A 57105-nucleotide genomic window follows, 5' to 3' on the forward strand; every position below is an offset into this window, starting at 1 on the left:
CGATCATGGCGACGAACACCAGCGTTCCTGCGCCCTGACCACTCTGAGTCATGTCCAGAGTCTGCTGCACAATCCCGGCCGGCCCGGGGTGCGCCAGGCGCCGGTCGGGCCGCTGCCGCGCACCGATGACGCCAGTCCGCAACGCAGCATCTTCGATGCCGGCAACGCCATGCAGCTGCCGGGGCGGCTGGTGCGCCAGGAGGGGCAGGCGGCGGTCAGCGACGTGGCGGTGGACGAGGCCTACGACTACCTGGGCGCCACCTTCACCTTCTTCAACGAGGTGTTCGGCCGCAATTCCATCGATGGCCAGGGCCTGCCGCTGGCGGGCACCGTCCACTATGGCCAGGAGTACCAGAACGCCTTCTGGAACGGCGAGCAGATGGTCTTCGGCGACGGCGACGGCGAGATCTTCAACAGGTTCACCATTGCCCTGGACGTCATCGCCCACGAGCTGGCCCATGGCGTCACCGAAAGCGAGGCGGGCCTGGTGTACTTCAACCAGTCCGGCGCGCTCAACGAATCGGTGTCCGATGTCTTCGGCATCCTGGTCAAGCAGTACCAGCTCAAGCAGACCGCCGCCGCGGCGGACTGGATCATAGGCGCCGGGCTGCTGACCGAGAAGATCAACGGCAAAGGCCTGAGATCCATGGCCGAGCCGGGCACCGCCTACGATGACCCGACCCTGGGCAAGGATCCCCAGCCTGGCCATATGCGCGACTACATAGAAACGCGCGAAGACAACGGTGGCGTCCACCTCAACTCGGGTATCCCCAATCGGGCGTTCTATCTCGCAGCGGTGGCCCTGGGTGGCTATGCCTGGGAGAAGGCCGGGCCGATCTGGTACGACACCCTCTGCGACAGTCGCCTGGCCAACGATGCGGACTTCGCCGCCTTCGCCCGCCTGACGGTGTCCAATGCCGGCCGCCGCTTCGGTGCCGAATCGGCGGAGGTCCGGGCGGTCGAGGAGGCCTGGGCTGGCGTGGGCGTCACCCTCATCTAGCGGTGCCCGGCACCGAGGAGCATGGCAATGCGCGAACTACCCCCGCTGGGCAAGGACACCGTGGTACGGCTCTCGCGGCAGGGCGGTTTCGCGCCCCTGCATGCCCTGAGCAAGCCACGCGAGATCGAATTCGGCCAGTACGACAGCGCCCAGCGCGGGCGCATCTGCTCGGTGCTGGAGCGCTGCCTGCCGGAATCCGGCGAGCCGACCCAGGTCGGCCGCGGCGACCAGCGCTACTTCAAGGTGGAGCTGCGCTTTCGGCCGCAGCCCGCCGAGCAGGAAGACGAGCTGACCCTGCTGATCCCCGAAGACCGTGCGCCCAGCGAACTGGTGCGGCTGTGGGACAAGGGGTTGGTGGAGTAGGACTGACTGTCAGGGCGGACTTCAATTGGCTACCAAGCGAGAGCCCTTTGATTGCCGTCACATTCATCTACCAGGGCGTCGATCTTTTTCCGAAAGTGCGCACAGGGCTGGCACATCCATAGCATTTATGGGTAAAAAGGTTTTATTGACCCTTTTACGGTTCCATTTCGGAAATGACCCAAAAGCAGGTAAAAGCGCCCCGTACGCTTGCGGTGGTAATGGGCGATCTGGTGCAAAGCGAGCGCGCCGACGATGTGGCTGAGTTGCACAGGACATTCAACGACGCGGTGGCTCATCAGAATGAACGCTATGCCGACGCGTTGGCGTCGCCACTGACCATCACCCTTGGCGACGAATTCCAGGGTTTGCTGACTTCCCTAAGTGCTGGAGCCCAGTTGCTGCGGGACATGCGATTGGATCTTCTGCAGCGTGATATCGATTGCCGCTTCGTCCTGGGGTTGGCCAGGATCGAAACGCCAGTCAATCCAGCGCAGGCGTGGAACATGATGGGGCCTGGCTTGAGCCGCAGTCGGCACAAACTCGATGGGAAGAGCGCGATTTCTCGCTATGGTTTCTCATTGCCGCAAGAGCCGCTCATGGAGATCGCTCTCGATGGGCTTGGCGTGGGTTTGACGGTCATCGAAAAAGGTTGGACGCAACGCCAATTGGCCGATATCGCGGCACTGCTCAATGGCCAGGCGCCCGCAGCGTTGGCGGAGCAACGTCAGGTGTCGGTCCATAGCATCTATAAAGTACGTACCTCTGGGCATTTCGACGCCTATCAACGGCAATGGAACGCTGTGATAGAGGTGCTGGCAGATCTTGACAAGGGATTGGAGCAATGAGCGTCTGGCTGCAGGGACTGCATGCGCTCGCCTATACCGGAAGTGCGTTGGTCCTGTTGACCACAGTAGGCAATGTCCTGTGTCGCGAGCTACTCACCCACCTGGGGCAGCCGCCGGTAACGGACTCGCCTGCTGCCGGTGCCTATTCGGCTGGGCGGCTCATTGGTTGGCTCGAGCGCCTGGTATTGGCAGCGGGACTGCTCGGCAATAGCTGGGAAATCCTGGCTGCGGTGATCGCGCTGAAGACCGTCGCGCGTTTCAAGGAGTTGGATCGGCAGGACTTCGCCGAATACTTTCTAGTCGGTTCGCTGTTCAGCATTCTCTGGGCCCTGGTGATCACGGCTGGCTGGATGCTCTATGACCAGCAGCTGGGAGTCGGTATACGGGCCGCCCTGCTGGAAGGACTCAGCCCCTCAGCGTTACCGCCTCTGATAGAGGCGCCGAAAGGCAGCCGCTGACCTCAGGGCACCGACCAGACCTCACCCGGCGTTGGCGCCCGGAAATCCGCATCCGCCAGGCCATGCAGGGCCCGCGCCTGGGCCAAGTCGCGGGGCGGGGCGAATTGCGCTTCGTCGCTGAGCGGAAAGGTGCCGAAGTGGATGCCCAGGCTGCTTTGGGCTTCCAGCGTCTGGTGGGCGCGCACGGCATCGTCGGGATTGAGGTGGCTGTCCCGCATGAACCAGCGCGGCTCATAGGCGCCGATGGGCAGGGCGGCGAAGCGCGGCGCGCCCAGCCGCTCGCGGATCTGCGCGAAGTGCGGTCCCCAGCCGGTATCGCCGGCGAAATAGACCGGCCCCGCCGGCGCCTCCAGCACGAAGCCACCCCAGAGCCGCCGATTGGTGTCGAAGCGACTGCGCGCCGACCAGTGCTGGCCGGGTACCAGGTGCAGGCGCAGCCCCGCCTTGAGCGGCAGGCTCTGCCACCAGTCCAGTTCCTCGACCGTGACGAAGCCGGTCTCGCGCCGGATCAGCTCGGCGTTGCCCAGGGGCGTCACCACCGGCGTCAGCGGGGAGCGCTCGGCCAGGCGCCTGAGGGTCGCCAGGTCCATGTGATCGTAGTGGCTGTGGCTGACGAAGATCAGGTCCAGCGGTGGCAGGTCGTCCAGCGCCACGCCCGGGGCGTGCTGGCGCTGCGGGCCGATGAAGGTGAAGGGGCTGACCCGGTCTGACCAGACCGGATCGGTGAGGATATTGAGGCCTTCATGCTGGATCAGCAGGGTGGCGTGGTTGACGAAGGTGACCCGCAGCTCGCGCCCCGCGACGCGGGTCGCGGGGCGGGTGGGCACTGCCGGGCCGTCCTGCCAGGTCCACTGCGGACGGGTCCGGGTGAACTGCCACTTGAGCAGCGTCCAGAGGCTCTTGTCCTCCCGCGACGCCAGGTTGTAGAAGCGCTCGCCGTCGAAATGATCGGAGCGCGGGCCTTCGTAGGCCGACGAGGCGCAGCCGGCCAGGGCGAGGAGGTGGATCAGCCACAGCGGACGGAAGATGCGCATGGGACCTCGGACGATTAGACTGAGCGGTCCAGCTTACCCCTTCGCTAGCCGCCGTCGATCCCCATGTCGCGAAATCCTCGTTCCGCTTCCGGCCCCCGCCCCCGCCGCCAGGCCAAGGCACCGCCAGCCGCGCCACGGCTGCTGCTGCTCAACAAACCCTTCGACGTGCTCACCCAGTTCGCCGACGCCGACGGCCGCGCCACGCTGAAGGCCTACGTCGCGGTGCCTGGCGTCTATCCCGCCGGCCGCCTGGACCGTGACAGCGAAGGCCTGCTGCTGTTGACCAACGATGGTCAGCTGCAGGCGCGCATCGCCGATCCCAAGCACAAGCTGGCGAAGACCTACTGGGCGCAGGTGGAGGGTACGCCCAGCGAGGAACAGCTGCAGCGCCTGCGCCAGGGGGTCGAACTCAACGATGGCCCGACCCTGCCGGCCGAGGCGCGGCTGTTGGCCGAGCCGCCAGTACTCTGGGAGCGCGATCCGCCGGTGCGTTTTCGCAAGAGCGTGCCGACCGCCTGGGTGGAACTGACCATCCGCGAAGGCCGCAATCGCCAGGTGCGCCGCATGACGGCCGCGGTCGGCTTGCCGACCCTGCGGCTGGTACGGGTGCGCATCGGTCCCTGGAGCCTGGCTGACCTGGCACCGGGGGAGTGGCGCGAGGTGCCGGCGCGGCTCTAGCCTCTGGACCAGGGTGCCTGCGCTCGGCGACGGGTCGTGCAGAAGCCGGTGCCAGGGTCAGTCCTGTCGCTCGCTGGCGGCTTCCTGCAGGTCGCCGGCGATGTCGGCGAGGCGCCGGCTGACGTCCTTCAGCAGCTGCGGATCCAGTTCGCGCGGCGCCTGGCCCGGTTCGGTGAGCAGCTGGCTGGCCAGCAGGGCGCTCAGCGCCCCGACCTCGGTGGCCTGGCGGCGCAGGTCGTGGGTGTGCTGGACCGCGGCGTCGCGCAGCAGATTGGTGCTGTGGGTCAGCCGACCCAGCTCGTCGTCCCGGCCATTGGGCAGGCGCTCGCCGAAGCGACCGCGGGCCAGCAGCCCCAGTTGCCGCGCGCAGGCCACCAGCGGATCGACCAGCCGGCGCTCCACCAGGCGCACGCCGAGGAACAGCAGGCCGCCGCCGCAGAGCAGCAGCGCCAGGCCGCCGAGCAGGATGTCGCGTTGCGCCTCGGCGCGGATGGTGGCGATCTGGGCGGCGGTGCGCCCGTGCAGTTCGCTGACCAGGGTGGCGAAGCCTTCGGCGGTTTCCCGGTCGATGCCGCGGACCTCGGCATCGCCCCGGCGGGGATCGCGGTCATGGGCGAGATAGGCGGCCTGGCCGGCGCGATAGCGCTCGCCCAGGCGTCCGTGCTGGGCGCGCAGGGCCTGCAGGCGCGGTTGCAGATCGGGATCGACCGTGGCGGCCAGCTGCCGCAGGCGCTGGTCGACCTCCGCCTCGCGACTCAGGAACGCCTGCCAGTAGCGCTCAGCGGTGGCGGCATCACCGCCGCGCAGCAGGAAGTTCTTCCACTCCTGCACCTGGATCTTGAAGACCAGGTGGGTATCGTCGACCTCCACCAGGCGCTCCAGGGGGCCTTCGATCAGCTGCTGGTAGCGATGGAGTTCGCGGGAGAGCAGGGCGAAGCCGGCCAGGGCGATCAGCAGCATCAGCAGCAGGCTGCCGCCGAAGAGGAGCAGGCTCTGGCTGCGGAGCGAGCGGGCGAAAGGCATGGGCAATCTCGACAGGGAACGCAGAGCCGCAGCTTAGGGCGCCCGCTCGCCGAAGGCCAGCCTCAGGCCGAGGCCAGCAACTGGCCGGCGACGGCGAACATCACCAGCGCCACCAGCAGGTCGATCAGCCGCCAGACGTTCGGCCGGGCCAGGTAGGGCGCGGCCCAGGCGGCGCCCAGGGCGAGGCCGAAGAACCACAGCAGGGAGGCGGTGGCGGCGCCGAACACATAGGCCAGGGGGGCGGCCTGCTGGCTACCCAGCGAACCCACCAGCAGTACCGTGTCCAGGTAGACGTGGGGATTGAGCAGGGAGACCGCCGCCGCCGCGAGCAGGGCCTGGCGGCGACTGCGCGGAAGGCTGGCCTCCAGGCTGCCCAGGGCGGCGGGCTGCCAGGCCCGGCGCAGGGCCTGGACGCCGTACCAGATCAGGAAGGCCGCACCGCCCCAGCGCAGGATGTCCACCAGCAGTGGGCTGTGCTGGATCAGCGCGGCCAGGCCCAGCACCCCGGCGGCCACCAGGATCACATCGCAGGCCAGGCAGAAGGTGGCGATGGCCAGGTGGTGCTCGCGGCGCAGGCCCTGGGCCAGCAGGTAGGTGTTCTGGGCGCCCAGGGCCATGATGAGGCTGGCCATGGTCAGCAGGCCGGTGAAGTAGCTGTTCATTATGCGGTCAGTGCCTGGTGGTCGCGGAATGGCTGCCACCTTGCCGGCTTGGGGTGTATAAGAAAAACCAATATTCCTTATGCAGCATTAGCTGAATCGATGATCGACTACAAATTGCTGGAAGCCCTGGCGGTGGTGGTGGAGGAGGGTGGCTTCGAACGCGCGGCGCGACGCCTGGGCCTGTCGCAGTCGGCGGTCTCGCAACGCATAAAACTGCTCGAAGCTCGGGTCGGCCAGGCGGTGCTGGTCCGCGAGACGCCGCCCCAGCCCACCGCCCCGGGCCTGCGCCTGCTGCGCCATATCCAGCAGGTGCGCTTGCTGGAAGCCGATCTGGGCAGCGAGGTGCCGGGCCTGGCCGAAGAAGCCCCGCAGCGGCTGCGGATCGCCCTCAATGCCGACAGCCTGGCCAACTGGTGGCCGGCCGCGGTCGGGCCCTGGATCGGCGACCAGCGGATCCTGCTGGATCTGGTGGTGGAGGACCAGGACGTGGTGCTGCGCCGCATGCGCGCGGGCGAGGTGGCGGCCTGCCTCTGCGCCAGCGGCCAGCCCCTGGCCGGTGCCCGGGTCAGCGCGCTCGGCGCCATGCGCTACCGGGCCCTGGCCAGTCCCGCCTTCCGTGCCCGGCGGCTGGCCGCGTTGCCAGACCCCCGCGCCCTGGTACGGGCGCCCGCCATCGTCTTCGGTCCGGACGACCGGCTGCAGCATCGTTACCTGGAACAGCTCGGCATCACCCAGCCCTTCGATTACCACCTGTGCCCGTCCGCCGAGGGTTTCCTGCAGATGACCCAGAGCGGCATCGGCTGGGGCCTGCTGCCGGACATCCAGAGCGCCGCCGCCCGCGCCAGCGGTACCCTGGTGGATCTGATGCCGGGCCAGTGGGTGGACGTGCCGCTGTTCTGGCACCACTGGCGCAACGGCGGCGCCGCCCTGCAGGCCCTGACCCGGCACCTGGAAGGCGTTGCCGGTCAGTGGCTGGTACGCGACTAGCGGCGGCCGGCCGAGGCTTTGGTTACACTGGCGGACCGGTCGACAGCGTCGCGACCGCGGCCTTTCAGGGAATCCCAGCGACATGCGTATCTTGATCACGGGCGCCAGCGATGCCCTCGGTGCGGGCCTGGCCTGCGATCTGCTCGACCGCGGCCAACTGGTGCGCGTGCACGGCCGGCCCGGAGCGACCCTGGATGCCCTGGTCGAGCGCGGCGCCGAATATCGCCCCGCCTTGCTCGACCAGCCCGCGCAGGTGGTGGCGCTGTGCGACGACATCGATGCCGTCGCCCACTGCACCGACGTGGCCGGCATGCCCACCGCGGCCGCCCTGGAACTCGGCCAGGTGCTGATCGAGGCGGCCTTGCAGCAGCGGGTCGCGCAATTCCTCTACGTCTCTTCCGCCCGCGTCTACGAGCGCGGGGGCGCGGCGCTCAAGGAGGATCAGGTACCGGCCAAGCCGCGCAGCAGCGAGGCCCAGTGGCGTCTGCAACTGGAGCGCCTGGCCCTGGCGGCCGGTGAATTCGGTCCGCAGGTGACGGTGCTGCGCCCGGCCCAGGTACTCGGCCTGGCCGACCGCGACTGGGCCCGCTGGCTGCTTGAACGCGCTCGCGCCAAGCAGCTCTGGCAGCGTGGCAACGGCCTCAATCGCTGGGACTTCACCAGTGCGACCAATCTGCGCCAGGCACTGCTGACGCTGCTGCTGGAGCAGCCGGCGACGGCGGCCGGCAAGGTCTTCAACCTTAGCGATGGCCAACCACTGGTGTGCTGGGACGCCATCAACTTCCTGCTGCGGCGCTTCGAGCTGCCACCCGTGACCGCGACCAAGGTCTTCGATCCCCGGCGGCTCTATGCCCGGCTGCGTGCGCCTCGTCTCGCCTCGCCCTGGCCCGAATTGCTGGACGGCCCCTTCACCCTGGACATCCGCGCCGCGCAGGAGGCCTTCGGCTATAGACCCGAGGCCAGTTCCTGGGCGGCGCTGGAAGAGTATCGTCCACGTGGGCGTCAGCCCCGCAGCGGACCGGCGTAGCGATTCGCGGCAGCGAGGAACTCCTGGCTGACGAAGCCCGACTCCTGGAGCGCCAGCCTGGGCTGCGGCCGTTCCGCGGGCAGGGGCAGGCCACCGAGCGCCGCCAGCCGTTGGCCCAGCTCGCGGGTCTCGGCATCCTCGGCGCCCAGGCTGGCAGCCAGCAGCCGCGGGATGGCGTCGACCTCGTCGAGGCGAATCTTCAGCCCCTGTTCCTGACGCAACCGACGCCGCAGGGCGGTGAGGCAATCGAAGAAGGCTTTGCTGTATTCCATGCTGACGCAGCTCCAATGGCGATGAAGCCTGATGTGACGCAAAGCTCGTACCAGAAGCCGGAGATCCAGGTATCACGCAGCTCGATGGGCATGGCGGTGTTCCCGCTGCGCCGTGATGGCGCATTGATATCGACGCCGTATGAGTTTCGGTGCACGATCCCGATACGAAAGCTGCGGCCGGCTACCTCGCGCCCGGGGTGTCGGCCGTTATACTGGCCGCGATTTCGTCTTTCCGCCTTTGCCCACAGGTCCGCCATGCGCAACGATCTTCTCGATGAAATGGATAACGTGCCGAGTCTGACGCCGGAGCGTGACGACCGCCGGCCGTCGAATCGGCGTCCGGTCGAGGCTGACGAGCCCTATCGCGAACCCACTGCCGGGCATTCGCCGCGGGCGGCGCGGCGCGGACCTGCCACGGCGCCACTCTGGGTACTGGTCGCCGCCCTGACCCTGGCCCTGGCCGGCGTCGCCTGGTGGAGTCATCAGCAACTGCTGCTGATGCAGGAGCAGGTGGTGGCCACCCAGGAGAACTTCGCCCGCATCAGCGAAGACGCCCAGGGCCGTCTGAGGGATATCTCCGGCAAGCTGGTGGAGAACGAGTCCTCCGGCACTACCAGTCGCGAAGCCTTGCTGCTGCAGGTCAAGACGTTGCAGGCCAGGGTCGCCGATCTAACCCGCCAGCAGCAGGGCGTGACCGACAACCAGCAGGCGCAGGACAACCGGCTGCAGACTCTTGCCACGGCAGTGCAGACGGTACAGACCGGCAGCGGCGAGGTGGATACCCGCCTGAAGGCCCTGGCCGACGAGCAGGCCGCGCTGAAGAATGGCCTGGCCCAGACCGGCAGTCTGGCCGAGCAGATCGCCAGCCTGACAGCGCAGAACAAGGCGTTGCAGGCGGACATCGCCGCGCTGAAGAAACCGAGCGCCCAGAGCCAGACCCTGGGCGACATCCAACAGGACCTGCTGGTGCTGCGCAGTGAGCTGGATGCCCGGCCGGTAGGGCCGGACAGCAAGGAATTCGACGCCTTCCGCCTGCAGACCACCAGGAACATCAACACCCTGCAGACCCAGGTGCAGAACCTGCAGCAGCAGATCAGCGCCGGGGCGCGTTGATCGGATCGATCTCGCTGCGTTGCCATTCCTGCGGCCAGAGCTCGCCATCCAGCTGGTCGAGCCGCCGCTGCAGGACCTTCTGCTTGAAGACCTCGAGGATCTCCACCAGCACGTCGTCCAGGGCGCTGTCCTGAGCACCGCTAGGCAGGCTTTGATCGAAGCCCTGGTCGGCTAGGCGACTGGCCAGGGCGCGAAAGTCGCGGGTGCGCAGACTGGCCGCCGCTTCCCGCACCAGGCCGTTGACGATGTCGGTGAGTACCCCGTCCAGGGTATCGGCCAGGCGCTCGCCCATGGGCAGGCGCTTGAGCCGGGCGAGGTCGGGGTTGTCGTCCAGCGCCCGTTGCACCACGTCGGCGACCAGCCGCTCCAGAGTGGCGCGATTCTGCGTATAACCCTGTTCCACCAGGCCCTGGATGCGCAGTGCCATGCCGTCGATCAGTCGCTGCTTGCGCGGACGGAGGACGCGGTCGATGACGCTCTGGGAGAAGTCATCGCGGGTATTCAGCTCGTCCTGCAATTCGCCGCAGATCTTGATCATCACCCGGTCCGACAGGTCTTCCATGAGCAGCTGGTAGTAATGGTCGAACAGGCGATAGGGCCGCCAGCGGCGCATGTCGATCAGGCCCAGGCGCTGCAGGCGCAACAGTAGCGAGACGATGCGCAGCGCCCGCAGCAGGCGGAAGCCGCCCAGCGGAATGCAGCCGAGCACGTCGTACCAGTGGATGAAGGGATAGTGGTACCAGCGGGCGTGCCGCCGCTCGACCACCGCCACCAGCCAACCGAGCAGCACGTCGGCGATGAAGAAGGCGACGAATACCAGGTCGATACTGGTGAAATGGGCATGGATGCGCTCGCCATAGAAGGCATGAAAGCCGGGCAGCAGCGCGGCCAGGGCGCGATTCAGCGGACCCAGGGCGTAGAGGCTGTCGAACAGCAGCAGCGCCAGGTTCAGGCAGACCAACAGCAGGATCAGACCGTCCCAGAGGGCGAGCAGCCCCTCGTGGCGGCGCGCCGGTGGCGCCGGGGGCGCGGTCGGCGCGCTCATGGCCGCGCGGCCTGCCAGAGCACCTCGCTCACCCCCTGGCGGCGGGCGACGATGCGCGCCGCGACGAACAGCAGGTCGGACAGCCGGTTGAGATAGGGCAGGCCCTGGCCTTCCAGGGGTTCCACGGCATGCAGGCTCCGGCAACGGCGCTCGGCGCTGCGCGCCAGGGTGCGGCAGACGTGGGCCTGGGCGACGGCGCGGGAGCCGCCGGGCAGGATGAAGTTTTCCAGCGGACCCAGTTCGGTGTTCCAGCCGTCGATGGCCTGCTCCAGCCGCTCGATCTCCACCGCGTGCAGGGCCCGATAGCTGGGCATGGCCAATTCGCCCCCCAGGTCGAATAGCCGGTGCTGGCAGGGCGCCAGGACCGCGCTCACCTCGGCCAGGCGGGCGTCGTCGGCCAGGTCTGCAAGCAACAGGCCCAGGGCGCTGTTGAGTTCGTCCACCGCGCCGATGGCTTCGATACGCGGATGGTCCTTGGGCACCCGGCTACCGTCGGCGAGACCGGTGTCGCCGGCGTCGCCCTGGCGGGTGTAGATCTCGGTGAGGCGAAAACCCATGGCACGGCTCCTGGCTGAGTCTAGACCGCGTCGAAATCGGCCTGGACGAGGGGCAGGCGCAGGGTGAAGCAGGTCCCTACGCCGGGCGTGGAGTGCACCTCCATTTGCCCCTTGTGGTTGTTGGTGATGATGAAATACGACACCGACAGGCCCAGGCCGGTGCCCTGGCCCACTTCCTTGGTGGTGAAGAAGGGCTCGAAGATGCGCTTGCAGATGTCCTCGGGGATGCCAATGCCGTTGTCTTCCACCTGGATCTCCGCCCAGCCGCCGCGCAGCTTGGTGCGCAAGGTGATGCGGCCGTATTCGCCTTCTTCCTCGTCGTCCCTGAGGTGGATGGCCTGGGCGGCGTTCTTCAGCAGGTTGAGCAGCACCTGCTCCAGTTCGTTGGCGATCACCGGCACCGGCCCCAGCGCCGGATCGAATTCGCGCAGGATGGACAGGGTACGGAAGTCGAAGCCCTCGGCCAGGTCGAAGTCATTGCCCGCGATCTCGATGGCCTGGTCGATCAGCGGCGGCAGTTCGCTGGCTTCCATCTTGCGATTGCTGCGGCGGCTGAAGGCGAGCATGTGGCTGACGATCTTCGCCGCGCGGCTGCCGGCCTGGTGGATGCCGTCGAGCAGCCGCGGGATCTGCCGGCTCTCCAGGTAGCAGTTCACCGCGTTGAGCTCGACGCCGGATTCGGCGGCCTGCTCCAGATTCTTCGGCAACTCCGGCGACAGCCGCCGGCGGATGTTCTGCACGTTGTGCAGGATAGCGCCCAGCGGATTGTTGATCTCGTGGGCCATGCCGGCGGCCAGCCCACCGACCGAGAGCATCTTTTCCGACTGCACCATCATCTCTTCCATGTTCAGGCGCTGGGTGATGTCGTCGATGCGGATCACCACGCCGCGCCCGGCGCCGCCCATCAGCGGGTAGAAGGTGAGGGTGTAGTGGCGGGGGGTGTCGGTCAGCGCCCAGGTCACCCGCTCCACCTTTTCCACCCGCAGCAGCTCGGCGGTGCGGCTCAGTTGCGGCAGGAAGGGCTTGAGCGAGGGAAAGGCGAGGAACACCGGCTGGTTCAGCGCCTCGTCCAGCTGGGTGCCGGAGAGGTGGGTGGCCTCCTGGTTCCACTGGGTGACGTAGAACTGCTCGTCCACCGCGATCAAGGCCGAGGGCATGGAATCGATGATGCTGTTGAGGTAGTTCTGGAAACCGGTGAGCTTCTTCTCGATCTTGCCACGCACCTGCACCTCCAGCTCCAGCTTGCGGTTGGAGCGACGGGTTTCCTCGGCCAGGCTTTGGGCCTGGAGCACCGCGTACTGGGCGTCGTCGCGGGCGCGCTTGAGTTGCTGCTCGCGGCCCTGGATGCGGCCGAGCATGGTGTTGAAGGATTCTGCCAGGCGCCCCAGTTCGTCCTCGCTGCCCTTGCTGGCGCGCAGCGAATAGTTTTCCTCGCGGGTCACCTGGCGCGAGAGTTCTTCCAGCTCGCGGATCGGCAGGGTGATGAGCCGCTTGATCTGCCGCGCCACCACCAGCCAGAGCAGGATGCTGAAGGTCAGGATGGCCAGGCTGGCGGTCAGGGTGCCGCGGTAGAAGGCCCCCGGCAATTCGCTGCTGGCGACCAGCAGCAGGTGGCCGGGTGGACCCTCGGGGCGGGGCAGTTCCACCAGCAGGTTGGTGCGGAATTCGCGCAGGCGCCAGGTCTGCAGCTCCTCGAAACGCTCGGGTACCTGCAGCCGGTCACCGTTGTGCAACTCGGCCAGGCGCTGGCCCTGGCTGTCGTAGACCGCCGCCAGGCGCAGCGGGGCATAGCCGTCCAGCTGGTGCAGCTGGACCGCGGCGGCGTCCGGCGAGGCCAGCACCGCACGGCTCAGCACGGGGCTGGCGAACAGCCGGCCGAGGGTCTGCAGCGCCTGGGGCGCCACGCTTTCCTGGGAGATCCAGTAGGCGGCGCTGATGAAGGTCACGTTGGCCACCACCAGCACCGCGATCATCATCACCAGCAGGGCGGCCAGCAACTTGCGACCGACCGGGAGATTCTTCAGGCGTTTGGCGAGGATCATGGGGCAGCCGTTCCAGCGAGGGGACGGGCAGGGTAGCCCGCAGCTAGTCCACGGGCAATCCGCGCTCCGCGAGCCTCGCCTGCAGGCGCTGGTGGACGTCGGTGAGGTGCGGCACCGGCAGGCGCAGGCGCTGGGCGATCGGCAAGGCATGGCCGAGCAGATAGCTCACCTCGGTGCGTTGGCCACGCTCCACGTCCTGCAGCATCGAGGAACGGTTGTGGGCGGTGGCGGCGATCACCGCCTCGACCTCCTGCTGGAGGCCTTGGGCCGCCGGGGCGAGGCCCATGGCCTCCAGCAGCGCCACCAGTTCGTCGCACAGCGCCGTGACCTCCGGTAGCTGCTGGCGCAGTTCGCCGTTGCGGCAGCGATGCAGCACCGTCAGCGGATTGATGGCGCAGTTGATTGCCAGCTTGCGCCACAGCCGGGCATCGATGTCGTCGGTCCAGCGCAGCGGGAAACCCAGGGCGCTGAGGGTCTCCAGCCAGGGCGGTGGGGTATGGCTGCCGAGCTGGTCGCCGATCCAGGTCTGGCCGGCACCGGCCGCCACCACGTGGAAATCGGTCTCGCGGAAGGCGCCCTCGGTGGTGCTCGCCCGCAGGCACCGCGCCCGCGGGATCCGCGCCGCCACCGCGTCCTGGCTGCCGAGACCGTTCTGCAGGAGCAGGATCTCGGCCTCCGGCTCCAGGCGGGCGGCGACGCTGGCGATGGCGTCCTCGGCGTCATAGCTCTTGCAGGCCAGCAGCAACCGGCGGATCGGATTGGCCGCCTCGGGCGTCTCGGCGGGCAGCGGATAGAGGCTGGTGATCTCGCCCTCGGTGAGGTGCAGGCCGCCCCTGGCGCGGTACTGGGCCAGGCGCGTGCGATCGCGCAGGATCAGCCGCACCGGTTCGCCGCCGCGAAACAGCCGTGCCGCCCAGAGTCCGCCGAGACTGCCGGCGCCCAGTACGTGCCAGCTCACGAGTGTGACTCCAACGTCGATTCCTTGCACATGGTCGGATTCCTGAGGAAGAGGGCCAGTCGTTATAATGGTCGGTCATGCCGCAGCGTCAAGGCTGCCCCATCCCAACCGAGGAGAAAATCCATGCCTTCCTTCGACGTGGTATCGGAGCTGGACAAGCACGAAGTCACCAACGCCGTGGACAACGCCATGAAGGAGCTCGAACGCCGCTACGACCTGCGCGGCAAGGGCAGCTTCGAGGCCAAGGACCTGACCGTGACCCTCACCGCCGACGCCGATTTCCAGCTCGAGCAGATGCTGGAGATCCTCAAGGTCAACCTGGCCAAGCGCAAGATCGACGTCCAGTGCCTGGAGGTCAAGGATGCCTACGCCTCCGGCAAGACCGTGAAGCAGGAAACCACCCTGCGCGAGGGCATCGACAAGGAGCTGGCGAAGAAGATCGTCGCCCTGATTAAGGACAGCAAGATCAAGGTCCAGGCCGCCATCCAGGGCGAGCAGGTGCGCGTCACCGGCAAGAAGCGCGACGAGTTGCAGGAGGTCATTGCCCTGCTGCGTGGCCAGTCCCTGGGCATGCCGCTGCAGTTCGACAACTTCCGCGACTGAGTCCCGCTCCGGAACCTCTCGGCCTACCGTCCGTCGCACATAGGGCGCCGCCCTTGCGGCCGCGCCCGACTTTTTTCCTGTGCGTGGAGAGGTAGACGATGGATTTTAGTGCCCAGACCGATCACCTGCTGACGGCCTTCACGGCCTGGATACCGGTGATCCTGCAATATTGCGGCAAGGTGCTGCTGGCCCTGATCACCCTGTGGATCGGCTGGTGGATCATCAATCGCCTCACCGGGCGGCTGGCCGCGCTGTTCACCCTGAGGCACATGGACCAGGCCCTGGAAACCTTCGTGGTGACCCTGGTCAACATCGGCCTCAAGGTGATGCTGGTGATCAGCGTCGCCTCGATGATCGGCATCGCCACCACCTCCTTCGTCGCCGCCCTCGGCGCCGCCAGCCTGGCCATCGGCCTGTCGCTGCAGGGGAGCCTGGCCAACTTCGCCGGCGGGGTGCTGATCCTGCTGTTCCGCCCGTTCAAGATCGGCGACTACATCGAGGCCCAGGGCGTGCAGGGCACCGTCGACTCGATCCAGATCTTCCACACCGTGCTGCGCACCGGCGACAACAAGACCGTCACCATCCCCAACGGCAACCTGTCCAACGGTATCATCACCAATCAGTCGCGGCAGACCACCCGGCAGATCGTCTTCGACGTCAAGGTGGGCTATGACGCCGATCTGCAGAAGGCCAAGCAGGTACTGACCGACATGGCCAAAGATCCGCGGGTCCTGGACAATCCCGCGCCCGCCATCGTGGTGGCCGGCCTGGGCGATACCTTCATCACCGTGTCCCTGCGCTGCTGGACCGCCAACAGTGACTTCTGGGGCACCCAGTTCAGCTTCAACGAGCAGATCCGCGACCGGCTGCGCGCCGAAGGCATCGACATCGCACTGCCCAGCCGGGTGGTGAAGGTGGTGGGCGACAAGGGCGACGACCGCGCCACGGCGGCGGCGCGCGGCGAAGCCTAGCCGGGCAGGGGGCGGCCGCTGGCCGCCTCAGTGTCCCTTGGCGGATTCGCTGGCGACCGGGGTGCGGCGCTGGCGCAGCCAGAGCGTCCCGATCAGCAGCAGCGTGGGGATGCCCATCAGGGCGGTCAGGGAGAAGAAGGAGCTGTAGCCGACGTGCTCCACCATGGCCCCCGAATAACCGCCCAGTAGCCGCGGCAACAGCAGCATCAGCGAGCTGAGCATGGCGTACTGGGTGGCCGAGAACCTCAGGTTGGTCAGGCTCGACAGGTAGGCGACGAAGGCCGAGGTGGCCATGCCGCCGCTGATGTTGTCGGCGCAGATGGTGGCGATCAGCAGCGGCACGTTGGCGCCGGTGGAGGCGATCAGCACGAACAGCAGGTTGGTCAGCGCCGAGGCGGCGCCACCGAGGAACAGGATGGGCAGGATCCCCGCCCGGGTGATCAGCACCCCGCCCAGGCCGGCGCCGAGCAGGGTCATGAACACCCCGAAGATCTTGCTGACCCCGGCGATGGTTTCCTTGCTGTAGCCCACGTCGATATAGAAGACGCTGGCCATCACCCCCATCACCGTATCGGACAGCCGATAGGTGGAAATCAGGCCGAGCAGCAGCAGCGCCTGCCATTGGTAACGCTGGATGAACTCGGTGATGGGGGTGAGCACCGGGGCCATCAGCCGGCGTCCGGGCGCGGTGAGGCACAGCCAGGCGATCAGGGCGTACATCAGGCCCCGTGGCCAGTAGCCCCCGGCGAAGGCCGACAGCCCCCCGGTGACCGCCACGATGAGCACGATCAGCAGGATCACCGAGACCATCTGGTGCACGAAGTCGAAGCGCGGCAGTTCCTCGGCATTGGCCGCGTCACGCAGCCGCAGGGGTTCGCGCATGCGCCGCATGAGGTCGCTCAGCGGCTTGGAGCAATAGCGGCCCCAGGGCGACAGGCAGCCGACGATGAACAGGGTGTAGAGCAGGGCGCGTGGCCACGCCTGGGCGATCGCCGCATTGATGGCGGCCGGGAGGGAGATCAGCATCACCAGCAGCAGCGCCACCGCCACCAGCTGGTGGTTGAAGCCGAAGCGCGATTCCGCCATGGCCATGGGCGCGGCCGGCTCCGGCTCGCGGATCAGCACGCTGGTCACCAACCCCGGCAACACTAGCAGGGCGAACAGCATGTAGGTGGTGGCCCAGGCGCTCTGGCTGTAGCCGAGCCTGGACGAGCCCAGCTCCTCGGCGAGGAACAGGGCGCCGGCGCTGGCCAGCAGGGCGGCGATGCGGTAACCGGTCATGTAGCAGGCGGCGAGCGCGGCCTGGCGGTCGTCGTCGGCGATTTCCAGACGATAGGCGTCCACCGCGATGTCCTGGGTGGCCGAGGCGAAGGCCACCAGCACCGCCAGGGCGATCAACTGCTCCAGGTGCTGCTGCGGATTGCACAGCGCCATGCCGACCAGCCCCAGACCGACCAGGATCTGCGACAGCACCAGCCAGGAACGGCGGCGGCCGAGCTTGCCGATCAGCGGCAGTTTCCAGAGGTCGAGCATCGGCGACCAGACCCACTTGAAGGCATAGGCCAGGCCGATCCAGCTGGCGTAGCCGATGGTCTCGCGACTCACGCCGGCTTCGCGCAGCCACACCGACAGGGTGGAGAACACCAGCATGGCCGGCAGGCCCGCGGCGAAACCCAGCAGCAGCATGGCCAGACAGGCCCTGGATTTGTAGGTGGAGACGGCTTCACGCCAGAAACGTGCAAACATGCCCTTGGGCTCGGAAAAAACGCGCACTCTACTCGACACTCTCAGCTGGATTCCACCGGTACCGACGCATGTCCACCCGGTCCTCGTGCAGCAATACGCCTTCGGCGCGCAAGCGCTCGCGCTGCTCGCGTCCGGACGGGCTGTCGCGGGTCAGGCTCGGCCGCCCATCCGCCGCGATCACCCGATGCCAGGGCAGGGCGCTGCCCTCTGGCAAGCGCCCCAGCACCCAACCCACCCAGCGCGCCCCACGCCCCAGGCCGGCGAGTTCCGCCAGCTGGCCGTAGCTGACCACCCGCCCTGCGGGAATGGCGGCCAGCGCCAGGAACACTGCCTGGCGACGAGGTTCGGGGAGAGGAGAGGCGGTCATGACGTCCTGTTGCTCCGGGGACAGAGTGCCAGTGTGCCGAAAAGTTTGGTTACGGTGGTGCTGAAACGTGTCGAGCTGCCGCATTCTTCCAGGATGACCCGCCTTTGAGCGGTATTTCCGGAAACTTGCCTAACTTTTACCCAGTAACGGTTGCGCCGCCCTCAGGCACCCGGATAATCGCGGCCTCTCGTTTCGTTACCTTTCCACCCAAGTCCACCCAAGGTGTCCTGGTGCCCATGCGTTTTCGATTCCTTTCCTCGCTCGCGCTGTTGTCACTCGCCTCCTTCGCCCACGCCGACACGGTCTGGCTGAAGAACGGCGACCGCCTCACCGGAACCATCAAGCTGCTCGACAGCAAGAAGCTGCTGCTGCAGACCGAATACGGCGGCAACATTCCCCTGTCGTGGGACAAGATCAAGACCCTGCAGCGTGACAAGCCCGTCATCGTCCAGCGCGGCAAGTACGAGCCCGACTTCCCCGTGGAAAGCCTCAAGCCGGCCGACGACGGCCAGGTGGTGGTCACTACCACGGACGGCCAGCAGACCGTGCCGCTGGCGAGCATCACCCAGATCGTGCCGCCGCGTCCCTTCCTGCGCGATTTCGCCTGGAAGGGCAACATTGATGCCGGCCTGGACTACATCAGCTCGTCCGAAGACAGCGAAAAGTACGACATCGACTTCAAGACCCAGGCACGGCACGGCATGTGGCGGCACAACGCCAACGGCAGCTATGACCGCTACGAAGCCGATGGCGCGGTATCGACCAGCAAGTACGATCTGCAGTACGCCCTGGATCGCTTCTTCGACGAGAAATTCTTCTGGCAGGGCCGCGCCGAATACAAGCGCGACTGGATCCAGGAGCTGGCCAAGCAGCGCACCCTAGGTACCGGTCCCGGTTACCAGTTCTGGGATAACGAGCTGGGCGCCTTCTCCCTCACCGGGCTGCTCAACCACAACCGCTACCAGTACAAGGACGGCGGTTCCGACCAGTTCCTCTCGGCGAGCATGAAGTGGGACTACAACCGGTACCTCTACGGTCAGACCATCCAGTTCTTCACCACCGGCGAGATCGGCCGGCCGCTGGACAACACCGCCAACCTCACCTTCGACGGCGACGTCGGCCTGAGGTACAAGGTGACCAACTGGGCGTCCCTCAACCTCAAGGCGTCCAAGGAACTCACCAGCGGTGCCGAGGGCAACGTCAACCAGACCGAGTACACCGCCGGCGTCGGCGTCTCCTGGTAACGTCATGTTTCCCTGACTGCCGTACAGACCGTCAAGGCCGCGATTCTCGCGGCCTTTTCGTCTGCGCGGGGCCCGGCGCGAGCACCTTGAAATCGGCCTGGCCGCCTCCATCTCTTGGCTTTCAACCGGTTTCTACCGTGAAGGACTCGAGATGCGCGTGACCGCCTTACTCTTCTTGCTGTTTCCCTTTGTGGAACTGGCTGTTCTCATCAAGATCGGCAGCGAAATCGGCGTGCTCGCCACCTTCGCCCTGCTGCTGCTGAGCTTCCTGATCGGCGTCGCCCTGCTGCGCATCGCCGGTTTCACCACCCTCTGGCGCATCCGCATGCGCCTGGCCCAGGGGCAGATGCCCGAGCAGGAGGTCATCCAGGGCCTGACCCTGGCGATCGCCGGCGCCCTGCTGATCTTCCCCGGCTTCATCAGTGACGTCCTGGCCCTCGTCTGCCTCCTGCCGGTCACCCGCAAGGCCCTGCTGGGCGCGGTGATCGCCCGGGTAACCCGGCGCCCTCCCGATGCCCAGGGCTATCAGCCGGGTCCCGGCCATTCCGCGCCCCATCGCCCCGAGGTCATCGAAGGTGAAGTGATCCACCGCGATGAGGAAAAGCGCTAAAAATTTTGCGGGCCACCCTTGAAATGCCTGGCGACAACCTCATGTAGCGGACACCGCAAGGTTGTCGCCGCGAGGCGAGCAGGTTTCGCGTCCCGTCATGCACGGGGCGCACCCGGCGCAGCCGGTCAAAACAAACTGCCGATGCAGTCATCGGCGCTGGAAACACTCAGAACTTTGGGAGATACGACAATGGCGCTTCGTCCTCTGCATGATCGCGTTGTGATCCGTCGCAGCGAAGAAGAGACCAAATCCGCTGGCGGCATCGTGCTGCCGGGCTCGGCTGCCGAAAAGCCGAACCGCGGTGAAGTGGTTGCCGTAGGCACTGGACGCGTGCTGGACAACGGTGAAGTCCGGGCTCCGGCGGTAAAAGTGGGTGACAAGGTGGTGTTCGGTCCTTATTCCGGCAGCAATGCCATCAAGGTCGATGGCGAAGAACTGCTGGTGATGGCCGAGTCCGAAATCCTGGCCGTCATCGAAGGCTGATCCCCGCTCACTTTTCGAATTTCTTAGAGGAAACAGAACATGGCTGCAAAAGACGTCAAATTCGGTGACTCCGCGCGCAAGAAACTGCTGACCGGTGTCAACACCCTGGCCGACGCCGTCAAGGCCACCCTGGGCCCGAAAGGCCGCAACGTGGTTCTGGAGCGTAGCTTCGGTGCTCCCCTGATCACCAAGGACGGCGTTTCCGTCGCTAAGGAGATCGAGCTCAAGGACAAGATCGAAAACATCGGCGCCCAGCTGGTGAAAGACGTGGCTTCCAAGGCCAACGACGCGGCCGGCGACGGCACCACCACCGCCACCGTGCTGGCCCAGGCCATCGTCACCGAAGGCCTGAAGTCCGTGGCCGCCGGCCTGAATCCGATGGACCTGAAGCGCGGCATCGACAAGGCCACCGCGGCCGTCGTCGCCGAGCTGAAGAACCTGTCCAAGCCCTGCGCCGACAGCAAGGCCATCGCCCAGGTAGGCACCATCTCCGCCAACTCCGACGACAGCATCGGCAACATCATCGCCGAAGCCATGGAGAAGGTCGGTAAAGAAGGCGTCATCACCGTCGAAGAAGGCTCGGGCCTGGAAAACGAACTGTCCGTCGTCGAAGGCATGCAGTTCGACCGTGGCTACCTGTCCCCCTACTTCATCAACAAGCCCGACACCATGTCCGCCGAGCTGGACAGCCCGCTGCTGCTGCTGGTCGACAAGAAGATCTCCAACATCCGCGAACTGCTGCCGGTGCTGGAAGCCGTCGCCAAGGCCGGTCGCCCGCTGCTGATCGTCGCCGAAGACGTCGAGGGCGAAGCCCTGGCCACCCTGGTGGTCAACAACATGCGCGGCATCGTCAAGGTCGCTGCCGTCAAGGCGCCCGGCTTCGGTGATCGTCGCAAGGCCATGCTGCAGGACATCGCCATCCTGACCGGCGGTACCGTCATCTCCGAAGAAGTCGGCCTGAGCCTGGAAAGCACCACCCTGGAGCACCTGGGTCAAGCCAAGCGTGTGGTCCTGAACAAGGAAAACACCACCGTCATCGACGGCGCTGGCGTCGAGGTCGACATCCAGGCCCGCATCAAGCAGATCCGTGCCCAGGTCGAAGAAACCTCTTCCGACTACGACAAGGAGAAGCTGCAAGAGCGTCTGGCCAAGCTGGCCGGCGGTGTTGCCGTGATCAAGGTCGGCGCTGCCACCGAAGTCGAGATGAAAGAGAAAAAAGCCCGCGTCGAAGACGCCCTGCACGCGACCCGCGCTGCAGTGGAAGAAGGCGTGGTGCCTGGCGGCGGTGTCGCCCTGGTGCGTGCCCTGGACGCCCTGAAGGATCTGAAAGGCATCAACGAAGAGCAGAACGCCGGTATCAACATCCTGCGTCGCGCCGTCGAAGCGCCCCTGCGCCAGATCGTCACCAACGCCGGTGACGAAGCCTCCGTCGTGCTGGACAAGGTCAAGCAGGGCAGCGGCAACTACGGCTACAACGCCGCTACCGGCGAATACGGCGACATGCTGGAATTCGGCATCATCGACCCGGCCAAGGTGACCCGCAGCGCGCTGCAGGCCGCTTCCTCCATCGCCGGTCTGCTGATCACCACCGAAGCCATCGTGGTTGAGCTGCCGAAGGACGATGCAGCCCCGGCCATGCCCGACATGGGCGGCATGGGTGGCATGGGCGGCATGATGTAAGAACCGCTCCGGCCCCCGGGCCGAGCCGAACCCCGGTGCTCCTCGCGGACACCGGGGTTTTTTCATGGCCGGTGATCCTGGCTGACCCCACCCTGAGCGCCGCCGCTGCGCTGGTGGAGGGCGTGGGCTGCAGGTAGGCTCTGTGCCTAACGAGCAATGACGGCCCCTGCGATGGGCCCGGGCAAGAGGTCAGCGACATGCGTATCCTGGTGGTGGAAGACAACAAGGACATCCTCAGCAACCTGCTGGATTACCTCAGTCTCAAGGGCTACAGCGTGGATTGCGCCCAGGATGGCCTGTCCGGCCTGCACCTGGCCGCGACCGAGCACTACGACCTGCTGATCCTCGACATCATGCTGCCCGGCATCGATGGCTACACCCTTTGCCAGCGCCTGCGCCAGGACGCCCGGCGCGATACCCCGGTCATCATGCTCACCGCCCGCGATCAGCTCGACGATCGCCTGGAAGGCTTCCGCTCCGGCGCCGACGACTACCTGGTCAAGCCCTTCGCCCTGTCCGAACTGGCCGCGCGCGTCGAGGCGGTGATGCGGCGGACCAAGGGCGGCGGCCGCCGCCAGTTGCAGGTGGCCGACCTCAGCTACGACCTGGACACCCTGGAGGTGAGTCGCGCCGGTACGCCGCTCAAGCTCAATCCCATCGGCCTGAAGATCCTCGCGCTGCTGATGCAGAAGAGTCCCCACGTGGTGCGCCGCGAGTTCCTGGAGGAGGCGGTCTGGGGCGAGGACTATCCGGACAGCGACAGCCTGCGCAGCCATGTCCACCAATTGCGCCAGGTGATCGACAAGCCCTTCGCCCAGCCGCTGCTGCGGACCATCCACGGCGTGGGCTACAAGCTGGTCGAGCAGGATTAGCCATGGAATATCACCTGAGCCTGTCGCGGCGGATCGTCATCGCCTTCGTGCTGATGACCTTCCTGGTCGGCGGCGTGTTTTCCCTGGGCATCGTCGCGGTGGTCCACACCGTGGAGGAACGGCTGATCTCCACCGACCTGCGCAACGAACTGGACCGCATGGTGCAGCGCGACATGAGACGCGGCGGCCAGCCGGTGCTGGACCCCGACATGCGCCTGTATTTCGTGCCGCTGGCCGATGCCGCGCAGCTGCCCGCGCACCTGCGCGACCTACCGGCGGGCTTCAGCGAGGTGGAAGAAGACCACCAGTACTTCTATGCCTACGTGGCCGAGATCGACGGCAATCACTTCGTGCTGTTGCAGAACCAGAGTGATTTCGAGGCGCGCGAGCGGCTGCTCTACAAGGTGGTGCTGATCGGCTTCCTGAGCAGCGTGGCACTGGCCTGGCTGCTGGGCTGGGCGCTGGCGCGGCGGGTGATCGCCCCGGTGGTACGGCTGGCGCGCCAGGTACGGCGCCGCGACCAGATCCTCGATGTGACGCCGCCGCTGGCGCCGGACTATGCCAAGGACGAGGTCGGCGAACTGGCCGGTGCCTTCGACGATGCCTTCGATCGGCTGCGGGCCGCCCTTGTGCGCGAGCGGCTGTTCACCAGCGATGTCAGCCATGAGCTGCGCACTCCGCTGATGGTGATCAATTCCTCCTGCGAACTGCTGGCCGCCGCGCCGAACCTGCCGCCACGCGCTCAGGGCCCGCTGGAGCGCATGACCCGCGCCGCGCGGGAGATGCAGGAGCTGGTGCAGACCTTCCTCGCCCTGGCGCGCAACCAGGGTGACAACGATACCCAGGTACCGCGGGCCACCCTGGCCGAGGTGGCGCGGCGCCAGACCGCGGAGTGGCAGGCGGCGGTGGAAGCCAAGGGCCTGCAATGGCGCCTTAGCGTGGCGCCGGAGGCCGATCGCTACCTCTGGCACGAGCCCTTCCTGCGCGCGGTGATGAGCAATCTGCTACGCAACGCCCTGCACTACACCGAGCGCGGCTACATAGGGCTGCAGGTGGGCGCCACCGGTTTCGCCGTCGAGGACAGCGGCGTGGGCATTCCCGAGGAGCAGCGCGAGGCCATGTTCCAGCCGTTCGTGAGGGGCGCCGAGGGGCGCGGCGAGGGGCTCGGGCTGGGGCTGTCGCTGGTGCGGCGGATCTGCCAGTTGCAGGGCTGGAGCGTGGCCCTGGGCGATAGCGCCGTGGGCGGCTGTCGCTTCGACATCAGCCTGGGCAGCGAAAGGGTAGCAGCGGGAGATGACAGAATTTTCACAAGCGCTTGACCGGGGTTTGACAGCGGCCTGAGTAGGGTAGCGGCACCTCTCTACTCCCAGGAGCCGCCTCCGTGAAAGCGCCCATCGACCTGCCCTTTTCGCAAAAGTACGACGCCGACCACGCTCGCCAGTATTTCCTGAAGCATCAGGACGGCCTGGCTCGCCGCCTCTCCAACTGGCGCGACCAGCAACTGGCCCGTCAGGCGCTGAGCATCGCCGGCCAGCCCAACCTGGTGCTGGACCTGCCCAGCGGCGCCGGGCGCTTCTGGCCGCTGCTGGCGGAGAAGCGCAATCGGGTGATCATCGGCGCCGACTATTCGGAAAACATGCTGGCCACCGCCCGGGAGCAGCAGCCCGCGGAGGTCGTCGCCCGGGTCAAGACCCTGCAGACGTCGGCTTTCGCTATCGACTTGTCCGACAATTCTGTAGATTGCATCTTCTGTATGCGCCTGCTGCACCACGTCGGCGAGTCGGCGGACCGCCTGGCTCTGCTGCGCGAGTTCCACCGGGTCACCCGCGACAGCGTCATCCTGTCGCTGTGGGTCGATGGCAACTTCAAGGCCTGGCGCCGTCAGGCGCTGGAGCGCCGTCGGCAGGCGCAGGGCCGCGACCGTGGCGGCTACCAGAACAGATTCATCGTCGAGCGCAGCCAGTTCGAGGCGGAGGTCGCCCAGGCCGGCTTCGTCGTCGACCGGGCCCTGGACTTCCTGCCGGGCTATGCCATGTGGCGGGTCTACGTCCTGCGCAAGGCCAACTGACGCTATTCCATAACAAGAGAGGCAATCGATGGGCGCCGTGACGCAAGGCGAAGAGGGTTTCGAGCGCTGGTGGAACACCGCCGGCGACTGGGTGGAAGCCCCCAACGTGCGCCGCGGCGGCGAGAGTGGCGTCCAGCGCCTGCGCTTGCCCGACGGTACCCTGGCCTACGTCAAGCGCCAGGTCGGCCATCTCTATCGCAGTCTGCGCCATCCCCTGGGGCGGCCCACCGCCCTGCGCGAGCGCGATGCGCTGCTCGCCTTCCGTGACCTGGGCATCAAGGTCCCCGAGTTGCTGTTCTGCGATGCTCGGCAAGCCCAGGGTAGCTGGCGTGCGCTCTTGGTCAGCGCCGCCCTGGAGGGCTACCAGGACCTCGACCAGTGGTATGCCGAAGGCGCTGGCAGCCAGCTCAGCGACGCGGAGCACGAGCGCTTCCTGACCACTCTCGGCGAGGTGCTGGCGCGCATGCACAGCCATCGCTGGCAGCATGGCTGCCTCTATCCCAAGCACATCTTCGTGGCCGAGCGGCAGGGCAGCGCGGGCAAGGAATTCTCCGTCGCCCTGCTCGATCTCGAGAAATGCCGGCAGCGACTGTCGCTGGACACGGCCGCCCGTCGGGATATGCTGCAATTACGCCGCCATTCGTCGTGGAACGCTGCGCAATGGCGAACTCTCCTCTACGGTTACCACCAAGCGTTGGGACGACAGATCAGAGGGTTGGAGCCATGACTTCACAAATTACTCGAGGTTTGCTGATCGCGGCTTTTTGTGGCGTCACCACCTTGGCCTATGCGAGCTGGTTGCGCCCGTCAGCCGCGGTGGTCGGTAGCGAGGAACTCAGCTATTGCCAGACCCCGGTCGCGCGGAACCTGGCCACCTCCAACACCGGCAGCCACGACCTGCTGCTCTTCCTCTTCGGCATGACCCAGACCCACAACCGCTGAGCCCGGCGCGGCCAAGGTCCTTTCGCTTCCCCGCCAAGTTCGGCATGCTGTCGCTTGACCAATCGCTGCCGAGCCCCGCCAATGTTGGCCGATAGTTTTTCCGAGCAGGCCGTGCAGAGCCTGTTGGACACCGACTTCTACAAGCTCACCATGATGCAGGCCGTCCTGCACAACTATCCGAACGCGGAAGTCGAGTGGACCTTTCGCTGTCGCAATGACGAAGACCTGCGGCCCTACCATGCGGCCATCCAGGCCGAAATCGATGCCCTCGCCGACGTCGCCATCAGCGACAGCCAGCTCGAGTTCCTCGAGCGTATCGCCTTCATCACTCCCGATTTCATCCGCTTCCTGCGGCTGTTCCGCTTCAATCCGTCTTATGTCTTCCTCGGCGAGGACGAGGGCCGCTTCACCCTGACCCTGAAGGGGCCCTGGCTGCACCTCATCCTCTTCGAGGTGCCCATCCTGGCGCTGATCAGCGAGGTGCGCAATCGCCAACGCCATGCCGAGCTGCCGCTCCAGGTGGCCCAGGACCAGCTCTACCGCAAATTCGATTGGCTGGCGCGCGAGGCCGGCGCCGATGAGCTGGCCGAATTCAAGATGGCCGACTTCGGTACCCGGCGGCGTTTCTCCTATGGTGTGCAGGAAATGGTGGTGCGCAGCCTGAGGGACGACTTCCCCGGGCGCTTCGTCGGCACCAGCAACGTGCACCTGGCCTGGAAGCTGGGAGTCGCGCCCCTGGGTACCATGGCCCACGAATGGCTCATGGCCCACCAACAGCTAGGACCGCGGCTGATCGACAGCCAGATCGCCGCGCTCGATTGCTGGGTGCGCGAGTATCGCGGTCAGCTCGGCATCGCCCTGACCGACACCATCACCATGGACGCCTTCCTGCGCGACTTCGATCTCTACTTCGCCAAGCTCTTCGACGGCCTGCGCCACGACAGTGGCGATCCGCTGCAGTGGGCGGAAAAGGCCATCGCCCACTACCAGCAGCTGGGCATAGATCCCCTGACCAAGACCCTGGTGTTTTCCGATTCGCTCAACCTGGAAAAGGCCCTCGCCCTGTTCCGCGCCCTGCGCGAGCGGATCAACGTGAGCTTCGGCATAGGCACCCATTTCACCTGCGACATCCCCGGGGTGCAGCCGATGAACATGGTGCTCAAGATGAGCCGCTGCAACGGCCAGCCGGTGGCCAAGATCTCCGATGCCCCCGGCAAGGCCCAGGGCGGCGAGCCGGACTTCCTGCACTATTTGCGGCACGTCTTCCAGGTCGACGGCGCCTGAGTCCAGCGCCGCTGCCCGGAGTCACGAGGAGCAGCTGATCTCCAGGTGCTTGCCCCAGTCCGGGGGCCGCTGGGCGAAGCGCTCGCGGCCCGGCTGGGCCGCGAAGGGACGCGTGAGCACCTCGTGCAGCAGCCGCACCTCGCTGTAATCGCCCGCTTCGGCCTGCTCGATGGCCTGCTGGGCCAGGTAGTTGCGTAGCACATACAGCGGATTGACCGCGTTCATGCGCCTGGTCCGGTCGGCCGGCGCACCGCCTTCGGCGTCCAGGCGGGCACGATAGGCCTGGCTCCAGTCGTCGAAGCCACGCAGGTCGATGAAGTCCTCGCGGACCCGGGCGAGGGCAGCCTCGGGCGCCTCTTCGCCCAGGTGCCGGAAGAACAGGTGGTAGTCCACGCCGCCCTGCTGCATCAGGGCGAGCAGGCGCTCCACCAGCTCCTGGTCCTGCTCCCGCGCCTCCTGCAACCCCAATCGCCGCCGCATCAGGTCCAGGTAGTGCGCCTGGTAGAGCGGCAGGAAGAGGGCGATGCCTTCCTGCAGGGTCTCGACCGCCACCTTGGGCGTCAGGGCCTGGGCCAGGGCCGCGAGGTTCCAGTGGGCGATGGGTACCTGGTTGCTGTAGGAGTAGCGCCCGGTGTGGTCGGAGTGGTTGCAGATGAACTGGGCGTCGAAGTCGTCGAGGAAGGCGAAGGGGCCGAAGTCGAAGGTCAGGCCCAGGATCGAGAAGTTGTCGGTGTTCATCACCCCATGGCAGAAGCCATAGGCCTGCCAGTGGGCGATCAGTTGGGCGGTACGCTCCACCACCTCGCGAAAGAGCGCCGCCCAGGGCTCGGGCGTGGCCAGCGACTCGGGAAAGTGCGCCGCCAGGACGTGCTCGCCCAGCTGTTCGAGCAAGGCGTGCTGGCGGGTGTAGTAGAAGTATTCGAAATGACCGAAGCGTACATGGCTGGGCGCCATACGCAGCAGGGTGGCGCCGGTTTCCAGTCGCTCGCGCACCACCTGGGTGGAGGAGCCGATCACGCACAGCGCCCGGGTGGTGGGGATGCCCAGGGCATGCAGCGCTTCCGAGGCGAGGAATTCGCGGATGGAGGAGCGCAGCACGGCGCGCCCGTCGCCCATGCGCGAGAAGGGCGTGAGGCCAGCGCCCTTGAGGTGCAGGTCCCAGTGCTCGCCGCGGTCGTTCACCACTTCGCCCAGCAGCAGGCCGCGGCCATCGCCGAGGCGCGGGTTGTAGGAGCCGAACTGGTGGCCGGAATAGACCATGGCCCGCGGCTCGGCGCTGTCCCACAGCTTGGCGCCGGCGAACACCTGGGTGAATTCGGGCGTCGCCGCCTCGGCCGGGTCCAGGTCCAGCAGCGCCATGGCCGCGGGCGAGGCGACCACCAGCCGCGGATCGTCCAGCGGCCGTGGCTCGATATGCGTGGAGAAGTCATCGCCCAGGCGGGCGAATCTGTTGTCGAAGGTCAGGTCGAGCAGCTGTTTCATGGGTGTCCCAGGGGCTGGAGAGCCTGTTCATGATCTCGCGAGCTAGAGCCAAACAAGGCGAAGAGGCCTGAGGAAGCGTAGTTAGAATTCCGAGGGCCTTTTCAACGTCTTTTGGCCGACGCGCAGCAGATTATGGACAGGCTCCTAGAGGCCGTCAGGCCTTGGTTGGCTTGGGATCCTCGGCCTCCTGCTGGGCATCCCCTTCAGGTAGGAGGGGCGTTTTGCCCAGTTGTTTCTCCGCGCCGTGACGATTCTTCAGGGTGATCTCCATTTGCGGCGTGGACAGCAGGTTGATACCGGCCTCGCGCAGCAGCTGATCGATCCGCCGGATCAGCTCGTCGGTGGCGGCGCTGCGGTCGCCCAGCTCGCGCACATAGATGCGCAGCTCGTGGTCGAGGGTGGTGGCGCCGTAGTGGATCACGTACAGCGAGGGTTCGGGGTCGTGCAGCACCCGCACGTTTTCCTTCACCGCCTGCATGATCAGTTGCTGGGCCTGGGCCAGGTCGGTACCGCGGTTGATGCCGAAGGTCAGCACGATGCGGGTGACGGTGTCGGTCAGCGTCCAGTTGATCAGCTGGCTGGTGACGAAAGTCTTGTTCGGCACCACCACCGACTTGCGGTCGGCATCGGTGATGTGGGTGGCGCGGATGCGGATCTTGTTGACCGTGCCGGTGACGTTGCCGATGGTGATCAGGTCGCCGACCCGCACCGGGCGTTCGAAGAGGATGATCAGGCCGGAGATGAAGTTACCGAAGATCTCCTGCAAGCCGAAACCCAGACCGACGGAGAGGGCCGTGGCCAGCCACTGCAGCTTGTCCCAGCTGACCCCGAGGGTCGCCAGGGTGGTGACCGTACCGAAGCCGACGATGACGTAGGACAGCAGGGTGGTGGTGGCATAGGCGCTGCCCTGGGCCAGGTTCAGCCGCGACAGCACCAGCACCTCCAGCAGGCCGGGCAGGTTGCGCGCCAGGGCCACGGTGAGCGCGGCGATGACAAGAGCGATGATGAACACCCGCAGGGTCAGGGGGACCTGGGTAGCCGCGGCGCCGGTGCCGCTGGTGTACTGGTAGAGGGTGACGTTGTCCAGGTAGGAGAACACCGCCACCACGTCGGCCCAGACTAGGTAGAGCACGCCGAGGAAGGCCAGCAGCAGGGTCAGGCGCAGCAGCCGCGAGGATTGCTGGTTGACCTGCTCCATGTCCAGGGTCGGTTCCTGGACCACCTCGACGCCCTCGGCGTCTTCCTGCTGCGCCTGACGCTTCTGGATGGCGCGCTGGTAGGCCAGGCGCCGTGCGGCCACGCTCAGGCCACGGGCCAGGGTGGCCTCGAGGATGATCCAGGCCATCAGCACATAGAGGGTGTCCACCAGGCGGTCGGTGAGCTTGAGCGCGGTGTAGTAGTAGCCGAACAGCACGGCGAAGAACAGCACGGCCGGGATGGCGGTGATCATCAGGCCGAGCAGCAGGCGGAAGAACGGCAGGCGTTCGCGGGCGGTGGCGTTGAGCAGCGAGCGGCCCAGCATCCAGGCCAGGCTGGCGTAGGCCACCAGCACGATGAGGATGCCGAGCACGTCGTCGGCCAGCCCGGCCAGCTGACGCTCGGCGATGGCGACCACCGCCATCAGCGCCAGGGCCAGCAGCCCCACCCGGCGTACCAGCCGACGCAGTGACTGCGCCTGGGGCCGGGCCCAGCGGAAGTGGGTCTCGGCCACGCCGCCGGAGGCGAGCAGGCGATAGACCGTGTAGAACACCAGCCAGCCGGCGGCGATTTCCAGCAGGGCCGCGCCGATGGCGGCGTTGACGCCACGCTCGTCGCCCTCCAGGGCCACGCCGCCCAGCCAGAGCACCAGGCTCGCCGGCAGGCCGAGGAGGATGGTGAGCAGCACGGCCTGGGGCGTGTGCAGCTGGCTGTCACGCTGGTAGTGGCCGATGTCCTGGTTGAGCCGGTTGACCCGCGCATGGATACGCGGCCGCTGCCAGATCAGGGTGGCGAAGGCCAGCACCAGCGGCAACAGCAGCAGCGGTCGCTCCGCCAGGCCCACGTAGAGTTCGTGGAGGCTGGAGCCCCAGGGCACGTCACGCAGTTGCTGCATCAGCTTGCGTGGGGCGCTCTTCACCCAGTTCCAGTCCAGCGGCTTGTTGCTGGGAATCCAGAACATCTGCTCGTCGAGGGTACCGCGCAGGCTGCTGATGGTGCTCTGCAACTGGCGCTGATTGAGTTGCAGGTCGATGGACTCGCTGAGCAGCGAATTGAGTTCGGTGTTGAGTCTTTCCTGCAACTCGCTGCGGGTCTTGAGCAGGTCGAGCAACTGCTGGCGCAACTGCGGCGTGACCTTTTCCGGCGGCTGCTGGGCCAGCAGGTTGCTGACGTAGGCGTCGGGATTGGCAATCTGCGCGCGCTGCTGATTCAGCTCGAACTGGTAGAGGCGCAGATCGGCGATGTCGTCGGTGAGGTCCTTGTTGACCTTGACCGAGGGCAGCGCCGCGCGCTGCTGGTAGAGCAGCTTGGACAGCAGCACGCTGCCCTTGAGCACGCTGATCTGCTGATCCATGTTCTCGGTGGTCTGCTTGAGCTGATCCAGCTGCTGGCGGGACTCGAGATTGCGCCGGTTGAGGTCGTTGAGCCGATCGGTGGCGCGCAGCAGGTAGTCGGACAGCTGCAGGTTGAGCCCGGTTTCCTGGGACAGCACGTCGTCGCCGGCGGTCTTCTCCGATTCGCGCGAGGCCTCGGCCAGGGTCTTTTCCGACTGCTGGCGACGCTTGCCGCTGATGAGGGTCTGCAGGTCCAGGGTCTCCTGCTCGTAGCGCTTGACCTGTTCGCTGAAGAGTTCGCGGCGCACGGCGCCGAGGTCCTGCAGGACGCTGTTGCCGGCCAGCTCCTGGCGCAGCAGCTGGATCTGCGCATTGGCCGCGGCCTGTTCCGCCAGCAACTGGCCACGCCGCTCGGCGGTGAGGGCCTTGGCATTCTCCCGTCCCGTCTTGAGCAGGTCGGCGATCTGCTGCAGGCGCGTCTGCAGGTTGGCGATGTCCACCTGGGCACGCTCGGGGCGGGTCTGGGCGTTGATCACCAGGCTGTTGGCCGCGTTCAGGTCGTCCTGCACGCTGTTGAGCGCCAGGCTGGTCTCGCTCAGGCGCTGCTCCAGGGCCTGGGGCGTGGCGCCGGCATAGCGCTGGTCGGCCGGCTTGACCGGCTCGGCGCGCAACCGGGCCAGTTGCCGCTGGGCATCCTTGGTTTGCTGGGGCGCCTGGGCCAGTTGCTGGCGCAGATCAGCCAGCTGCTTGACGTACTGGTCGCGCTGGTCGAGCAGCTTCAGCGTCTGCTGCAGGCTGTCCTGGGCTGCGCTCTGCTCGGCGGCGGGCAGCTTGCGATCGGCCAGCCCGCTGAGGCTCTGCTGCACCTGCTGGGCATCGGGCAGCGCGGCTTCCTGCGCGGAGACGGGAAGGGTGAACAGGCAGCCGCAGAGGGCGGCGGCGCGAAGCAGGGCGGACAGGCGGTGCATGCGGCAGGCGTCGGGCAGTGGAAAGGCGCGAGGTTAAAGCCAGGCTGCCCAGGGTGCAAGGCAGGGCCGTCCGCGCCGCGAACCCCGTTCATCCACCGTTAAAGAAACAGCGCGGGTCCGCTGCTGCGGCCTTCGGGAAACTTCACGCCGACCTTGCGGACGCGCTTGTTCTCGATGGCCGCGACGATCCAGACCAGGCCGTTCCATTCCACCAGGTCGCCGACGATGGGTTCGCCGCCGATCTCATGGGTGATGAAGCTGCCCAGGCGCTGGTTGCCGTCCACGTTGCCGAGCTGCAGGCCGTACAGGGCGGCCACGGCGCTGAGTTCGGCATCGGCCTCGAGGACGAAGTCGCCGAAGAATCTCTGGGTCTGCTGGGGGGCCTGACTGAACAGGCGTCCCAGGGCCGGCAGATCGTGTTCGTGGCCGACCACGCAGAGGATGTCGCCGGCTTCCAGGGTGGTACTGCCGGAGGGGTGCAGCAGCGTCTCGCCGCGGAACAGCGCGGCGATGCGGGTACCCTCGGGCATCTTCAGCTCACGCAGGGCGGCACCGATGCACCATTTCTCCGCGCCCAGGCGATAGATGAACAGCTCCCACTCGCTGGTGGGGTGGACCTGCAGGCCGGCGCGGGAGAAGGGCGCCGGCTCCGGGGGTACCGTCACCTTGAGCAGCTTGGCCGCCAGCGGCAGGCTGGAGCCCTGCACCAGCAGCGACACCAGCACGATGAAGAAGGCCACGTTGAAGAACAGCTGGGCCTGGGGCAGCCCGGCCATCATCGGGAAGACCGCCAGGATGATGGGGACCGCGCCGCGCAGCCCGACCCAGGCGATGAAGGCCTTCTCGCGGTCGTGGAAGGCGCGGAAGGGCAACAGGCCGATGGCCACCGACAGCGGCCGGGCGACCAGGATCATCCACAGCGCCAGGCCCAGGGCGGGCAGGGCGATGGGCAGCAGGTTGTGGGGCTCCACCAGCAGGCCCAGCACCAGGAACATGCCGATCTGCGCCAGCCAGGCCATGCCATCGAGCATGTGCAGCATGCTGTGGCGGCTGCGGATCGGTAGGTTGCCCATCAACAGACCGGCCAGGTACACGGCGAGGATGCCGCTGCCATGGGCGGCGTTGGTCAGGGCGAAGATCAGCAGGCCGCCGCTGATGGCCAGCAGCGGATAGAGGCCGTCGGCCAGGTGGATACGATTGATCAGTTGCAGCAGCAGCCAGCCGCCGCCCAGGCCGATGACGCCGCCGATGGCGAATTCGCTGACGAAGTGGCCGAGCAGGCTCCAGGTGAAGCCGGTCTGGCCGCTGGCGAGCATCTCGATCAGGGTGACGGTGAGGAAGACCGCCATGGGGTCGTTACTGCCCGACTCGATTTCCAGGCTGGCGGTGACCCGTTCGTTGAGGCCGCGACCGCCGAGCAGCGAGAACACCGCGGCGGCGTCGGTGGAACCGACGATGGCCCCGATCAGCAGGCCCTGCAGCAGGCTGAGGTCGAACAGCCAGGCGGCGGCGATGCCGGTCAGGCCAGTGGTGATCATCACCCCCACGGTGGCCAGCGACAGCGCCGGCCAGAGTGCCACCCGGAAACTTGACACCCGGGTGCGCATGCCGCCATCGAGCAGGATCACCGCCAGCGCCAGGTTGCCTACCAGGTAGGCCATCGGATAGTTGTCGAAGGCGATGTGCCCGGGGCCATCGACCCCGGCGAACATGCCGACCACCAGGAAGATCACCAGGATCGGGATGCCGATCCGCGAGGAAATCGAGCTGACCAGAATCGACAGGCCGATCAGCACCGCACCGATCAAGAACAAACTGTTGATGGTGACGGCGTCCAAGCGCGACTCCTATGGCAAAGGATTGAAGAACCTAGGGATTTAACCCGCTGGGCGGCCGGGGTGTCAAAGCGCAGCGCCGCCCTGGGCGGAGGAAGGCGGTACACTGTAGGGCTGACGCTGGAGTATCCCATGAATTACCGACACGCCTTCCATGCCGGCAACCACGCCGATGTCTTCAAGCACGCCACCCTGCTGCGGCTGGCCGTCTTGCTGGCGCGCAAGGAGACGCCCTTCGCCTACCTGGACAGCCATTCCGGTGTCGGTCGCTACGACCTGGCCGGGGACCAGGCCAGTCGCACCGACGAATGGCGCGAAGGCATCGGCCGACTCTGGGCGCTGGAGTCCTTCCCTGCGGCCTTCGCCGGCTACCGTGAGGCGGTCGCGGCGCTCAATCCCGCTGGCGCGCTGCGCTACTACCCCGGCTCGCCCGAGCTGATGCGCCAGGCTTTGCGGCCCCAGGATCGGCTGCTGCTCAACGAGCTGCATCCCGAGGATGGCCGGCTGCTCAAGGAAAACATGGCGGGCGACCGCCGGGTAGCGGTCCACCAGAAGGACGGTTGGCTGCTGCCCAGGGCGCTGCTGCCGGTCGTCGAACGCCGGGCGCTGCTGCTGATCGATCCACCCTTCGAGAAGACCGATGAGCTGGAACGCTGCGTCACGGCGGTGCAGGAGGCCATCGGCCGGATGCGCCAGACGGTGATCGCGCTCTGGTATCCGATCAAGGATCGCCGCCAGCTCAGACGCTTCCACGCGGGGCTGCAGAGCAGCGGCGCGCCCAAGCTGCTGTGCGCCGAATTGCTCATCCGCCCGGCGGACGATCCCACCCGCCTCAACGGCTCCGGCCTGGCCATCGTCAACCCGCCCTGGGGCCTGGAAGAGGAACTACGCGAGCTGCTGCCCTGGCTGGCCGAACACCTGGCCCAGGGCGAAGGCAGCTGGCGACTGGAATGGCTGATCGCGGAATAAGCCTTCCGCCGTTTTGGATCGAGCCTGGACAGCGTTGGGCTTCGCTGCGCTCAGCCCAACCTACCAGAGCAGCCGGAGCGCCTTGTAGGTTGGGCTGAGGCGGCTTCATCGCCGAAGCCCAACGGGACGGAGTCGAGCCTGGGCATTGTTGGGCTTCACTGCGCTCAGCCCAACCTACCAGAGCAGTCGGAGCGCCTTGTGGGTTGAGGCGGCTCCACCGCCGAAGCCCAACGGGGCGGGATCGAGCCTGGGCACTGTTGGGCTTCGCTGCGCTCAACCCAACCTACCAGACCAGCCGGAGCGCCTTTGTAGGTTGGGCTGAGGCGGTTCCATCGCCGAAGCCCAACGGGGCGGAATCGAGCCTGGGCATTGTTGGGCTTCGCTGTGCTCAGCCCAACCTACCAGAGCGATCGGAGCCGCTTGTAGGTTGGGCTGAGGCGGCTCCACCGCCGAAGCCCAACGGGGCGGAGTCGAGCTTGGGCACTGTTGGGCTTCGCTGTGCTCAGTCCAACCTACCAGAGCAGTCGGAGCGCCTTGTAGGTTGGGTTGAGGCGGCTCCATCGCCGAAGCCCAACGAAGCGGTTAAGCGCTCATCCGTGTCCGGGATTTCAGCGCGCCAGGCTGGGTGGCAGGCAGACGCCGGTACCCGCCAGGCCGCAATAGCCATTGGGGTTCTTTGCCAGGTATTGCTGGTGATAGGCCTCGGCGTAGTAGAACGGCGGCAGCGGAGTGATCTCGGTGGTGATCTCGCCGTAGCCGGCCTCGGCCAGTTGGGCCTGGAAGGCCGCCTGGCTGGCCTCGAAGGCCTCGCGCTGGCTTTCGTCGGTGTAGTAGAGCGCCGAGCGATACTGGGTGCCGACGTCGTTGCCCTGGCGCATGCCCTGGGTCGGGTCGTGGGCTTCCCAGAAGAGCTTCAGCAGCGCATCCAGCGAGGTCTGGGCCGGATCGAACACCACCAGCACCACCTCGGTGTGGCCGGTCAGGCCGGAGCAGACTTCTTCGTAGGTCGGATTGGGCGTGTAGCCACCGGCATAGCCGGCTGCCGTGGTCCAGACCCCGGGTTGTTGCCAGAAGCGTCGCTCGACGCCCCAGAAGCAGCCCATGCCGACCACCAGGCTCTGCAGGCCGGCGGGGAAGGGACCCTGCAGCGGATTGCCATTGACGAAGTGGGCCGCCGGCACGGCCATGGCCGTTTCGCGACCGGGCAGCGCCTGTTCGGCGGCGGGCAGGTGGCTTTTCTTGGTCAGGATTTCGGAACGCAGGACCATGGGATACCTCGTTGGAAAAGGTCAGGCGAAAGACTCAGTGTACGCAAAATCGCCGTGGCCGGGTCGGCACCGCTCGGCGGCTCAGCGCGCCTGCAGGTAGCGCGCCAGGGCGGCGTCGAGCTGGTCGGCCGGAATGGGCTTGTCGAACAGATAGCCCTGGCCGATATCGCAGCGATGATGGCGCAGGAAAGCCAGCTGTTCGGTCGTTTCTATGCCCTCGGCAACCACCTGCAGCCGCAGGTTATGGGCCATGGCGATCACCGCGGAGGTGATTTCCATGTCGTCCTGGTTGTCCGGGATGTCCTTGATGAAACTCCTGTCGATCTTGATGATGTCGATGGGGAATTTTTTCAAGTAGCTGAGCGACGAATAGCCGGTGCCGAAGTCGTCCATCGCCAGGCTCATGCCCAGGCGCTTGAGGGCTTCGAGGGTGTTGCGGGTGGCGTCGGTGGCATCCAGCAGCAGGCTCTCGGTGAGCTCCAGTTCCAGGCGCTCGGGGGCGATGCCTTCCTCGTCAAGGATGGTGACGAAGGACTGCACCAGATCGGGATCGGTGAATTGCTTGGGCGACAGGTTGATGGCGATCTGCAGATCGGCGAAACCCGCGGCGGCGAGGCGGTGCAACTGGCGGCAGACCTCGCGGATGATCCATTTGCCGATGGGCACGATGAGCCCGGTTTCCTCGGCGATGCTGATGAACTGGTCGGGGCGGATCATGCCCTTTTCCGGATGCTGCCAGCGGATTAGGGCCTCCAGGCCGAGCAGCTTGGCCCGGCGCAGGCAGACCTTGGGCTGGTAGTGCACCAGCAGCTCGTTCTGCTCTAGCGCCCGGCGCAGGTTGTTCTGCACGAACAGCTTGTTGCTGGCCTCGGCGATCAGCGCCTCGGTGAACACCTGGACCTGGTGGCCGCCCGTGGCCTTGGCGCGGTGCAGGGCGAGGCCGGCGTGCTTGATCAGGGTCTGGGGATCGGTCTCGTGCGGCCGTGCGGTGGTCAGGCCGATCGAGCAACTGATCAGGGTCGGGTGACCTTCCACGTAGAGCGGCGGGTCCAGGGCCACCAGGGTGTCGCGGGCCAGGCTGGCGGCAGACACCGCGTCCATGCCCTCGAGCAGCACGGCGAATTCGTTGCTGGCGATGCGGGCGATCAGCGCCCCCTTGCCCAGGGCGCTGCGCAGGCGACGCGCCAGGCCGACCAGCAACTGGTCACCGATGCGGTGGCCCAGGCTGTCGTTGACGCGCTTGAAGTTGTCCACGTCCACCAGCAGCAGCGAGTGTTCCCGGCTGGGATTCGACTGCTCCAGGCGCGCCTCCAGGCGGGCGATGAAATGGCTGCGGTTGGCCAGCCCGGTGAGGCTGTCGCGGAACACCATCTCGTCGTTGTGCTGCTGGGCGAAGCGGGTCTTGCTGGTGTCCTGGAAGATCCCGAGATAACCCTGGAGGTCACCGTTGGGCTGCTGGATCTTGGAGATCGACAACTGGCCCCAGTAGGTCTCACCGTCGCGACGATAGCAGCGCAACTCGCCCTGCCAGCTGTCCTGGTGGGCCAGGCGCTGCCAGCCTTCGTAGAGTAGCTCGCTCCAGTTCTCCAGCGCCGGCAGGGATTCGATCAACATGCCCTGGAGCTTGCCGATGGGATAGCCGGTGATCCGCGCGAAACTGTCCGTGGCGTGCTCCAGGCGGCCGCTGGCGTCCAGCAGCAGGAAGGCATCGCTGCTGGCCTCCATCACCCGGGTCAGCGGATGGGCGATCTCCGGCACGCTGTTCGCCTGGTGTAACAGGGTCGCCAGACACTCCGCCAGGCTGCGGGCGAAGGCGACGTCCTCGGCTTCCCAGGTGGCCGCCCGGTCGCGTCTCAGGCAGAGCAGGCCGGTCAGCTGGCCGTCATGGACCAGGGCCACGTCCAGCGCCGTCCCGCCGCCGGTGTGGAGCGGCTGCAACACCTGGCTGGCATCCTCGATCACCCCTTCCTCGCGGAGGCGGCGGCGGTGATTGCTGCACAGCGAGGGCAGGCGCTCCTCCTTGCACAGGGTGACCAGGCCATTGCCTTCGTAGCGCCACAGACTCAGCTGGTCGACGGCGAAGGCGGCGGGTCCCTGGGTGCGCAGCAGCTCCACCAGTTCGTCGTCGACCGGTGCCTGGCGCAGCGCCAGGCGGGCCAGTTCGAGCAGCAGGCTCTGCCGCGCCTGGGCCATCGCCAGGCGTTGCTGGCTATGGTCCTGGCTGTCCTGCAGCAGCGAGAGCGTCGAGCGCAGGGCCAGGTTGTGGGCTTCCCATTCGCCGGCCAGGGCATCGTCGTTCAAGACCCGCAGCAGGTAGCCCTGCAGCAGCGGGCGGCCATGGCGCTGCAGACTCTCGCCCACCTCGATGACCTGGCAAGGCGCGCCGGGGGAATGGAAGAGGTAACGCACCTGATAGCTGCCATGTTCGGCGAGCTGCAGCTGGATGTCCTCGTGCAGGCGGTGACGGACACTGGGTTCCATCAGGCTGGCGTAAGGGGCATCGATGAGGGAGCACAGCGCCTGGGCGGGCAGGCCGAGGCTGGTCTCGCAGCGGGAGTCGAGGTAGAGCATCGCCCAGGAGGCTTCATTCAGACGTTCGAAGCGCAGCAGGCCCAATCGGGCAGGCGCTTTGAGAGCGCCCGCCTGATCGGCTACCGCGGCATCGGCAGCATCGGAATGAATACTCATGCGAGGGTCCGCGTCCTTGTGAAGACGGAAAGAGGTCCTAGGGTTATCGGAAAGGACAGACAAATCATTAATCCTTTTTCCTCTCCGCCTCGCCAGCACGCTGGGATGGCTGCCAAGGGTGCCCGATGAGACCCGACGGGTGCAAGGGCGAAGGCCGAGCACCCATCCTACCTTTTTCCTCGGTCTTTCGGTGGAGCTGGCAGCAGAAACCCCGCCAAGGCGGGGTTTCTGCTCTACACCGGAGGACGGTGACCAGGTCCGGTCACCGCCGCGTGGCGTGTTACAGCAGCAGGCCGCGGATCTCGGCCAGCAGATCGCCCAGGCGCTTGGTGAAGCGCGCCGCGGCAGCCCCGTTGATCACACGGTGATCATAGGACAGCGACAGCGGCAGCATCAGGCGCGGCTGGAAGGCCTTGCCGTCCCAGACCGGCTGCATGCTGGCCTTGGACACGCCGAGGATCGCCACTTCCGGGGCATTGACGATCGGCGTGAAGCCGGTGCCGCCGATGTGACCCAGGCTGGAGATGGTGAAGCAGGCGCCCTGCATGTCGTCACCGCTGAGCTTCTTGGTCCGGGCCTTTTCCGCCAGCTGGGCGGCTTCGGCGGCGAGTTGCAGGAGGCTCTTCTGGTCGACGTTGCGGATGACCGGGACCAGCAGGCCGTCCGGGGTGTCCACGGCGAAGCCGATGTTCACGTACTTCTTGCGGATCACCGCCTTGCCGCTGGGGGCCAGGGAGGCGTTGAAGTCCGGCAGCTCCTTGAGCACATGGGCACAGGCCTTGAGCAGGAACGGCAGGATGGTCAGCTTGACGCCGGCCTTTTCCGCCACGGCTTTCTGGCCAACGCGGAAGGCTTCCAGATCGGTCACGTCGGACTGGTCGAACTGGGTGACGTGGGGCACGTTCAGCCAGCTGCGATGCAGGTTGTTGGCACCGACCTGCATGAGGCGCGTCATCGGCACCTCTTCGATCTCGCCGAACTTGCTGAAGTCCACGGTGGGGATCGGCGGGATGCCGGCGCCACCGGTGGCACCCGCAGCCGCGGCCGGAGCCGCCTTGCTCTTCTGCAGCTGATCCTTGACGTAGGTCTGGACGTCTTCCTTGAGGATACGGCCCTTGGGACCGGTCGGAGTGACCTCGCCCAGATCGACGCCGAACTCGCGGGCGACCATACGCACGGCCGGGCCGGCATGGACCTTCTTGCCCTTGCCGGCGGCAGGCGCGCTGGCGGGAGCGGCGGCCTTGGCCGGAGCCTCGGCTTGCTTCGCCGGCACCGGGGCGCTGGCAGCGTTGCCGGCAGCCGGCTTGGCGGCCTGCTTGGGTGCGGCACCGGCCACCTTCAGGGTCAGGATCAGATCGCCGGTCTTGGCCTGGTCGTTGACCTTGATGGCGACGCTCTCCACCACGCCCGCTTTGGGCGCCGGGATTTCCATGCTGGCCTTGTCGGACTCCAGCACGATCAGCGACTGCTCGGCCTTGACCTGGTCACCGGCCTTGACCAGCACCTCGATGACGTTGGCACTGCCGGTGGAACCGATGTCGGGGACCTTGATTTCCTCGACCGACTCACCGGCCGGCTCGGCGGCGGCTGCCTCGTGCAGCTCGGGCTCGGCGGCTTCCTTGGCGGGCTTGTCGCCGGCCTTGGACTCCACGCTCTTGCTCGGCTTGGCGTTGGCGGCGCCCTTGAGCACCAGGATCAGATCGCCGGTGCCCACTTCGTCGCCGACCTTGATGGAAACGCTCTCCACCACGCCAGCGGCGGGGGAGGGGATTTCCATGCTGGCCTTGTCGGATTCCAGGGTGATCAGCGTCTGCTCGGCGGCGATGGTGTCGCCGGGCTTGACCGCCACCTCGATGATGCTGGCCTTGCCGCTGGAGCCGATGTCGGGGACATGGATCTCCTGGGCTTCGCCTTCGCCGGCGGACGCCGAGGCGTCCTCGTCGCCGGCCGGCGTCGGGGTTTCGCTTTCCTCGACCTGGGTCTGCTTGGACTCGGCCTTGGGTTCGGCGGCGGGTTCGCTGCCGGTGGCGGCGTCCTCGCCTTCCAGGTCGATCAGCAGATCACCGGTCTTGAGGGTGTCGCCGACCTTGATGTGCAGGGCGGCGATCTTGCCGGCCTTGGGGGCCGGGATCTCCATGCTGGCCTTGTCGGACTCCAGCACCACCAGGCTCTGCTCGGCCTCGACGGTATCGCCGACCTTCACCAGCAGCTCGATGACTTCGCCGTCGCCACTGCCGATGTCGGGTACGCGGATGGTCTCGCTCACAATTGTTTCCTCTTATCCGTGTGCCGCATCAGCAATCCAGGGGATTGCGCTTCTCGGTGTCGATGCCGAACTTGGTGATGGCGTCGGCCACGACCTTGCGTTCCAGCTTGCCTTGGTTGGCCAGCGCCTGCAGAGCGGCGACGGCTACCCAGCGGCGGTCGACCTCGAAGTGATCACGCAGCTTCTTGCGGCTGTCGCTGCGACCGAAGCCGTCGGTACCCAGCACCTGGAATTCGGTGGGGACCCACTGGCGGATCTGATCGGCGAACAGCTTCATGTAGTCGGTGGAGGCGATGACCGGACCCTGGCGCTCGCCCAGGCACTGCTCGACGTAGGTCAGGCGGCGCTCTTCCAGCGGGTGCAGGCGGTTCCAGCGATCCACGGCCAGGCCTTCGCGGCGCAGTTCGTTGAAGCTGGTGACGCTCCAGATATCGGCGCCGACACCCATCTCGCGCAGCAGGCCAGCGGCAGCGCGGACCTCGTTGAGGATGGTGCCCGAGCCCAGCAGCTGGACGCGGTGCTTGAAGTCGCCCTTTTCTTCTTCCAGCAGGTACATGCCCTTGATGATGCCGTCTTCGACACCCTCCGGCATGGCTGGCTGCTGGTAGTTCTCGTTCATCACGGTGATGTAGTAGAAGACGCTCTGCTGCAGTTCCATCATCTGATGGATGCCCTCGCGCATGATCACCGCCAGCTCGTAGGCATAGGTGGGATCGTAGCTGCGGCAGTTGGGGATGGTGCCGGCCAGGATATGGCTGTGACCGTCCTCGTGCTGCAGGCCTTCACCGTTCAGGGTGGTACGACCGGAGGTCCCGCCGAGCAGGAAGCCACGGGTCTGGGCATCGCCCGCCGCCCAGGCCAGGTCGCCGATGCGCTGGAAGCCGAACATCGAATAGAAGATGTAGACCGGCAGCATGGGCTGGTTGTAGTTGCTGTAGGCGGTACCGGCGGCGATGAAGGAGGACATGGCGCCGGCCTCGTTGAGGCCTTCCTGGAGGATCTGGCCGTCCTTCTCTTCGCGGTAGTACATCACCTGGTCGCGGTCGACCGGCTCATAGAGCTGGCCGTGGGGCGAGTAGATGCCCAGCTGGCGGAACATGCCTTCCATGCCGAAGGTGCGGGCCTCGTCGGCGAGGATGGGCACGATGCGCTTGCCCAGGTCCTTGTCCTTGACCAGTTGCGACAGGATCCGGCCGAAGGCCATGGTGGTGGAGATCTCGCGATCGCCGGAGCCGTCCAGTACGGCCTTCAGGGTGTCCAGCGGTGGCGTGGGGATGCTGATGCTGCGGGCGCGACGCTGGGGCAGGTGACCGCCCAGGGCTTCGCGGCGACCCATCAGGTACTTCATCTCGGCGCTGTCGTCGGCCGGACGGTAGAAGGGCAGCTCGCTGAGCTGGGAATCGTTCAGCGGGATGTCGAAGCGATCGCGGAATTTCTTCAGCGAGTCCACATCGACCTTCTTGGTGTTGTGCGCGGTGTTCTTGGCTTCGCCGGCACCGGTACCGTAACCCTTGATGGTCTTGGCCAGGATGACGGTGGGCTGGCCCTTGTGGTTGACCGCCTGGTGGTAGGCCGCATAGACCTTGTAGGGGTCGTGACCGCCACGGTTGAGCTTCCAGATCTCGTCGTCGGACAGGTCCTCGACCATCTTCAGCAGCTCGGGATTGGCGCCGAAGAAGTGCTTGCGCACATAGGCACCGTCTTTCGCCTTGTAGTTCTGGTATTCACCATCGACCACGGCGTCCATGCGCTGCTGCATGCGGCCTTCGGTGTCGCGGGCGAACAGCGGGTCCCACATGCGGCCCCAGAGGACCTTGGTGACGTTCCAGTCGGCGCCGCGGAAGATGCCTTCCAGTTCCTGGACGATCTTGCCATTGCCGCGGACCGGGCCGTCGAGGCGCTGCAGGTTGCAGTTGATGACGAAGATCAGGTTGTCGAGGTTCTCGCGGCCGGCCAGGGAGATGGCACCCAGGGTTTCCGGCTCGTCGCACTCGCCGTCGCCGATGAAGCACCAGACCTTCTGCTTGCCGGCGGGGATGTAGCCGCGGTTCTCCAGGTACTTCATGAAGCGTGCCTGGTAGATGGCGGTGATGGGGCCCAGGCCCATGGAGACGGTGGGGAACTGCCAGAAGTCCGGCATCAGGTGCGGGTGCGGGTAGCTCGACAGGCCCTTGCCGTCCACTTCCTGGCGGAAATTGTTCATCTGGTCTTCGGAGAGGCGGCCTTCCAGGAAGGCACGGGCGTAGACGCCGGGGGAGGCATGGCCCTGGTAGTAGATCAGGTCGCCGCCGTGCTCTTCGTTGGGCGCCTTCCAGAAATAGTTGAAGCCGATGTCATAAAGGGTGGCGCTGGAGGCGAAGGTGGAGATGTGGCCACCCAGATCCGGATCCTTGAGGTTGGCGCGCATGACCATCGCCAGGGCGTTCCAGCGGACCAGCGAGCGGATGCGCCGCTCCATGAACAGGTCGCCCGGCATGTGGGCTTCCCTGGTCACTGGAATGGTGTTGCGATAGGGCGTAGTGATGGAGTAGGGCAGCTGGGTACCACTGCGGGTGGCCAGTTCGCCCATGCGGGTCATCAGATAATGAACGCGCTCCTCGCCTTCGTGGTCGAGGACGGACTCCAGGGCGTCCAGCCATTCCTGGGTTTCGACGGGATCGAGATCTTGCATGGCTTGCTCCAGGGCGGAAAGGCTTCCAGAATCGGTCGCCTCAGGGTCGCCGCCGGCCTCTTGGGGGCAGCGAAAATTCTTGGATTTATGACCGGACGGTTCCGATCGGCGTGTAGTTTTACTACAAATTCAATTCCGTTTCAGCTCCGAGCTGAAATGGATAAAAAACAATTCGACGTTTGTCGAACGCCCTACTCCAGGGCTCGCGAACTCCGAACCGCGGACGGAAAAACGGTTCCCGCTCGGACCGGGTGGTCCGTCGGAATGTCCCTCGAATCGGCTGCGCGGCAGGGGTGGCGACGTTCGACGGTCTTTGTGCAGGACTGCCCATGATACCGCCTCTACGCTCCGATCTGCCTCCTACTCTCGTCGCCTGTGCCGACCTTGCCGAGCGCCGCCTGGTCGAGGCGCTCGCCGGGGTGCCGGAAGCGGCCGCGCGGCGCGCCCAGTGGTCCGCGGCGCAACAGGCCGACTGGCGGCGGGTGGCGGCCCTCAGCGATTTCGTCGTCGAGCAATTCTGCCGCCTGCCCGAACCCTGCCTGGCGCTGGTCGCCGCGGGCGATCTGGAGCGGGCACTGGCGCCGGGCGAGATGGCGCAGCGGTTGCGCGAGGCGCTCGTCGACTGCCCGGACGAGGCCGAGCTGGGGCGGCGACTGCGGCGCTTCCGCATGCTGCAGCAGGTGCGCATCGTCTGGCGCGACCTGACCCGGCGGGCCGACCTGCTGGAAACCTGTCGCGACCTCAGCGACCTGGCCGATGCCTGCATCGACCAGGCCTGCGCCTGGCTGTATGCCCAGCAGTGTGCCCAGTTCGGCGTGCCGACCGGCCGCCACAGCGGCCAGCCGCAGCAACTGGTGGTGCTGGGCATGGGCAAGCTGGGGGCGGGCGAATTGAACCTGTCCTCCGACATCGACCTGATCTTCGCCTATGGCGAGGCGGGGGAGACCCGTGGTGCGCGGCGCGAGCAGGACAACCAGGAATTCTTCACCCGGCTCGGCCAGCGGCTGATCAAGGCGCTGGACGCCGTCACCGTGGACGGCTTCGTCTTTCGCGTCGACATGCGCCTGCGGCCCTATGGCAGCGCTGGCGCCCTGGTGCTCAGCTTCGCCGCCATGGAGCTCTATTACCAGGACCAGGGCCGCGACTGGGAGCGCTACGCCATGATCAAGGCACGGGTGGTCGGCGGTGACCAGGCCAGTGGCGCCGAGCTGCTGACCCTGCTGCGGCCCTTCGTCTATCGGCGCTACCTGGACTTCTCCGCCATCGAAGCCCTGCGCAGCATGAAGCAGCTGATCCGCCAGGAGGTGCGCCGGCGCGGCATGACCGACAACGTCAAGCTGGGCGCGGGCGGCATCCGCGAGGTGGAGTTCATCGCCCAGGCCTACCAGCTGATCCATGGTGGACGGGATCCGGCGCTGCAGCAGCGCCCACTGCTCCAGGTCTTGCCCAGCCTGCGCGAGCGTGGCTACCTGCCGGCGTCGGCCGAGACCGAATTGCGCGAGGGCTATAGCTTCCTGCGCTATGTCGAACATGCCTTGCAGGCCATCGCCGACCAGCAGACCCAGACCCTGCCGGTGGACCCCCAGAACCGGGCGCGGGTGGCCTTCCTGATGGGCTATGCCGATTGGGATGCCTTCTATACGGCCCTCGACGGCTGGCGTACGCGGGTCGATTGGCACTTCCAGCAGACCATCGCCGATCCCGAAGAGGAGGCCCAGAGCGCCGAGCTGGAAGACAGCTGGCTGCCGCTCTGGGAAGACCTGCTCGATCCCGAGGAAAGCCTGGCGCGCCTGCGCGAGGCGGGTTTCCAGGCGCCGGAGCAGGCGCTGGAATTGCTCGCGCAGCTGCGCGCCAGTGGCCAGGTACGGGCCATGCAGCGCGCCGGCCGCGAGCGGCTGGACGCCTTCATGCCGCGCCTGCTGGATGCGGTGAGCGTCGACGAGCAGCCCGACCGGGCGCTGGAGCGGGTGCTGCCGCTGGTGGAGGCGGTGGCGCGGCGCTCCGCCTACCTGGTGCTGCTCAGCGAGAATCCGCCGGCCCTGGCGCGGCTGCTGGAACTCTGTGGCGCCAGCGCCTGGGTGGCCGAGCAGATCGCCCGCTATCCGGCGCTGCTCGACGAGTTGCTCAACGAAGGCCGGCTCTACAACCCGCCGCAGAAGCCGGAGCTGGCCGCCGAGTTGCGCGAGCGACTGATGCGCCTGCCGGAGGAAGACCTCGAGCAGCAGATGGACGTGCTGCGCCACTTCAAGCGCGCCCACAGCCTGAGGGTCGCGGCGGCGGAGATCGTCGGCAGCCTGCCCTTGATGAAGGTCAGCGACTACCTCACCTGGCTGGCCGAGGTGATCCTCGAAGAGGTGTTCGGCCTGGCCTGGCGGCAGCTGGTGCAGCGCCATGGCACGCCGCAGCGACGCGACGGCTCGCCCTGCCAGCCGGATTTCGTCATCGTCGGCTACGGCAAGGTCGGTGGCATCGAACTCGGCCACGGCTCGGACCTCGACCTGGTGTTCATCCACGATGCCGATCCCCTGGCCGAGACCGATGGCGCCAAGCCCATGGATGGCGCCCAGTTCTTCAACAGGCTCGGCCAGCGCATCATCCATCTGCTCACCACCACCACCCCGGTGGGCACTCTCTACGAGGTGGACATGCGCCTGCGGCCGTCCGGCGCGGCGGGGCTGCTGGTGAGTTCGCTGGAGGCCTTCGAACGCTACCAGCAGAGCGAGGCCTGGACCTGGGAGCACCAGGCCCTGGTGCGGGCGCGGGTGGTGGCGGGTTGCCCGCGGCTGGGCGAACGCTTCGACGAGGTGCGGGCACGCATCCTCGCGCAGCCGCGGGAGCTGGCGACCCTGCAGGCCGACGTGGCCGGCATGCGCGACAAGATGCTCGACAACCTCGGTACCGCGGTGACTGGTGGCGGACTGGGGCCGAACGCGCGCCGGCCGGAACAGCGGTTCGACCTCAAGCAGGATGCCGGCGGTATCGTCGATATCGAATTTATGGTCCAATACGCCGTTCTGGCCTGGTCGTGGCAGCACCCCGAATTGCTGCGTTTTCCCGACAACATCCGCCTCCTGGAATCCCTCGAAGCGGTCGGTCTGTTACCGGCCACGGACGCCATCGCCCTGCGCGAGGCCTACAAGGCCTACCGCGCCGCGCTGCACCGTCTGGTCTTGCAGAAGCAGCCGGGCAAGGTGCCGGCCGATGGCTTTCTCGCCGAGCGCGACGAAGTGCGCCGCATCTGGCACGGCCTGGGGCTGGACGTAGCGTCCGGCAATCCGGCTGCCTTTTAGGCCGCCATCAGTAAGGAGAGGCAAGATGTCGATGTCCGCGCGGGACCTTTCGATCAGGCAGGGCCTGATGGGGCTGGAGTCGGTCACCCGCTAGGTGCCGACCGCCTGCCAACATGAATATTCTGATCATCGGACCCAGTTGGGTCGGCGACATGGTGATGGCGCAGACCCTCTTCGTCTGCCTCAAGCGCCAGCACCCCGACTGCCAGATCGACGTCCTCGCCCCCGAGTGGAGTCGCCCCTTGCTCGAGCGCATGCCCGAGGTGCGCGAGGCCTTGAGCTTTCCCCTCGGCCATGGCGCCTTCGAGCTGGCCACCCGCCGGCGTATCGGCCAGCAGCTGCGCGGCCGCTACGACCAGGCGATCCTGCTGCCCAATTCGCTGAAATCGGCGCTGGTGCCCTATTTCGCCGGCATTCCCACCCGTACCGGCTGGCGCGGCGAAATGAGATTCGGCCTGCTCAACGACATCCGCACCCTGGACAAGGCCCGCTATCCGCTGATGATCGAGCGCTTCATGGCGCTGGCCTATGCCCCGGGTGCCGACCTGCCCAAACCCTACCCCGAGCCGCACCTGGTCATCGACCCGGCCAGCCGTGATGCTGCTTTGGAGCGTTTCGGTCTGAGCCTGGACCGGCCGGTGCTGGCGCTCTGCCCGGGCGCCGAATTCGGCGAGGCCAAGCGCTGGCCGGCCGAGCACTATGCCGCCGTGGCCGATGCCCGGTTGCGGCAGGGCTGGCAGGTCTGGCTGTTCGGCTCGCAGAAGGATGCTCCGGGTGGCGAAGAGATCCGCGAGTGGGTCACACCCGGCCTGGACGAAGACGTCTACAACCTGGCGGGTCGCACCTCCCTGGCCGAGGCCATCGATCTGCTGTCCTGCGCCAGCGCCGTGGTCAGCAACGACTCTGGGCTGATGCACGTGGCCGCCGCCCTGGATCGCCCGTTGGTGGCCGTCTATGGCTCCACTTCGCCGGGCTTCACGCCGCCGCTGGCCAGCCAGGTGCAAACGGTGCGCCTGGGGCTGGAATGCAGTCCCTGTTTCGACCGTACCTGCCGCTTCGGTCATTACGACTGCCTGCGCCTGCTACAACCCAGCCTGGTGCAGGACGCCCTCGGCCGCCTGGTCGCTGATCCGGTCGAGGTGGGCTAGATGCGCGTGCTGCTGATCAAGACCTCGTCCCTGGGCGACGTCATCCATACCCTGCCGGCGTTGACCGATGCGGCCCGGGCCATCCCCGGCATCTGCTTCGACTGGGTGGTGGAGGAGGGCTTCGCCGAGATTCCCGCCTGGCATCCGGCGGTGGGCCAGGTGATCCCGGTGGCCCTGCGCCGCTGGCGCAAGCAACCCTTTTCCGCCTGGGCCAGTGGCGAATGGGGTGAATTCAAGAACCGGGTGCGCGAACGTCCCTACGACCGGGTGATCGATGCCCAGGGCCTGCTCAAGAGCGCCTGGCTGACCCGCTACGTGGAGGCCCCGGTGGCCGGCCTCGACCGCCATTCGGCCCGCGAGCCGCTGGCGAGTCGCTTCTACGATGAGCGCTACCACGTGGCCAAGGGGCAGCATGCCCTGGAGCGGGTGCGTCAGCTGTTCGCCCAGGCGCTGGACTATCCGCTGCCGAACGCGGTAGGCGACTACGGGCTGGACCGGCAGCGCCTGGCCGGCCCCCAGGAGACGCCCTACGTGGTCTTCCTGCACGGCACCACCTGGGTCAGCAAGCATTGGCCCGAGGCCCACTGGCGCGAGTTGGCCGAGCGCATGAGCCAGCTGGACTGGCCGGTGCGGCTGCTGTGGGGCAACGAGGCCGAGCACGCCCGGGCCGAACGCATCGCCGCTGGCCTGGATGGCGTCCAGGTGCTGCCACGGCTGAACCTGGCCGGCGTCGCCAAGGTGCTGGCGGGTGCCCGCGCCTGCGTGGCGGTGGATACCGGTCTCGGCCACCTGGCCGCCGCGCTGGACGTCACCACCGTGTCCCTCTACGGCCCGACCAGTCCGAAGAAGGTCGGCGCCTATGGCCGCGCCCAGGTGCACCTGAGCGCGGTGGGCCTGGACGGCACCGACGAGCCGCGCGACCAGCCGGCCGCGAGCCTCGCCGCCCTGACCCCGGAGCGGGTCGAACTGGAACTGGAAACCCTGTTGTTGGAAGACCTCCCCGCATGACCCTGGCTTTCGTGCTCTACAAGTACTTTCCCTTCGGCGGCCTGCAGCGGGACTTCCTGCGCATCGCCCAGGAGTGCCAGCGCCGTGGCCACGCCATCCGCGTCTACACCCTGATCTGGGAGGGCCCGGTGCCCGAGGGCTTCGACGTGCGGGTGGCCAAGGTCAGCGCCCTTTTCAATCACCGGCGCAACGAGAAATTCCATGCCTGGCTGCAGGCCGACCTGGCCCGCGATCCGGTGGATCGGGTGATCGGCTTCAACAAGATGCCCGGGCTGGACGTCTATTACGCCGCCGATCCCTGCTTCGAGGACAAGGCCCAGACCCTGCGCAATCCGCTCTATCGCCAGTGGGGCCGCTATCGCCATTTCGCCGAATACGAGCGGGCGGTGTTCGCCCCCGAGTCGCGCACCGAGATCCTGATGATCTCCGAGGTGCAGCAGCCGCTGTTCGTCAAGCACTACGGGACGCCCGCGCCGTGTTTCCATCTGCTGCCGCCGGGCATCGCCGCCGATCGCCGCGCGCCGGCCAATGCCGCCGAGATCCGCGCCGACTTCCGCCGGGAGTTCGGCCTGCACGAGGGCGAACTGCTGCTGGTGCAGATCGGCTCCGGCTTCAAGACCAAGGGGCTGGATCGCAGCCTGCGCGCCCTGGCCTCTTTGCCCAAGGAGTTGCGCAAGCGCACCCGGCTGTTCGCCATCGGCCAGGACGATCCCAAGCCCTTCCTGCTGCAGGCCAAGGCCCTGGGCGTGAGCGAGCGGGTCGAGATCCTCAAGGGGCGCAGCGACATCCCGCGCTTCCTGCTCGGCGCCGACCTGCTGATCCATCCGGCCTACAACGAGAACACCGGCACCGTGCTGCTGGAGGCGCTGGTCGCCGGGCTGCCGGTGCTGGTCACCGACGTCTGTGGCTATGCCCACTACATCGACGAGGCCCGAGCTGGCAAAGTGGTGCCGTCGCCCTTCGCCCAGGAGACCCTGGACCGGATGCTCGCCGAGCTGTTGGCCGATCCCGAGCGCCGGGCGGTGCAGGGGCGCAATGGCCTGGCCTTCGCCGACAGCGCCGATCTCTATTCGCTGCCCGAGCGCGCCGCCGACGTCATCCTGGGGGTGGCATGACCCTGGAATTGCGCGACCCCTTCGCCAGTCTCTGGACTGGCCAGGACCCCTTCGTCGCCGTGGAGGCCTTGCAGGGCCAGGTGTTCCGCGAGCTGGACGGCCGCCGCACCCTGCGCACCGAGGTGGCCGGACGGGGTTACTTCGTCAAGATCCACCGTGGCATCGGCTGGGGCGAGATCGCCAAGAACCTGCTGCAGGCCAAGCAGCCGGTGCTGGGCGCCCGTCAGGAATGGCAGGCCATCGCGCGACTGCATCAGGTCGGGGTGCCGACCATGACCGCCGTGGCCTTCGGCGAGCGCGGCGTCAATCCGGCGACCCAGCACTCCTTCATCATCACCGAGGAGCTGGCGCCCACCGTCAGCCTCGAGGATTTCAGCCTCGACTGGGTACGCCAGCCGCCCGAACCGGCGCTCAAGCGCGCGCTGATCGCCGAGGTGGCGCGCATGACCGGCGCCATGCACCGCGCCGGCGTCAACCATCGCGACTGCTATATCTGCCATTTCCTGCTCGACACCGCCAAGCCGGTCACGGTCGCCAACCTGCGCCTCTGGCTGATCGACCTGCATCGCGCCCAGTGCCGCACCCAGGTGCCTCGTCGCTGGCGCGACAAGGACCTGGCCGGACTGTATTTCTCCGCCCTGGGCATCGGCCTGACGCGCCGTGACTTCCTGCGTTTCCTGCGTGGCTACTTCCAGCGGCCGCTGCGCGAGATCCTGCGCGACGAGGCGCCCCTGCTGGCGCGCCTGGAGCGCAAGGCCGCCGCGTTGCTCGAGCGCAAGGAGCGCTACGGAGACCGTCTCTGATGGCTGACTGGCGTCTCGACTCCAGCGTTGCCCATATCCGCGAGTTCGCGACCCTCGACGGGGTGTTCGCCCTCGAAGGCGAGCGCCTGACCAGCGATCCGCTGTCGGAAGTGATCCGCATCGAACGCGATGGCATCCGCTACTACGTCAAGCGCTACCACGGCGCGGGCAAGGGTTTGCGGCGTTACGTGGGGCGGCCGCGGGTCAAGGCGGAGTGGCAGAATCTTAAGCGTTTCGCCAAGTGGGGCATCGCCACCGCACCGGTGGTGGCCTGGGGCCTGGAGCGTTCGCCCCGCGGATTCAGCCGGGGCGCCATGATCACCCGGGAGATTCCCGACACCCTGGACCTCGCCGAACTGGCGCGGCGCGGCGATCCGCGGCTGCGCGACCGACGCTGGGTGGACAACGTCAGCCGCCAGCTGGCCGCGGCGACCCGCACCCTGCACGACCACCATTTCGCCCACAACGATCTCAAGTGGCGCAACCTGCTGGTGGATGGCCAGGGCGTGCTCTACTTCATCGATTGCCCGGGCGGCGCCTTCTGGGTCGGCCACTGGCTGCGCTGGCGCATCGTCAAGGACCTGGCCTGCCTGGACAAGGTGGCCAAGTACCAGCTGTCGCGCACCCAGCGGCTCAGGTTCTATCTGCAATACCGCGGGCGCACCCGACTCAGCGACAACGACAAGGGCCGCATCCACGAGGTGCTGGACTATTTCAAGGGGCGGGAATGAACGAGGGATGGGCGGCCGCGGACAGGGCCGTGCTGGCCGGTGCGGGCCTGGACAGCTTCGCGGCGCTGTGGGCGCTGGAGCTGCCGGCGGTGGACGAGCCCAACCAGGGGCGTGGCGGCTTCAGCCAGGTGTTCCGCCTGGACGTGGCTGGCCACGGCTACTACCTCAAGCGGCAGCGCGACTACCTGACCCGGACCCTGGCCCGCCCGCTGGGCGAACCGACCTTCGCCCGCGAGAGTCGCAACATCCGCCGCTACGCCGAACGCGGCATTCCGGCGCTGGAGCTGGCCTACTATGGTGAGCGACGCGATGCCGAGGGCTGGCGCGCCATCCTGCTGACCCGCGCCCTGGACGACTGGCGTGACCTCGATAGCTGGCTGAAGGTCTGGCCGCACCTGTCCCCCGACGAGCGCGCGGCGGTGCTGGTCGCCGTCGGGGGACTGGCCCGCCAGCTGCACGCCGCCGGGCAGGTCCACGGCTGCTTCTATCCCAAGCACCTGTTCCTGCAACGCCAGAGCGAAGGCCTGGCGGCGCGCCTCATCGACCTGGAAAAGACCCGGCCGTTGCTGTTCGGCCGGCGCGATCGGCTGCGTGATCTCGAACCCCTGTTGCGGCGTGCGCCGCAGTGGCGCGAGCAGGACATCGCCCTGCTGCTGGCCAGCTATCTGGGGCAACCCCTGGACAGCGCCGCCGTGCGTGACTGGGGCCGCCGGCTGGCCGGACGCCGCCGCCACAAGGAGCGCAAGGCATGACCCTGGAGCAACTGGCCAAGGCCGGCCGCGCCCCGGCGCTGCCGCTGCGCATCGAGCTGCCCACTGGCGAACTGGAACTGCGATCGCTGCTGCGGGTGCTGCCCGGTCAGCGCTACGTCGGCGAGGCCCGCTGGCAGGGCCGCCGGGTCCTGGCCAAGTTGCTGGTGGGCGACCGCGCCGCCCGGCAATTCGCCCGCGAGCGCGAGGGCTGTCGCCTGCTGGCGGCAGCCGCGGCGGCGCCCACGCCCGAGTTGCTGGAGAGTGGCGAGGCGAGCGGGCAGGGCGCCTGGTTGCTGTTCGACTTCATCGAGGCCGCGCCCAGCGTCGACCAGCTCTGGCAGCAGATCGCGGGCGAGCCGCCGCTGTCGCCCGCGCAGAACGACTTGCTGGGCGCGGCGCTGGCCACCCTGGCCCGGCTGCATGCCCAGGGCCTCTGGCAGGCCGACCTGCACCTGGACAACCTGCTGGTCAAGGACGGCGCCGCCCTGGTCATCGACGCGGCGGACATCCAGGCCGAGACGGTCGGCCAGCCGCTGTCCCAGGCGCGGGTGCAGGAGAACCTGGCGGTGTTCTTCGCCCAGTTGCCGGCCGCCCTGGATGCCCAGCTGGAAGAACTGCTGATCCACTACCTGCTGGTCAATGCCGAGCACGCCCTGCGCCTCGACGCCCTGCTGGCGCGCACCGCCGAGATTCGCCGCTGGCGCCTGGCCGACTACCTGAAGAAGAGCGGTCGGGAGTGCACCCTGTTCGCCGTCACCCGCAGCGCCTTCGGCCTGATCGCCGTGCGCCGCCCCTGGCTGGCCAGGCTCGAAGGCCTGCTGGCCGATCCCGATGCCGCCCTGGCTGGCCTGCCGACCTTCAAGGACGGCGGCGCCGCCACCGTGGCGCGGCTGTCGTGGCAAGGCCAGGACCTGGTGCTCAAGAGGTACAACATCAAGGGCTTCGGCCACTGGCTGACGCGCTTCTGGCGGCCGAGCCGGGCCTGGCACAGCTGGCGGGAAGGGCACCGGCTGCTGTTCCTCGGCATCCCCACGCCCGAACCCCTGGCGGTCCGCGAGCGCCGGTTCCTCGGTCTGCGCGGACGTGCCTACCTGGTGACGCCCTATGTGGCCGGTCCCAATCTGCTGGAGCGCTTCGCGCCCTATGTCGATTCCGCCCCGCCCGCAGCGGAACTGGAGGCCCTGCTGGCCCTGGTCGACGCCCTGCGCCGCGAGCGCCTCGGCCATGGCGACTTCAAGGGGACCAACCTGATCTGGCATGACGGTCGCTGGCAGGTGATCGACCTCGATGCCCTCCAGGCCCACAGCAGCGACCAGGCCTATGCCCGCGCCTATGCCCGCGATCGCGCCCGGTTGCTGCGCAACTGGCCCGCCGACAGTGCGCTCCATCGGCTGCTCGATAGCCGTCTACCACCGGCCTGAGCGCGGGTCGTTCGATAAACGACCCGTTTCGCGCAAAAATGAACCAGCTAGTTAATTAGCTGGCTACCTTTGTGGCAGAATGTCGCAGCCTGAGGGGCCCCGCCAGGGCGTCTGGCCTGCGCGATACGCCCGGCACCCATAACGAGATCCAAGAACGGACCCGCCAGTGGCGGGCTTCTGGCACGCATGAGTTTTTTAAGGAGACGACGATGAGTGGCAATGGGGGCGCGACCCGCGCCTGCAAGTTCCTGGTATCTGCCCTGGGTGTGCTGATCGCCCTGCTGGGCCTGGCGCTGATGGGGGGTGGCGTCTACCTCGCCACCCTCGGCGGCAGTCTCTATTTCGTTCTGGGTGGCCTGCTGCTGACCCTGGCCGGCGTCCTGATCGCCGTACGGCGGCCGCTGGGCGCCTGGCTCTACGCCCTGTTCCTGCTGGCGACCCTGGTCTGGGCCCTGGTCGATGTCGGCCTGGTGTTCTGGCCGCTGGTCTCGCGGCTGATGATGTTCGCCGTGATCGGCGCGGTGGTGGCCCTGGCCTATCCGGCGCTGGTGCGCGCCCGTGGCGGCGTCGCCGGCAAGGGTGGGTACGCGCTGGCCGGCCTGCTGGCCGTGGCCTGCGCAGCGAGCTTCGCCTGGATGTTCAAGCCGCAACCGCTGGTGGCCGCCGCAACGGCACCCGCCGTCACCCCGGTGACGCCCGCTACCGCCCAGCAGGATTGGCGCCATTGGGGCAACACCACCGCCGGGACTCGCTTCGCCGCCCTCGACCAGATCACCAAGGCCAACGTCGGCCAGCTGCAGGTGGCCTGGACCTTCCAGACCGGCGACGTGCCCCAGAGCAATGGCTTCGGCGCCGAGGATCAGGTGACGCCGCTGCAGGTCGGCAACAGCGTCTATCTCTGTACCGCGCACAACCAGGTGTTCGCCCTCGACGCCGATACCGGGGCCAAGCGCTGGTCCTTCGATCCCAAGGCCACCGCGCCCAACTGGCAACGCTGCCGGGGCGTCGGCTATTACGAGGACGCGCCGGTCGCCCAGGCCAGCGCCGTCGCCTCCGCAGCTCCCGCCCAGCCGGCGGCGACCTGCCAGCGACGCATCCTCACCACCACCATCGATGCCCGGCTGTTCGCCCTGGACGCCGACACCGGCAAGCCTTGCGCCGACTTCGGCGACAATGGCGTGGTCGACCTCAAGGCCGGCCTGGGCGAGGTCAAGCCGGGCTTCTATACCCTGACCGCCGCGCCCCTGGTGGCCGGCGATCTGATCGTCATCGGCGGTCGGGTGGCCGACAACATCGAGGTGAACGAGCCGAGCGGGGTCATCCGCGCCTTCGACGTCCACACCGGCAAGAAGGTCTGGGCCTGGGATCTGGCCAAGGAAACCCCGGACACCCCGCTGGACCCCAACATCGACTACACCCGCGCCACGCCGAACGTCTGGACCTCCATGGCCTACGACGCGAAGCTCGGCCTGATCTATCTGCCGACCGGTAATACCACCCCTGATGCCTGGGGTGGCGAGCGTACGCCGCAGGACGACAAGTACAGCTCGGCGGTCGTCGCCCTGGACGTCAAGACCGGCCAGGAGCGCTGGGTCTACCAGACCGTCCACCACGACCTCTGGGACTACGACCTGCCGGCGCAACCGACCCTGGTCGACGTGCCGGACGGGCAGGGCGGTAGCCTGCCGGGCCTGATCCAGACCACCAAGGCCGGCCAGGTCTTCCTGCTCAACCGGGAAACCGGCAAGCCCATCGCCGAGGTGCGTGATCAACCGGTCAAGGCACCGCCGCAAGAGGTGACCGGCGAACGGCATTCGCCGACCCAGCCGTTGTCGGTGGGCCTGCCCGCCATCGGCACCGAGACCCTCACCGAGTCGGCCATGTGGGGCGCCACCCCCTATGACCAGCTGCTCTGCCGCATCCAGTTCAAGCAGATGCGCTACGACGGCATGTTCACCGCGCCGTCCACCGATGTCTCCCTGCAGTGGCCCGGTTCCCTGGGCGGCATGAACTGGGGCAGCAACTCCATCGATCCCACCACCGGCTACCTGTTCGTCAACGACATGCGCCTGGGGCTGTGGACGCGGCTGATCCCGCGCGCCCAGATGGAGAACAACAAGGCCGGTGGCGTCGAGATGGGCGCTGCCTCCCAGACCGGTACCCCCTATGGGTCGCTGCGTAACCGCTTCCTCTCGCCACTGGGCATTCCCTGCCAAGCGCCGCCCTACGGCACCATGACCGCCATCGACCTCAAGACCCGCAAGGTCGCCTGGCAGGTGCCGGTGGGTACCGTGCAGGACACCGGGCCGCTGGGCATCAAGCTGCACCTGCCGATCCCCATCGGCATGCCCACCCTGGGTGGCTCCCTGGCGACCCAGGCCGGCCTGCTGTTCTTCGCCGGTACCCAGGACTACTACCTGCGCGCCTACGACAGCGGCACCGGCCGCGAGATCTGGCGTGCGCGCCTGCCGGTGGGCAGCCAGGGCACGCCCATCACCTACGTCTCGCCCAAGACCGGCAAGCAGTACGTGGTGATCAGCGCCGGTGGCGCCCGCCAGTCGCCGGATCGCGGCGACTACGTGATCGCCTACGCCCTGCCCGACAAGCGCTGATCCCAGCGGCTTGACCTCCCGAAGCCCGCCGGAGCGATCCGGCGGGCTTCGTCGTTTCCGGCCCGGGACGGGCACCGCCTGGCCACAATGTGCCGTGGCGCGATTACCCCCGGTGGCAGCGAACGGCTATAATTCGCCGTTTTTGAGGCGAGGCGGGCCTGCAGCGGCCTCGCGAAACCCCGGCGAACCCCTGGTTACGCCCTGTACAGAGGCTTTACCTGTGTCCCTGACCGTCCTTGGCCTGTCCGGCGCCCTCAGCCACGATCCCTCCGCCGCGCTCTACATCGACGGCAAGCTGATCGCCGCGGTGGAAGAAGAACGCTTCGTGCGCGACAAGCATGCCAAGAACCGCATGCCCTACGAATCGGCCAAGTTCTGCCTGGAGCAAGCCGGGATCACCCCCGCCGACGTCGACGTGGTGGCCATTCCCTATGCGCCCATCAGTCTGTTCGGCGAGGCCCGCTGGCACTACGCCAAGCGCTACGCCTATGCCCCGGATCGCGCCCTGGACGCCATCCTGTTCGGCAATCGCCGCTACCACCGCTACCGCAAGCGCATCGAGTGGTGCCTGGTGCAGCTCGGCTTCGACCTGAAGAAGGTCAAGCTGGAAGCC

48 protein-coding genes (2 of these 48 only partly in view) are annotated in these 57105 nt (G+C 67.1%); 31 read left to right on the forward strand and 17 right to left on the reverse strand.

All coding sequences use genetic code 11. The annotated features are described in order from the left end of the window. From FSV73_RS11650 to FSV73_RS11665, 4 genes are all read left to right on the forward strand, one after another. Window positions 1-1000, forward strand: partial view of a M4 family metallopeptidase gene (locus FSV73_RS11650; protein WP_145007865.1) — the 3' portion only. Its footprint begins 62 nt before the window's first position; only the last 1000 of its 1062 coding nucleotides appear in the window; the start codon falls outside the window, past its left edge; its stop codon occupies window positions 998-1000. A gap of 27 nt (window positions 1001-1027) precedes the next feature. Next, window positions 1028-1363 (forward strand): protealysin inhibitor emfourin, encoded by a 336-nt coding sequence (locus FSV73_RS11655; RefSeq protein WP_017640065.1) that lies wholly within the window; start codon window positions 1028-1030, stop codon window positions 1361-1363. Window positions 1364-1536: 173 nt separating this feature from the next. Next, window positions 1537-2208 carry a SatD family protein gene (locus FSV73_RS11660; protein ID WP_260856061.1) on the forward strand — a complete coding sequence of 224 codons (672 nt, stop codon included), beginning with the start codon at window positions 1537-1539 and terminating at the stop codon, window positions 2206-2208. After that, window positions 2205-2666 (forward strand): hypothetical protein, encoded by a 462-nt coding sequence (locus FSV73_RS11665; RefSeq protein ID WP_145007867.1) that lies wholly within the window; start codon window positions 2205-2207, stop codon window positions 2664-2666. The genes FSV73_RS11660 and FSV73_RS11665 overlap by 4 nt, the downstream gene beginning before the upstream one ends. A gap of 2 nt (window positions 2667-2668) precedes the next feature. Here FSV73_RS11665 and FSV73_RS11670 read toward each other — a convergent pair whose 3' ends face one another. Further along, window positions 2669-3700: an MBL fold metallo-hydrolase gene (locus tag FSV73_RS11670; protein WP_145007869.1), complete on the reverse strand. Its 1032-nt coding sequence runs from the start codon at window positions 3698-3700 to the stop codon at window positions 2669-2671. Window positions 3701-3763: 63 nt separating this feature from the next. Here FSV73_RS11670 and FSV73_RS11675 point away from each other — a divergent pair, with 63 nt between their 5' ends. Then, on the forward strand, window positions 3764-4378 hold the full coding sequence (locus FSV73_RS11675) for a pseudouridine synthase (protein ID WP_145007872.1): 615 nt from the start codon (window positions 3764-3766) through the stop codon (window positions 4376-4378). Window positions 4379-4435: 57 nt separating this feature from the next. Here FSV73_RS11675 and FSV73_RS11680 read toward each other — a convergent pair whose 3' ends face one another. Next, window positions 4436-5401 (reverse strand): HAMP domain-containing protein, encoded by a 966-nt coding sequence (locus FSV73_RS11680; protein WP_145007874.1) that lies wholly within the window; start codon window positions 5399-5401, stop codon window positions 4436-4438. Window positions 5402-5463: 62 nt separating this feature from the next. Next, the gene (locus tag FSV73_RS11685; RefSeq protein WP_145007876.1) at window positions 5464-6063 is read right to left on the reverse strand and encodes a LysE/ArgO family amino acid transporter; all 600 of its coding nucleotides are present in this window, start codon (window positions 6061-6063) and stop codon (window positions 5464-5466) included. Window positions 6064-6162: 99 nt separating this feature from the next. Between FSV73_RS11685 and FSV73_RS11690 the strand changes: the two genes are divergently transcribed. Together FSV73_RS11690 and FSV73_RS11695 are read left to right on the forward strand one after the other, a co-directional pair. Continuing rightward, window positions 6163-7050: a LysR family transcriptional regulator ArgP gene (locus tag FSV73_RS11690; protein WP_145007878.1), complete on the forward strand. Its 888-nt coding sequence runs from the start codon at window positions 6163-6165 to the stop codon at window positions 7048-7050. 82 nt (window positions 7051-7132) lie between these two features. Continuing rightward, on the forward strand, window positions 7133-8077 hold the full coding sequence (locus FSV73_RS11695) for an NAD-dependent epimerase/dehydratase family protein (RefSeq protein ID WP_145007880.1): 945 nt from the start codon (window positions 7133-7135) through the stop codon (window positions 8075-8077). On the opposite strand, the gene FSV73_RS11700 is transcribed toward FSV73_RS11695, so the two are convergent. Next, window positions 8053-8349 carry a hypothetical protein gene (locus FSV73_RS11700; RefSeq protein WP_145007882.1) on the reverse strand — a complete coding sequence of 99 codons (297 nt, stop codon included), beginning with the start codon at window positions 8347-8349 and terminating at the stop codon, window positions 8053-8055. The two genes, FSV73_RS11695 and FSV73_RS11700, sit on opposite strands and share 25 nt — an antisense overlap. A gap of 255 nt (window positions 8350-8604) precedes the next feature. Between FSV73_RS11700 and FSV73_RS11705 the strand changes: the two genes are divergently transcribed. Further along, the gene (locus FSV73_RS11705) at window positions 8605-9462 is read left to right on the forward strand and encodes an ATPase (RefSeq protein WP_145007884.1); all 858 of its coding nucleotides are present in this window, start codon (window positions 8605-8607) and stop codon (window positions 9460-9462) included. Here the strand turns inward: FSV73_RS11705 and FSV73_RS11710 are convergent. The 4 genes from FSV73_RS11710 to FSV73_RS11725 are packed head-to-tail and all read right to left on the reverse strand — an operon-like array spanning window position 9443 to window position 14064. After that, window positions 9443-10507 (reverse strand): ion transporter, encoded by a 1065-nt coding sequence (locus tag FSV73_RS11710; RefSeq protein ID WP_145007886.1) that lies wholly within the window; start codon window positions 10505-10507, stop codon window positions 9443-9445. The genes FSV73_RS11705 and FSV73_RS11710 overlap by 20 nt on opposite strands. Continuing rightward, entirely contained in the window at window positions 10504-11064 is a 561-nt protein-coding gene (locus FSV73_RS11715) for a cob(I)yrinic acid a,c-diamide adenosyltransferase (protein ID WP_145007889.1), read from the reverse strand. The genes FSV73_RS11710 and FSV73_RS11715 overlap by 4 nt, the downstream gene beginning before the upstream one ends. Before the next feature lie 20 nt (window positions 11065-11084). Next, window positions 11085-13106, reverse strand: a complete 2022-nt coding sequence (locus FSV73_RS11720; RefSeq protein WP_145007891.1) for a sensor histidine kinase — start codon at window positions 13104-13106, stop codon at window positions 11085-11087. 43 nt (window positions 13107-13149) lie between these two features. Next, window positions 13150-14064 (reverse strand): putative 2-dehydropantoate 2-reductase, encoded by a 915-nt coding sequence (locus FSV73_RS11725; protein WP_145007893.1) that lies wholly within the window; start codon window positions 14062-14064, stop codon window positions 13150-13152. A gap of 123 nt (window positions 14065-14187) precedes the next feature. On the opposite strand from FSV73_RS11725, the gene FSV73_RS11730 reads away from it, so the two are divergent. Together FSV73_RS11730 and FSV73_RS11735 are read left to right on the forward strand one after the other, a co-directional pair. Then, window positions 14188-14667, forward strand: a complete 480-nt coding sequence (locus FSV73_RS11730) for a YajQ family cyclic di-GMP-binding protein (protein WP_017640080.1) — start codon at window positions 14188-14190, stop codon at window positions 14665-14667. 98 nt (window positions 14668-14765) lie between these two features. Then, complete coding sequence (locus FSV73_RS11735) at window positions 14766-15638, forward strand: mechanosensitive ion channel family protein (RefSeq protein WP_145007895.1); 873 nt, start codon at window positions 14766-14768, stop codon at window positions 15636-15638. Window positions 15639-15665: 27 nt separating this feature from the next. On the opposite strand, the gene FSV73_RS11740 is transcribed toward FSV73_RS11735, so the two are convergent. Further along, a complete protein-coding gene (locus tag FSV73_RS11740) occupies window positions 15666-17384 on the reverse strand; it encodes an AmpG family muropeptide MFS transporter (RefSeq protein WP_145007897.1) in 1719 nt (572 codons plus the stop codon). Between the two features lie 28 nt (window positions 17385-17412). After that, window positions 17413-17751, reverse strand: coding sequence for an MGMT family protein (locus tag FSV73_RS11745; RefSeq protein ID WP_145007899.1), 339 nt, complete (start codon window positions 17749-17751; stop codon window positions 17413-17415). 236 nt (window positions 17752-17987) lie between these two features. Between FSV73_RS11745 and FSV73_RS11750 the strand changes: the two genes are divergently transcribed. The 10 genes from FSV73_RS11750 to pncB all read left to right on the forward strand — a co-directional run bounded on the left by FSV73_RS11750 (window position 17988) and on the right by pncB (window position 26934). Continuing rightward, window positions 17988-18995 carry a DUF481 domain-containing protein gene (locus FSV73_RS11750; RefSeq protein ID WP_145007901.1) on the forward strand — a complete coding sequence of 336 codons (1008 nt, stop codon included), beginning with the start codon at window positions 17988-17990 and terminating at the stop codon, window positions 18993-18995. A gap of 151 nt (window positions 18996-19146) precedes the next feature. Continuing rightward, entirely contained in the window at window positions 19147-19605 is a 459-nt protein-coding gene (locus FSV73_RS11755) for an FxsA family protein (protein WP_145007903.1), read from the forward strand. A 189-nt stretch (window positions 19606-19794) separates the two neighbouring features. Then, on the forward strand, window positions 19795-20088 hold the full coding sequence (locus FSV73_RS11760) for a co-chaperone GroES (RefSeq protein ID WP_058763482.1): 294 nt from the start codon (window positions 19795-19797) through the stop codon (window positions 20086-20088). A gap of 39 nt (window positions 20089-20127) precedes the next feature. Next, window positions 20128-21768: a chaperonin GroEL gene (gene groL, locus FSV73_RS11765; RefSeq protein WP_145007905.1), complete on the forward strand. Its 1641-nt coding sequence runs from the start codon at window positions 20128-20130 to the stop codon at window positions 21766-21768. A 197-nt stretch (window positions 21769-21965) separates the two neighbouring features. Then, a complete protein-coding gene (locus FSV73_RS11770; RefSeq protein ID WP_145007907.1) occupies window positions 21966-22640 on the forward strand; it encodes a response regulator transcription factor in 675 nt (224 codons plus the stop codon). 2 nt (window positions 22641-22642) lie between these two features. Beyond that, the gene (locus tag FSV73_RS11775) at window positions 22643-23959 is read left to right on the forward strand and encodes a sensor histidine kinase (RefSeq protein ID WP_145007909.1); all 1317 of its coding nucleotides are present in this window, start codon (window positions 22643-22645) and stop codon (window positions 23957-23959) included. Window positions 23960-24021: 62 nt separating this feature from the next. After that, on the forward strand, window positions 24022-24708 hold the full coding sequence (locus FSV73_RS11780; RefSeq protein WP_145007911.1) for a class I SAM-dependent methyltransferase: 687 nt from the start codon (window positions 24022-24024) through the stop codon (window positions 24706-24708). 28 nt (window positions 24709-24736) lie between these two features. After that, the gene (locus FSV73_RS11785; protein WP_145007913.1) at window positions 24737-25435 is read left to right on the forward strand and encodes a lipopolysaccharide kinase InaA family protein; all 699 of its coding nucleotides are present in this window, start codon (window positions 24737-24739) and stop codon (window positions 25433-25435) included. Further along, window positions 25432-25650 (forward strand): hypothetical protein, encoded by a 219-nt coding sequence (locus FSV73_RS11790; protein ID WP_186309214.1) that lies wholly within the window; start codon window positions 25432-25434, stop codon window positions 25648-25650. Before FSV73_RS11785 ends, FSV73_RS11790 begins: the two co-directional genes overlap by 4 nt. 81 nt (window positions 25651-25731) lie before the next feature. Continuing rightward, window positions 25732-26934 carry a nicotinate phosphoribosyltransferase gene (gene pncB / locus FSV73_RS11795; RefSeq protein WP_145007915.1) on the forward strand — a complete coding sequence of 401 codons (1203 nt, stop codon included), beginning with the start codon at window positions 25732-25734 and terminating at the stop codon, window positions 26932-26934. Window positions 26935-26955: 21 nt separating this feature from the next. Here the strand turns inward: pncB and selO are convergent, their stop codons facing one another. The 3 genes from selO to FSV73_RS11810 form a co-directional block, all read right to left on the reverse strand. Beyond that, window positions 26956-28416, reverse strand: coding sequence for a protein adenylyltransferase SelO (gene selO, locus FSV73_RS11800; protein WP_145007917.1), 1461 nt, complete (start codon window positions 28414-28416; stop codon window positions 26956-26958). A gap of 154 nt (window positions 28417-28570) precedes the next feature. Continuing rightward, window positions 28571-31915 (reverse strand): mechanosensitive channel MscK, encoded by a 3345-nt coding sequence (gene mscK / locus FSV73_RS11805; RefSeq protein ID WP_145007919.1) that lies wholly within the window; start codon window positions 31913-31915, stop codon window positions 28571-28573. 98 nt (window positions 31916-32013) lie between these two features. Next, entirely contained in the window at window positions 32014-33753 is a 1740-nt protein-coding gene (locus tag FSV73_RS11810; protein WP_145007921.1) for a potassium/proton antiporter, read from the reverse strand. Window positions 33754-33882: 129 nt separating this feature from the next. On the opposite strand from FSV73_RS11810, the gene FSV73_RS11815 reads away from it, so the two are divergent. Beyond that, on the forward strand, window positions 33883-34719 hold the full coding sequence (locus FSV73_RS11815; protein ID WP_145007924.1) for a 23S rRNA (adenine(2030)-N(6))-methyltransferase RlmJ: 837 nt from the start codon (window positions 33883-33885) through the stop codon (window positions 34717-34719). A gap of 608 nt (window positions 34720-35327) precedes the next feature. Here the strand turns inward: FSV73_RS11815 and msrA are convergent. The 4 genes from msrA to aceE all read right to left on the reverse strand — a co-directional run bounded on the left by msrA (window position 35328) and on the right by aceE (window position 43612). Next, entirely contained in the window at window positions 35328-35987 is a 660-nt protein-coding gene (gene msrA / locus FSV73_RS11820; RefSeq protein WP_145007926.1) for a peptide-methionine (S)-S-oxide reductase MsrA, read from the reverse strand. Between the two features lie 81 nt (window positions 35988-36068). After that, entirely contained in the window at window positions 36069-38675 is a 2607-nt protein-coding gene (locus tag FSV73_RS11825) for a putative bifunctional diguanylate cyclase/phosphodiesterase (RefSeq protein ID WP_145007928.1), read from the reverse strand. Window positions 38676-38955: 280 nt separating this feature from the next. Further along, window positions 38956-40941, reverse strand: a complete 1986-nt coding sequence (aceF, locus tag FSV73_RS11830) for a dihydrolipoyllysine-residue acetyltransferase (RefSeq protein ID WP_145007930.1) — start codon at window positions 40939-40941, stop codon at window positions 38956-38958. Window positions 40942-40969: 28 nt separating this feature from the next. Then, on the reverse strand, window positions 40970-43612 hold the full coding sequence (gene aceE / locus FSV73_RS11835) for a pyruvate dehydrogenase (acetyl-transferring), homodimeric type (RefSeq protein ID WP_145007932.1): 2643 nt from the start codon (window positions 43610-43612) through the stop codon (window positions 40970-40972). Between the two features lie 329 nt (window positions 43613-43941). On the opposite strand from aceE, the gene glnE reads away from it, so the two are divergent. From glnE to FSV73_RS11885, 10 genes are all read left to right on the forward strand, one after another. After that, the gene (glnE, locus tag FSV73_RS11840) at window positions 43942-46902 is read left to right on the forward strand and encodes a bifunctional [glutamate--ammonia ligase]-adenylyl-L-tyrosine phosphorylase/[glutamate--ammonia-ligase] adenylyltransferase (protein WP_145007934.1); all 2961 of its coding nucleotides are present in this window, start codon (window positions 43942-43944) and stop codon (window positions 46900-46902) included. Window positions 46903-47015: 113 nt separating this feature from the next. Beyond that, window positions 47016-48050 (forward strand): lipopolysaccharide heptosyltransferase II, encoded by a 1035-nt coding sequence (waaF, locus tag FSV73_RS11845; RefSeq protein ID WP_145007936.1) that lies wholly within the window; start codon window positions 47016-47018, stop codon window positions 48048-48050. After that, a complete protein-coding gene (waaC, locus tag FSV73_RS11850) occupies window positions 48051-49058 on the forward strand; it encodes a lipopolysaccharide heptosyltransferase I (protein ID WP_145007938.1) in 1008 nt (335 codons plus the stop codon). After that, on the forward strand, window positions 49055-50173 hold the full coding sequence (locus FSV73_RS11855; RefSeq protein WP_145007940.1) for a glycosyltransferase family 4 protein: 1119 nt from the start codon (window positions 49055-49057) through the stop codon (window positions 50171-50173). Before waaC ends, FSV73_RS11855 begins: the two co-directional genes overlap by 4 nt. Continuing rightward, complete coding sequence (gene rfaP / locus FSV73_RS11860) at window positions 50170-50976, forward strand: lipopolysaccharide core heptose(I) kinase RfaP (protein WP_145007942.1); 807 nt, start codon at window positions 50170-50172, stop codon at window positions 50974-50976. The genes FSV73_RS11855 and rfaP overlap by 4 nt, the downstream gene beginning before the upstream one ends. Continuing rightward, a complete protein-coding gene (locus FSV73_RS11865) occupies window positions 50976-51707 on the forward strand; it encodes a lipopolysaccharide kinase InaA family protein (RefSeq protein ID WP_145007944.1) in 732 nt (243 codons plus the stop codon). The genes rfaP and FSV73_RS11865 overlap by 1 nt, the downstream gene beginning before the upstream one ends. Further along, a complete protein-coding gene (locus tag FSV73_RS11870; protein ID WP_145007945.1) occupies window positions 51704-52459 on the forward strand; it encodes a lipopolysaccharide kinase InaA family protein in 756 nt (251 codons plus the stop codon). Before FSV73_RS11865 ends, FSV73_RS11870 begins: the two co-directional genes overlap by 4 nt. Continuing rightward, on the forward strand, window positions 52456-53880 hold the full coding sequence (locus FSV73_RS11875; protein ID WP_145007947.1) for a lipopolysaccharide kinase InaA family protein: 1425 nt from the start codon (window positions 52456-52458) through the stop codon (window positions 53878-53880). The genes FSV73_RS11870 and FSV73_RS11875 overlap by 4 nt, the downstream gene beginning before the upstream one ends. A 209-nt stretch (window positions 53881-54089) precedes the next feature. After that, the gene (locus FSV73_RS11880) at window positions 54090-56492 is read left to right on the forward strand and encodes a membrane-bound PQQ-dependent dehydrogenase, glucose/quinate/shikimate family (protein ID WP_145007949.1); all 2403 of its coding nucleotides are present in this window, start codon (window positions 54090-54092) and stop codon (window positions 56490-56492) included. A 220-nt stretch (window positions 56493-56712) separates the two neighbouring features. Continuing rightward, window positions 56713-57105, forward strand: the 5' end (the start) of a protein-coding gene (locus FSV73_RS11885; protein WP_145007951.1) for a carbamoyltransferase family protein. 1350 nt of this gene lie beyond the right edge of the window; 393 of the gene's 1743 nt are visible here — the first part of the coding sequence; it begins with the start codon at window positions 56713-56715; its stop codon lies off the right edge, out of view.

Origin of the sequence: Pseudomonas oryzihabitans, from assembly GCF_007665395.1 — a bacterium.
Taxonomy (GTDB): domain Bacteria; phylum Pseudomonadota; class Gammaproteobacteria; order Pseudomonadales; family Pseudomonadaceae; genus Chryseomonas; species Chryseomonas psychrotolerans_C.

Coding starts and splice junctions, on each gene's coding strand:
- FSV73_RS11710 (WP_145007886.1), bottom strand. CDS start 10,507: ATGAGCGCGCCGACCGCGCCCCCGGCGCCACCGGCGCGCCGCCACGAG.
- FSV73_RS11790 (WP_186309214.1), top strand. CDS start 25,432: ATGACTTCACAAATTACTCGAGGTTTGCTGATCGCGGCTTTTTGTGGC.
- FSV73_RS11670 (WP_145007869.1), bottom strand. CDS start 3,700: ATGCGCATCTTCCGTCCGCTGTGGCTGATCCACCTCCTCGCCCTGGCC.
- glnE (WP_145007934.1), top strand. CDS start 43,942: ATGATACCGCCTCTACGCTCCGATCTGCCTCCTACTCTCGTCGCCTGT.
- FSV73_RS11705 (WP_145007884.1), top strand. CDS start 8,605: ATGCGCAACGATCTTCTCGATGAAATGGATAACGTGCCGAGTCTGACG.
- FSV73_RS11675 (WP_145007872.1), top strand. CDS start 3,764: ATGTCGCGAAATCCTCGTTCCGCTTCCGGCCCCCGCCCCCGCCGCCAG.
- FSV73_RS11720 (WP_145007891.1), bottom strand. CDS start 13,106: ATGATCCTCGCCAAACGCCTGAAGAATCTCCCGGTCGGTCGCAAGTTG.
- FSV73_RS11680 (WP_145007874.1), bottom strand. CDS start 5,401: ATGCCTTTCGCCCGCTCGCTCCGCAGCCAGAGCCTGCTCCTCTTCGGC.
- aceE (WP_145007932.1), bottom strand. CDS start 43,612: ATGCAAGATCTCGATCCCGTCGAAACCCAGGAATGGCTGGACGCCCTG.
- pncB (WP_145007915.1), top strand. CDS start 25,732: ATGTTGGCCGATAGTTTTTCCGAGCAGGCCGTGCAGAGCCTGTTGGAC.
- FSV73_RS11775 (WP_145007909.1), top strand. CDS start 22,643: ATGGAATATCACCTGAGCCTGTCGCGGCGGATCGTCATCGCCTTCGTG.
- rfaP (WP_145007942.1), top strand. CDS start 50,170: ATGACCCTGGAATTGCGCGACCCCTTCGCCAGTCTCTGGACTGGCCAG.
- FSV73_RS11855 (WP_145007940.1), top strand. CDS start 49,055: ATGACCCTGGCTTTCGTGCTCTACAAGTACTTTCCCTTCGGCGGCCTG.
- FSV73_RS11880 (WP_145007949.1), top strand. CDS start 54,090: ATGAGTGGCAATGGGGGCGCGACCCGCGCCTGCAAGTTCCTGGTATCT.
- FSV73_RS11750 (WP_145007901.1), top strand. CDS start 17,988: ATGCGTTTTCGATTCCTTTCCTCGCTCGCGCTGTTGTCACTCGCCTCC.
- mscK (WP_145007919.1), bottom strand. CDS start 31,915: ATGCACCGCCTGTCCGCCCTGCTTCGCGCCGCCGCCCTCTGCGGCTGC.
- groL (WP_145007905.1), top strand. CDS start 20,128: ATGGCTGCAAAAGACGTCAAATTCGGTGACTCCGCGCGCAAGAAACTG.
- FSV73_RS11690 (WP_145007878.1), top strand. CDS start 6,163: ATGATCGACTACAAATTGCTGGAAGCCCTGGCGGTGGTGGTGGAGGAG.
- FSV73_RS11785 (WP_145007913.1), top strand. CDS start 24,737: ATGGGCGCCGTGACGCAAGGCGAAGAGGGTTTCGAGCGCTGGTGGAAC.
- FSV73_RS11735 (WP_145007895.1), top strand. CDS start 14,766: ATGGATTTTAGTGCCCAGACCGATCACCTGCTGACGGCCTTCACGGCC.
- waaF (WP_145007936.1), top strand. CDS start 47,016: ATGAATATTCTGATCATCGGACCCAGTTGGGTCGGCGACATGGTGATG.
- FSV73_RS11770 (WP_145007907.1), top strand. CDS start 21,966: ATGCGTATCCTGGTGGTGGAAGACAACAAGGACATCCTCAGCAACCTG.
- FSV73_RS11665 (WP_145007867.1), top strand. CDS start 2,205: ATGAGCGTCTGGCTGCAGGGACTGCATGCGCTCGCCTATACCGGAAGT.
- selO (WP_145007917.1), bottom strand. CDS start 28,416: ATGAAACAGCTGCTCGACCTGACCTTCGACAACAGATTCGCCCGCCTG.
- FSV73_RS11730 (WP_017640080.1), top strand. CDS start 14,188: ATGCCTTCCTTCGACGTGGTATCGGAGCTGGACAAGCACGAAGTCACC.
- FSV73_RS11685 (WP_145007876.1), bottom strand. CDS start 6,063: ATGAACAGCTACTTCACCGGCCTGCTGACCATGGCCAGCCTCATCATG.
- FSV73_RS11815 (WP_145007924.1), top strand. CDS start 33,883: ATGAATTACCGACACGCCTTCCATGCCGGCAACCACGCCGATGTCTTC.
- FSV73_RS11870 (WP_145007945.1), top strand. CDS start 51,704: ATGAACGAGGGATGGGCGGCCGCGGACAGGGCCGTGCTGGCCGGTGCG.
- FSV73_RS11715 (WP_145007889.1), bottom strand. CDS start 11,064: ATGGGTTTTCGCCTCACCGAGATCTACACCCGCCAGGGCGACGCCGGC.
- FSV73_RS11865 (WP_145007944.1), top strand. CDS start 50,976: ATGGCTGACTGGCGTCTCGACTCCAGCGTTGCCCATATCCGCGAGTTC.
- FSV73_RS11755 (WP_145007903.1), top strand. CDS start 19,147: ATGCGCGTGACCGCCTTACTCTTCTTGCTGTTTCCCTTTGTGGAACTG.
- FSV73_RS11660 (WP_260856061.1), top strand. CDS start 1,537: ATGACCCAAAAGCAGGTAAAAGCGCCCCGTACGCTTGCGGTGGTAATG.
- FSV73_RS11745 (WP_145007899.1), bottom strand. CDS start 17,751: ATGACCGCCTCTCCTCTCCCCGAACCTCGTCGCCAGGCAGTGTTCCTG.
- FSV73_RS11740 (WP_145007897.1), bottom strand. CDS start 17,384: ATGTTTGCACGTTTCTGGCGTGAAGCCGTCTCCACCTACAAATCCAGG.
- FSV73_RS11700 (WP_145007882.1), bottom strand. CDS start 8,349: ATGGAATACAGCAAAGCCTTCTTCGATTGCCTCACCGCCCTGCGGCGT.
- msrA (WP_145007926.1), bottom strand. CDS start 35,987: ATGGTCCTGCGTTCCGAAATCCTGACCAAGAAAAGCCACCTGCCCGCC.
- waaC (WP_145007938.1), top strand. CDS start 48,051: ATGCGCGTGCTGCTGATCAAGACCTCGTCCCTGGGCGACGTCATCCAT.
- FSV73_RS11825 (WP_145007928.1), bottom strand. CDS start 38,675: ATGAGTATTCATTCCGATGCTGCCGATGCCGCGGTAGCCGATCAGGCG.
- FSV73_RS11695 (WP_145007880.1), top strand. CDS start 7,133: ATGCGTATCTTGATCACGGGCGCCAGCGATGCCCTCGGTGCGGGCCTG.
- FSV73_RS11655 (WP_017640065.1), top strand. CDS start 1,028: ATGCGCGAACTACCCCCGCTGGGCAAGGACACCGTGGTACGGCTCTCG.
- FSV73_RS11760 (WP_058763482.1), top strand. CDS start 19,795: ATGGCGCTTCGTCCTCTGCATGATCGCGTTGTGATCCGTCGCAGCGAA.
- FSV73_RS11875 (WP_145007947.1), top strand. CDS start 52,456: ATGACCCTGGAGCAACTGGCCAAGGCCGGCCGCGCCCCGGCGCTGCCG.